The 54,370-nt window shown below is 69.9% G+C and carries 55 protein-coding genes, 2 tRNA genes and 1 pseudogene (1 of these 58 cut by a window edge); 29 read left to right on the top strand and 29 right to left on the bottom strand.

Features of this window, described 5'->3' with window-relative positions:
* Nucleotides 1–408 precede the first annotated feature (408 nt).
* The 3 genes from otsB to ABD374_RS24835 all read right to left on the bottom strand — a co-directional run bounded on the left by otsB (nucleotide 409) and on the right by ABD374_RS24835 (nucleotide 2,892).
* Nucleotides 409–1,278, bottom strand: coding sequence for a trehalose-phosphatase (otsB, locus tag ABD374_RS24825; RefSeq protein WP_344497828.1), 870 nt, complete (start codon nucleotides 1,276–1,278; stop codon nucleotides 409–411).
* Nucleotides 1,279–1,344: 66 nt separating this feature from the next.
* Nucleotides 1,345–1,614 carry a DUF3263 domain-containing protein gene (locus ABD374_RS24830; RefSeq protein WP_344497829.1) on the bottom strand — a complete coding sequence of 90 codons (270 nt, stop codon included), beginning with the start codon at nucleotides 1,612–1,614 and terminating at the stop codon, nucleotides 1,345–1,347.
* A gap of 60 nt (nucleotides 1,615–1,674) precedes the next feature.
* Nucleotides 1,675–2,892, bottom strand: a complete 1,218-nt coding sequence (locus ABD374_RS24835; RefSeq protein ID WP_344497830.1) for an ABC transporter substrate-binding protein — start codon at nucleotides 2,890–2,892, stop codon at nucleotides 1,675–1,677.
* Nucleotides 2,893–3,128: 236 nt separating this feature from the next.
* Here ABD374_RS24835 and ABD374_RS24840 point away from each other — a divergent pair, with 236 nt between their 5' ends.
* The 4 genes from ABD374_RS24840 to ABD374_RS24855 all read left to right on the top strand — a co-directional run bounded on the left by ABD374_RS24840 (nucleotide 3,129) and on the right by ABD374_RS24855 (nucleotide 7,219).
* Entirely contained in the window at nucleotides 3,129–4,088 is a 960-nt protein-coding gene (locus ABD374_RS24840; RefSeq protein WP_344497831.1) for an ROK family protein, read from the top strand.
* Nucleotides 4,088–5,233, top strand: coding sequence for an N-acetylglucosamine-6-phosphate deacetylase (gene nagA / locus ABD374_RS24845; RefSeq protein WP_344497832.1), 1,146 nt, complete (start codon nucleotides 4,088–4,090; stop codon nucleotides 5,231–5,233). The genes ABD374_RS24840 and nagA overlap by 1 nt, the downstream gene beginning before the upstream one ends.
* Before the next feature lie 163 nt (nucleotides 5,234–5,396).
* Complete coding sequence (locus ABD374_RS24850; protein ID WP_344497833.1) at nucleotides 5,397–6,323, top strand: 1-phosphofructokinase family hexose kinase; 927 nt, start codon at nucleotides 5,397–5,399, stop codon at nucleotides 6,321–6,323.
* 44 nt (nucleotides 6,324–6,367) lie between these two features.
* The gene (locus tag ABD374_RS24855; RefSeq protein WP_344497834.1) at nucleotides 6,368–7,219 is read left to right on the top strand and encodes a class II fructose-bisphosphate aldolase; all 852 of its coding nucleotides are present in this window, start codon (nucleotides 6,368–6,370) and stop codon (nucleotides 7,217–7,219) included.
* Nucleotides 7,220–7,237: 18 nt separating this feature from the next.
* On the opposite strand, the gene ABD374_RS24860 is transcribed toward ABD374_RS24855, so the two are convergent.
* Nucleotides 7,238–8,230: a carbohydrate-binding protein gene (locus ABD374_RS24860; protein WP_344497835.1), complete on the bottom strand. Its 993-nt coding sequence runs from the start codon at nucleotides 8,228–8,230 to the stop codon at nucleotides 7,238–7,240.
* Between the two features lie 110 nt (nucleotides 8,231–8,340).
* On the bottom strand, nucleotides 8,341–10,005 hold the full coding sequence (gene cdgB / locus ABD374_RS24865) for a diguanylate cyclase CdgB (protein WP_344497836.1): 1,665 nt from the start codon (nucleotides 10,003–10,005) through the stop codon (nucleotides 8,341–8,343).
* A gap of 318 nt (nucleotides 10,006–10,323) precedes the next feature.
* On the opposite strand from cdgB, the gene ABD374_RS24870 reads away from it, so the two are divergent.
* Entirely contained in the window at nucleotides 10,324–10,824 is a 501-nt protein-coding gene (locus ABD374_RS24870) for a flavin reductase family protein (protein WP_344497837.1), read from the top strand.
* A gap of 111 nt (nucleotides 10,825–10,935) precedes the next feature.
* Here the strand turns inward: ABD374_RS24870 and arfB are convergent, their stop codons facing one another.
* Nucleotides 10,936–11,361, bottom strand: coding sequence for an alternative ribosome rescue aminoacyl-tRNA hydrolase ArfB (gene arfB, locus ABD374_RS24875; RefSeq protein ID WP_093800286.1), 426 nt, complete (start codon nucleotides 11,359–11,361; stop codon nucleotides 10,936–10,938).
* Between the two features lie 193 nt (nucleotides 11,362–11,554).
* Between arfB and ABD374_RS24880 the strand changes: the two genes are divergently transcribed.
* A complete protein-coding gene (locus ABD374_RS24880) occupies nucleotides 11,555–12,130 on the top strand; it encodes a TerD family protein (RefSeq protein WP_344497838.1) in 576 nt (191 codons plus the stop codon).
* A gap of 163 nt (nucleotides 12,131–12,293) precedes the next feature.
* On the opposite strand, the gene ABD374_RS24885 is transcribed toward ABD374_RS24880, so the two are convergent.
* Entirely contained in the window at nucleotides 12,294–13,853 is a 1,560-nt protein-coding gene (locus ABD374_RS24885) for a M1 family metallopeptidase (protein ID WP_425577345.1), read from the bottom strand.
* An 85-nt stretch (nucleotides 13,854–13,938) separates the two neighbouring features.
* Nucleotides 13,939–14,496: a GlcG/HbpS family heme-binding protein gene (locus ABD374_RS24890; RefSeq protein ID WP_344497839.1), complete on the bottom strand. Its 558-nt coding sequence runs from the start codon at nucleotides 14,494–14,496 to the stop codon at nucleotides 13,939–13,941.
* Between the two features lie 312 nt (nucleotides 14,497–14,808).
* Between ABD374_RS24890 and ABD374_RS24895 the strand changes: the two genes are divergently transcribed.
* A complete protein-coding gene (locus ABD374_RS24895; protein WP_344497944.1) occupies nucleotides 14,809–15,948 on the top strand; it encodes a sensor histidine kinase in 1,140 nt (379 codons plus the stop codon).
* Nucleotides 15,945–16,613, top strand: a complete 669-nt coding sequence (locus tag ABD374_RS24900; protein ID WP_344497840.1) for a response regulator — start codon at nucleotides 15,945–15,947, stop codon at nucleotides 16,611–16,613. The genes ABD374_RS24895 and ABD374_RS24900 overlap by 4 nt, the downstream gene beginning before the upstream one ends.
* A 76-nt stretch (nucleotides 16,614–16,689) precedes the next feature.
* Here the strand turns inward: ABD374_RS24900 and ABD374_RS24905 are convergent, their stop codons facing one another.
* Nucleotides 16,690–16,839, bottom strand: a complete 150-nt coding sequence (locus ABD374_RS24905; RefSeq protein WP_344497841.1) for a hypothetical protein — start codon at nucleotides 16,837–16,839, stop codon at nucleotides 16,690–16,692.
* Here ABD374_RS24905 and ABD374_RS24910 point away from each other — a divergent pair.
* Nucleotides 16,829–17,332 carry a hypothetical protein gene (locus ABD374_RS24910; protein ID WP_344497842.1) on the top strand — a complete coding sequence of 168 codons (504 nt, stop codon included), beginning with the start codon at nucleotides 16,829–16,831 and terminating at the stop codon, nucleotides 17,330–17,332. The two genes, ABD374_RS24905 and ABD374_RS24910, sit on opposite strands and share 11 nt — an antisense overlap.
* Nucleotides 17,333–17,358: 26 nt before the next feature.
* On the opposite strand, the gene ABD374_RS24915 is transcribed toward ABD374_RS24910, so the two are convergent.
* A complete protein-coding gene (locus tag ABD374_RS24915; RefSeq protein WP_344497843.1) occupies nucleotides 17,359–18,048 on the bottom strand; it encodes a pentapeptide repeat-containing protein in 690 nt (229 codons plus the stop codon).
* A 70-nt stretch (nucleotides 18,049–18,118) separates the two neighbouring features.
* Nucleotides 18,119–18,988, bottom strand: coding sequence for an alpha/beta fold hydrolase (locus tag ABD374_RS24920; protein ID WP_344497844.1), 870 nt, complete (start codon nucleotides 18,986–18,988; stop codon nucleotides 18,119–18,121).
* Between the two features lie 109 nt (nucleotides 18,989–19,097).
* On the opposite strand from ABD374_RS24920, the gene ABD374_RS24925 reads away from it, so the two are divergent.
* Complete coding sequence (locus ABD374_RS24925; protein ID WP_344497845.1) at nucleotides 19,098–19,673, top strand: TetR/AcrR family transcriptional regulator; 576 nt, start codon at nucleotides 19,098–19,100, stop codon at nucleotides 19,671–19,673.
* Between the two features lie 571 nt (nucleotides 19,674–20,244).
* On the opposite strand, the gene ABD374_RS24930 is transcribed toward ABD374_RS24925, so the two are convergent.
* Together ABD374_RS24930 and ABD374_RS24935 are read right to left on the bottom strand one after the other, a co-directional pair.
* The gene (locus ABD374_RS24930; protein WP_344497846.1) at nucleotides 20,245–20,721 is read right to left on the bottom strand and encodes a GNAT family N-acetyltransferase; all 477 of its coding nucleotides are present in this window, start codon (nucleotides 20,719–20,721) and stop codon (nucleotides 20,245–20,247) included.
* The gene (locus tag ABD374_RS24935; protein WP_344497847.1) at nucleotides 20,718–21,632 is read right to left on the bottom strand and encodes an aminoglycoside phosphotransferase family protein; all 915 of its coding nucleotides are present in this window, start codon (nucleotides 21,630–21,632) and stop codon (nucleotides 20,718–20,720) included. The genes ABD374_RS24930 and ABD374_RS24935 overlap by 4 nt, the downstream gene beginning before the upstream one ends.
* Before the next feature lie 153 nt (nucleotides 21,633–21,785).
* On the opposite strand from ABD374_RS24935, the gene ABD374_RS24940 reads away from it, so the two are divergent.
* On the top strand, nucleotides 21,786–23,177 hold the full coding sequence (locus tag ABD374_RS24940; RefSeq protein WP_344497848.1) for an NAD(P)/FAD-dependent oxidoreductase: 1,392 nt from the start codon (nucleotides 21,786–21,788) through the stop codon (nucleotides 23,175–23,177).
* A 56-nt stretch (nucleotides 23,178–23,233) separates the two neighbouring features.
* Here the strand turns inward: ABD374_RS24940 and ABD374_RS24945 are convergent.
* Nucleotides 23,234–23,311: transfer RNA gene (locus tag ABD374_RS24945), tRNA-Thr, on the bottom strand.
* A 157-nt stretch (nucleotides 23,312–23,468) separates the two neighbouring features.
* On the opposite strand from ABD374_RS24945, the gene ABD374_RS24950 reads away from it, so the two are divergent.
* The 4 genes from ABD374_RS24950 to ABD374_RS24965 all read left to right on the top strand — a co-directional run bounded on the left by ABD374_RS24950 (nucleotide 23,469) and on the right by ABD374_RS24965 (nucleotide 27,799).
* Nucleotides 23,469–24,872, top strand: a complete 1,404-nt coding sequence (locus ABD374_RS24950) for an RNA-guided endonuclease InsQ/TnpB family protein (RefSeq protein ID WP_344497849.1) — start codon at nucleotides 23,469–23,471, stop codon at nucleotides 24,870–24,872.
* Between the two features lie 347 nt (nucleotides 24,873–25,219).
* Nucleotides 25,220–26,356, top strand: a complete 1,137-nt coding sequence (locus tag ABD374_RS24955; protein WP_344497850.1) for an ABC transporter ATP-binding protein — start codon at nucleotides 25,220–25,222, stop codon at nucleotides 26,354–26,356.
* Nucleotides 26,357–26,561: 205 nt separating this feature from the next.
* Nucleotides 26,562–26,978, top strand: a complete 417-nt coding sequence (locus tag ABD374_RS24960) for a hypothetical protein (protein WP_344497851.1) — start codon at nucleotides 26,562–26,564, stop codon at nucleotides 26,976–26,978.
* A gap of 98 nt (nucleotides 26,979–27,076) precedes the next feature.
* Complete coding sequence (locus tag ABD374_RS24965; RefSeq protein ID WP_344497852.1) at nucleotides 27,077–27,799, top strand: nucleotidyltransferase family protein; 723 nt, start codon at nucleotides 27,077–27,079, stop codon at nucleotides 27,797–27,799.
* 128 nt (nucleotides 27,800–27,927) lie between these two features.
* Here the strand turns inward: ABD374_RS24965 and ABD374_RS24970 are convergent, their stop codons facing one another.
* The 6 genes from ABD374_RS24970 to ABD374_RS24995 all read right to left on the bottom strand — a co-directional run bounded on the left by ABD374_RS24970 (nucleotide 27,928) and on the right by ABD374_RS24995 (nucleotide 34,505).
* Complete coding sequence (locus ABD374_RS24970) at nucleotides 27,928–29,655, bottom strand: DoxX family membrane protein (protein WP_344497853.1); 1,728 nt, start codon at nucleotides 29,653–29,655, stop codon at nucleotides 27,928–27,930.
* A 149-nt stretch (nucleotides 29,656–29,804) separates the two neighbouring features.
* Entirely contained in the window at nucleotides 29,805–30,761 is a 957-nt protein-coding gene (gene rlmB / locus ABD374_RS24975; protein ID WP_344497854.1) for a 23S rRNA (guanosine(2251)-2'-O)-methyltransferase RlmB, read from the bottom strand.
* 91 nt (nucleotides 30,762–30,852) lie between these two features.
* Nucleotides 30,853–32,256, bottom strand: coding sequence for a cysteine--tRNA ligase (gene cysS, locus ABD374_RS24980; protein ID WP_344497855.1), 1,404 nt, complete (start codon nucleotides 32,254–32,256; stop codon nucleotides 30,853–30,855).
* Nucleotides 32,257–32,450: 194 nt separating this feature from the next.
* On the bottom strand, nucleotides 32,451–32,954 hold the full coding sequence (ispF, locus tag ABD374_RS24985) for a 2-C-methyl-D-erythritol 2,4-cyclodiphosphate synthase (RefSeq protein ID WP_344497856.1): 504 nt from the start codon (nucleotides 32,952–32,954) through the stop codon (nucleotides 32,451–32,453).
* Nucleotides 32,944–33,723 (bottom strand): 2-C-methyl-D-erythritol 4-phosphate cytidylyltransferase, encoded by a 780-nt coding sequence (gene ispD, locus ABD374_RS24990; RefSeq protein WP_344497857.1) that lies wholly within the window; start codon nucleotides 33,721–33,723, stop codon nucleotides 32,944–32,946. Before ispD ends, ispF begins: the two co-directional genes overlap by 11 nt.
* A 299-nt stretch (nucleotides 33,724–34,022) precedes the next feature.
* The gene (locus ABD374_RS24995) at nucleotides 34,023–34,505 is read right to left on the bottom strand and encodes a CarD family transcriptional regulator (RefSeq protein ID WP_006380568.1); all 483 of its coding nucleotides are present in this window, start codon (nucleotides 34,503–34,505) and stop codon (nucleotides 34,023–34,025) included.
* A gap of 591 nt (nucleotides 34,506–35,096) precedes the next feature.
* Between ABD374_RS24995 and ABD374_RS25000 the strand changes: the two genes are divergently transcribed.
* Complete coding sequence (locus ABD374_RS25000; protein ID WP_344497858.1) at nucleotides 35,097–35,792, top strand: copper chaperone PCu(A)C domain-containing protein; 696 nt, start codon at nucleotides 35,097–35,099, stop codon at nucleotides 35,790–35,792.
* 132 nt (nucleotides 35,793–35,924) lie between these two features.
* Here the strand turns inward: ABD374_RS25000 and phoP are convergent, their stop codons facing one another.
* Both phoP and phoR read right to left on the bottom strand, forming a co-directional pair.
* Nucleotides 35,925–36,605, bottom strand: coding sequence for a two-component system response regulator PhoP (phoP, locus tag ABD374_RS25005; protein WP_344497859.1), 681 nt, complete (start codon nucleotides 36,603–36,605; stop codon nucleotides 35,925–35,927).
* Nucleotides 36,602–37,918, bottom strand: a complete 1,317-nt coding sequence (gene phoR / locus ABD374_RS25010) for a two-component system sensor histidine kinase PhoR (RefSeq protein ID WP_344497860.1) — start codon at nucleotides 37,916–37,918, stop codon at nucleotides 36,602–36,604. The genes phoP and phoR overlap by 4 nt, the downstream gene beginning before the upstream one ends.
* A gap of 190 nt (nucleotides 37,919–38,108) precedes the next feature.
* Between phoR and phoU the strand changes: the two genes are divergently transcribed.
* Nucleotides 38,109–38,792 carry a phosphate signaling complex protein PhoU gene (phoU, locus tag ABD374_RS25015; RefSeq protein WP_344497861.1) on the top strand — a complete coding sequence of 228 codons (684 nt, stop codon included), beginning with the start codon at nucleotides 38,109–38,111 and terminating at the stop codon, nucleotides 38,790–38,792.
* Between the two features lie 101 nt (nucleotides 38,793–38,893).
* Nucleotides 38,894–39,052 (top strand): hypothetical protein, encoded by a 159-nt coding sequence (locus tag ABD374_RS25020; RefSeq protein ID WP_344497862.1) that lies wholly within the window; start codon nucleotides 38,894–38,896, stop codon nucleotides 39,050–39,052.
* 121 nt (nucleotides 39,053–39,173) lie between these two features.
* Here the strand turns inward: ABD374_RS25020 and ABD374_RS25025 are convergent, their stop codons facing one another.
* Both ABD374_RS25025 and ABD374_RS25030 read right to left on the bottom strand, forming a co-directional pair.
* Nucleotides 39,174–39,497 carry a hypothetical protein gene (locus ABD374_RS25025; protein ID WP_344497863.1) on the bottom strand — a complete coding sequence of 108 codons (324 nt, stop codon included), beginning with the start codon at nucleotides 39,495–39,497 and terminating at the stop codon, nucleotides 39,174–39,176.
* 282 nt (nucleotides 39,498–39,779) lie between these two features.
* Nucleotides 39,780–40,538: pseudogene (locus tag ABD374_RS25030) on the bottom strand (GntR family transcriptional regulator).
* A 79-nt stretch (nucleotides 40,539–40,617) separates the two neighbouring features.
* Here ABD374_RS25030 and ABD374_RS25035 point away from each other — a divergent pair.
* The 4 genes from ABD374_RS25035 (at nucleotide 40,618) to ABD374_RS25050 (ending at nucleotide 43,491) form a co-directional block, all read left to right on the top strand.
* On the top strand, nucleotides 40,618–40,896 hold the full coding sequence (locus tag ABD374_RS25035) for a hypothetical protein (RefSeq protein ID WP_344497864.1): 279 nt from the start codon (nucleotides 40,618–40,620) through the stop codon (nucleotides 40,894–40,896).
* Between the two features lie 591 nt (nucleotides 40,897–41,487).
* Nucleotides 41,488–42,240, top strand: a complete 753-nt coding sequence (locus ABD374_RS25040) for a GntR family transcriptional regulator (protein WP_344497865.1) — start codon at nucleotides 41,488–41,490, stop codon at nucleotides 42,238–42,240.
* Nucleotides 42,224–42,568 carry a hypothetical protein gene (locus tag ABD374_RS25045; RefSeq protein ID WP_344497866.1) on the top strand — a complete coding sequence of 115 codons (345 nt, stop codon included), beginning with the start codon at nucleotides 42,224–42,226 and terminating at the stop codon, nucleotides 42,566–42,568. Before ABD374_RS25040 ends, ABD374_RS25045 begins: the two co-directional genes overlap by 17 nt.
* Nucleotides 42,569–42,978: 410 nt before the next feature.
* Nucleotides 42,979–43,491 carry a hypothetical protein gene (locus tag ABD374_RS25050; protein ID WP_344497867.1) on the top strand — a complete coding sequence of 171 codons (513 nt, stop codon included), beginning with the start codon at nucleotides 42,979–42,981 and terminating at the stop codon, nucleotides 43,489–43,491.
* A 220-nt stretch (nucleotides 43,492–43,711) separates the two neighbouring features.
* Here ABD374_RS25050 and ABD374_RS25055 read toward each other — a convergent pair whose 3' ends face one another.
* Together ABD374_RS25055 and ABD374_RS25060 are read right to left on the bottom strand one after the other, a co-directional pair.
* Nucleotides 43,712–44,287, bottom strand: a complete 576-nt coding sequence (locus ABD374_RS25055) for a hypothetical protein (RefSeq protein ID WP_344497868.1) — start codon at nucleotides 44,285–44,287, stop codon at nucleotides 43,712–43,714.
* A gap of 371 nt (nucleotides 44,288–44,658) precedes the next feature.
* The gene (locus ABD374_RS25060; RefSeq protein WP_344497869.1) at nucleotides 44,659–44,898 is read right to left on the bottom strand and encodes a hypothetical protein; all 240 of its coding nucleotides are present in this window, start codon (nucleotides 44,896–44,898) and stop codon (nucleotides 44,659–44,661) included.
* Nucleotides 44,899–45,673: 775 nt separating this feature from the next.
* Here ABD374_RS25060 and ABD374_RS25065 point away from each other — a divergent pair.
* Both ABD374_RS25065 and ABD374_RS25070 read left to right on the top strand, forming a co-directional pair.
* Entirely contained in the window at nucleotides 45,674–47,404 is a 1,731-nt protein-coding gene (locus ABD374_RS25065) for an AIPR family protein (RefSeq protein ID WP_344497870.1), read from the top strand.
* A gap of 98 nt (nucleotides 47,405–47,502) precedes the next feature.
* A tRNA-Ser gene (locus ABD374_RS25070) sits at nucleotides 47,503–47,590 on the top strand.
* Nucleotides 47,591–47,717: 127 nt separating this feature from the next.
* Here the strand turns inward: ABD374_RS25070 and ABD374_RS25075 are convergent.
* A complete protein-coding gene (locus ABD374_RS25075; RefSeq protein WP_344497871.1) occupies nucleotides 47,718–48,656 on the bottom strand; it encodes an SRA domain-containing endonuclease in 939 nt (312 codons plus the stop codon).
* 235 nt (nucleotides 48,657–48,891) lie between these two features.
* Here ABD374_RS25075 and ABD374_RS25080 point away from each other — a divergent pair, with 235 nt between their 5' ends.
* A complete protein-coding gene (locus ABD374_RS25080) occupies nucleotides 48,892–49,494 on the top strand; it encodes a hypothetical protein (protein ID WP_344497872.1) in 603 nt (200 codons plus the stop codon).
* A 183-nt stretch (nucleotides 49,495–49,677) separates the two neighbouring features.
* Here the strand turns inward: ABD374_RS25080 and ABD374_RS25085 are convergent, their stop codons facing one another.
* Together ABD374_RS25085 and ABD374_RS25090 are read right to left on the bottom strand one after the other, a co-directional pair.
* Nucleotides 49,678–49,980: a hypothetical protein gene (locus ABD374_RS25085; RefSeq protein ID WP_344497873.1), complete on the bottom strand. Its 303-nt coding sequence runs from the start codon at nucleotides 49,978–49,980 to the stop codon at nucleotides 49,678–49,680.
* A 646-nt stretch (nucleotides 49,981–50,626) separates the two neighbouring features.
* Nucleotides 50,627–51,094 (bottom strand): NUDIX hydrolase, encoded by a 468-nt coding sequence (locus ABD374_RS25090; RefSeq protein ID WP_344497874.1) that lies wholly within the window; start codon nucleotides 51,092–51,094, stop codon nucleotides 50,627–50,629.
* Nucleotides 51,095–51,112: 18 nt separating this feature from the next.
* Here ABD374_RS25090 and ABD374_RS25095 point away from each other — a divergent pair, with 18 nt between their 5' ends.
* The 4 genes from ABD374_RS25095 to ABD374_RS25110 all read left to right on the top strand — a co-directional run.
* Nucleotides 51,113–51,892, top strand: a complete 780-nt coding sequence (locus ABD374_RS25095) for a GntR family transcriptional regulator (protein WP_344497875.1) — start codon at nucleotides 51,113–51,115, stop codon at nucleotides 51,890–51,892.
* A 139-nt stretch (nucleotides 51,893–52,031) separates the two neighbouring features.
* Entirely contained in the window at nucleotides 52,032–52,388 is a 357-nt protein-coding gene (locus ABD374_RS25100; protein ID WP_344497876.1) for an SCO3933 family regulatory protein, read from the top strand.
* Between the two features lie 2 nt (nucleotides 52,389–52,390).
* Nucleotides 52,391–53,743 carry an FtsK/SpoIIIE domain-containing protein gene (locus ABD374_RS25105; RefSeq protein ID WP_344497877.1) on the top strand — a complete coding sequence of 451 codons (1,353 nt, stop codon included), beginning with the start codon at nucleotides 52,391–52,393 and terminating at the stop codon, nucleotides 53,741–53,743.
* A gap of 79 nt (nucleotides 53,744–53,822) precedes the next feature.
* A protein-coding gene (locus ABD374_RS25110) for a DUF2637 domain-containing protein (RefSeq protein WP_344497878.1) crosses the window boundary here: on the top strand, nucleotides 53,823–54,370 show its 5' portion. The gene runs 118 nt beyond the window's last position; the window shows 548 of its 666 coding nt (coding positions 1–548); it begins with the start codon at nucleotides 53,823–53,825; the stop codon falls past the right edge of the window.

Here is a 54,370-nt window from a genome sequence, read left to right on the forward strand (position 1 = left end):
GATGGAACCGCAGGAGCGGACGAAGCGGCTGGCCGCGGCGGCGACGGCGCTGCCACCGGCGGCCTGGTTCCCGGACCAGCTCGCGGCACCGGCCTCGGAACAGGCGGAGCCCCGGCCTCGGACCAGGACCCGCCCCGGCCTCGGAGTAGGCGGGGCATCGGCGGTCTCGGACTAGGCGGGGCGCCGGCCTGGGATCAGGCGGACAGGCGTCCCGGCCGGGCCGGGGGCGGGTCCGGGGCGGGCCGGGTCCTGCGGAGCTTTCCCCTACCCGCCCCTTCCCGAACCGGGGCTCCGCCCCAGACCCCGCTCCTCAAACGCCGGAGAGGCTGACGGTTGCCGCAGCGCGGAAAGTGCAGCCGCGTGCGACAGCCGAGCCTTCGCCGGAGAACAGGCCCGGCCGGAATCGGATCAGGCCCGTCCGGCGATCGAGGACAGGGCGGTGAGCAGCCGGACCACTCCCGACGGGCCCTCGACCACCAGGTCCGCCCGGTCCGCGAGGGCGGGGACCTCGTTTCCGCTGCACACCAGCAGGCCCGGGACGCCCTCCGTGCGCAGCTTCTCCACGGCCGCGTACGCGGCCACATCGCCCAGGTCGTCCCCGGCGTACAGGACACAGCTCGCGCCGGTCTCGCGCACGTGCTCGGTCAGGGCCACGCCCTTGTCGATGCCGGGCGGGCGCAGCTCCAGCACCAGCCGGCCGGGTTCGACGATCAGGCCGTGGCGGGCCGCAAGCTCGGCCAGGGGGACGCGCAGGGACTCGAACGCCGTCACCGGGTCGGCGGCGCGGCGCGTGTGTACGGCGACGGCCCGGCCCTTCTCCTCGACCCACGCGCCGCGCCAGGTTTCGACGCCGTCGAGGAAGCCGGGGAGTTCGGCGCGGGCGGCCTCCACGCCGGGGTGGGCGTCGGGGGCGCTGACGGTTCCGGTGCCGGCGTCCCAGCGTTCGGCGCCGTAGTGGCCGAGTACGACGAGGTGTCCGAGGCCGGGGACCCCCGCGAAGCCGCCGTTGCGGACCGCGACGGCGGCCGGGCGGCCGGTGATCACGGCGAGGGCGCCGACGTGGGACGCGAGGGCGGCGAGCGCCTCCACCGCGCCGGGGTGGGCGCGGGCCTGCTCGGGATCGGGGACGATGTCGGCGAGCGTGCCGTCGAAGTCGACGGCGATCAGCGCCCGGTCCGGCGCGTCCAGCAGCGCGGCGAGGCCGTCGCGGCCGGCGGGGGTCGCCGGCGTGAGGTCGACCGGCAGGGGATGCGGTTGCGATTGCGGTTGGCTGCCCATGCCCCCCGACCCTACCGGCGCGCGCCGGGCCGGGCACCGGCCCGCTGCCCGGCCCCCGGTGCCGGGTCAGCGGCGTTCGCGGCGGGCGTCCCGCACCCGGCGGAGGCGGTTGACGGTGACGGGGTCGTGAGCGAGCGCGCGCGGGTCGTCGAGGAGGGCGTTGAGGAGCTGGTAGTAGCGGGTCGGCGAGATGCCGAGCTGCTCGCGCATCGCCCGCTCCTTGGCTCCGGGCCCGGCCCAGGAGCGCCGCTCCACGGCGAGGAGGGCGCGGTCCCGCTCGGAGAGCTCGGGACCGTGCGCGTCCTCTTCGTCCTCTTCGTCGGAGTCGTAAGGCATATGAGCAGTCTAGAACGGCTCGAAAACGCCCTACTCGGTCCTACTCGGCGCCACTCGGTGCTACTCGGCGTTCTCCGTCGCCATCGCCTCACGGCCGATGGAGCCTAGGGTCCCGGCCGGATCGCCGTCGGGGCCGACCACGGACCCGATCTGCTTCTTGATGCTCTCGCTGACCTTCGCCCACGACGTCTTGTCCACCGGGTAGAGCGTCGATTCCGGCAGCGCTTCGAGGAACGGCCACAGCTTCTTGTGCTCGGCGTCCTCGCTCATCGCCTCGGAGGCGGAGACGGTGACCGGCAGCAGGTCGTACTGGTCGGCGAATTCCAGGACGTTGTCGTCGCTGTACGCGAAGTCGAGGAAGGCACCGATCTGCTCGCGGTGGCCGTTCTGCTTGAAGCCCATCATCCAGTCGGCGACGCCCATGCTGGACTCCGGCTTGCCGTTCGGTCCGGGCAGCGGCACCATGCCGACCTCGACGCCCTTCTTCTCGGCCTGCTGGAGGAGGGAGGGGTGGCCGTTGAGCATGCCGACCTCACCGTCCGCGAACGCGGTGAAGGCGGTCTTCCTGTTGAGCTTGGCCGGGGCGACGGGCCCGGTCAGCCCCTTCCCGACGAGGTCGTCCTTCAGCCAGTCGAAGGCCCTGACATTCGGCTCGGAGTCGATCTGGTACGTCCCGACCGCGTCGGTGTAGCCGCCACCCGCGCTGAGCATCCACATCATGGTCTCGGCCTGGGCCTCCTCGGTGCCGAGCGGCAGCGCGAACGGGTACTTCACGCCGCGCCGCTCGAGCGCGGCGGCCGCGCTCCCGATCTCGTCCCACGTCGTGGGGGCCTTGAGGCCGGCCCGGGTGAAGAGCGTCTCGTTGTAGAAGAGCAGGCGGGTGCTGGCCACGAACGGCAGGCCGTACGGCACGCGGTTGACCTCGCCCGCGTCGGCGAGCGGGGCGAGGAAGTTGGCCTGCACGGGGATGGAGAGCAGGTCGTCGACGGAGTAGAGCTGGTCCTTGGCCGCGTAGTCGGCGTACGCGCCGATCTGGGCGATGTCGGGGGCCTTGCCGGCCGCGACCATTTCGGCGACCTCGCGGTCGACGTCCTTCCAGTCGTGGACCGTGACGTCGATCTTGACGCCCTGATTCTTGGCCTCGAAAGCGGTGGCGACGCCGTCCCAGTACCGCTTGGTGCTGTCGCCGCCTTCGGGGTCGTAGTCCGCCGCGACGAGCTTGAGGGTGACCTCACCCCCGGAGCCACTGCTTCCACACCCCGACAGAGCCACTGTCATGCCGAGTGCGGCGACTGTCGCGGTCAAACCCAAGAAGCGCCGGTGCACAGCCCTGTCCCACCCTGATTCATCAATTTGTTGTCCGACATGCGTGCGAGCTGCGATTTTCTCCTATTCCGCGCCAGGAGGTCTACACCACCCGGATATCGCTTCTGCAACGCCCGCGTGAAGGACGGACGGCAGAACAGACGCAAGTGGACTAGACCTTTCCACGGTTGACGCGCGAGACTGTGTCCGTGAAACACGTCATCGCCCTCGATGTGGGCGGCACCGGGATGAAGGCCGCACTGGTCGGCGCGGACGGCACGCTGCTGCACGAGGCCCGCCGGGCCACCGGCAGGGAGCGGGGGCCCGAGGCCGTCGTCGAGGCGATCACCGGCTTCGCCGCCGAGCTGCGCGCGTACGGCGAGGAGCGGTACGCCGAGAGGGCCTCGGCCGCCGGTGTGGCCGTGCCCGGCATCGTCGACGCCGAGAACGGGATCGCGGTGTACGCCGCCAACCTGGGCTGGCGCGACGTGCCCCTGCGCGCACTCCTCGGCGAGAAGCTGCGCGGGGTGCCGGTCGCCCTCGGCCACGACGTACGCACCGGCGGCCTCGCCGAAGGGCGCATCGGGGCGGGCCGGGACGCGGACCGCTTCCTCTTCGTACCGCTCGGCACCGGGATCGCCGGCGCCATCGGCATCAACGGCGTCATCGAGGCCGGAGCCCACGGCTGCGCCGGCGAGATCGGCCACATCGTCGTACGTCCCGGCGGCATCCTGTGCGGCTGCGGCCGGCGCGGCTGCCTGGAGCGCTTCGCCTCCGCCTCCGCCGTGTCCGCCGCCTGGGCCGCCGCCTCCGGCGACCCGGACGCCGACGCCGCGGACTGCGCGAAGGCCGTCGAGTCGGGCGATCCGCGGGCCCGGGAGGTGTGGCGCGAAGCCGTCGACGCGCTCGCCGACGGGCTGGTCACCGCGCTCACCCTCCTGGACCCCCGCACGCTGATCATCGGTGGCGGACTGGCCGAGGCCGGGGAAACCTTGTTCACACCACTGCGGGCGGCCGTCGCGGAACGCGTCACGTTCCAGAAGCTGCCCACGATCGTTCCGGCGGCCCTCGGGGACACCGCCGGATGCCTGGGCGCGGGGCTCCTCGCCTGGGACCTTCTCGCCACGGAAGCCCCAGCAATCACAGAAGCCACGGAGGTATCCGCCTGATGGCCGGACGCGCTGCAACCAAGGTTCTCTCCGGCGCCCGGGTGGTGCTGCCGACCGGGACCGTCGAGAACGGCCGGGTCATCGTCGAGGGCGGCCGCATCGCCGGCTCCGCACCGGCGGACACCCCCTCCCTGGACCTCTCCGGCCACTGGATCGTGCCCGGCTTCGTCGACATGCACGTGCACGGCGGCGGCGGCGCGTCCTTCACCTCCGGCACCGCCGAGGAGGTGCTCAAGGGCGTACGGACGCACCGCGAGCACGGCACGACGACCATCGCCGCCTCGCTGGTGACCGGCGAGACGGACGCACTCGCCCGGCAGGCCGCGCTGCTCTCCGAGCTGGTCGAGCAGGGCGACCTGGCCGGCCTCCACTTCGAGGGCCCGTTCATCTCGCCGTGCCGCAAGGGCGCGCACAGCGAGGACCTGCTGCGCGACCCCGACCCGGCGGAGGTCCGCAAGCTGATCGACGCCGCGCACGGCACGGCGAAGATGGTCACGCTGGCGACCGAGCTGCCCGGCGGCATCGACTCGGTGCGGCTGCTCGCCGAGCACGGCGTGATCGCCGCGATCGGCCACACGGACGCGACGTACGAGCAGACCGCCGAGGCCATCGACGCGGGCGCCACCGTCGCCACGCACCTCTACAACGCGATGCCCGCCCTCGGCCACCGCACGCCCGGCCCGATCGCCGCGCTCCTGGAGGACGAGCGGGTCACGGTCGAGCTGATCAACGACGGCACCCACCTGCACCCGGCCGCGCTGGAGCTGGCGTACCACCGGGCGGGCGCCGGCCGGGTCGCGTTCATCACCGACGCGATGGACGCGGCGGGCTTCGGCGACGGCACGTACCTGCTCGGCCCGCTGGAGGTCGAGGTCAGGAACGGCGTCGCGCGCCTCGCCGAAGGCGGCTCGATCGCCGGCTCCACGCTCACCCTCGACACCGCCTTCAAGCGCGCGGTGACCGTCGACCGGCTGCCGGTCGAGGACGTCGTACGGTCGATCTCCGCCAACCCCGCCCGCCTGCTCGGCGTCGACGACAGGGTCGGCTCGCTGGAGCCGGGCAAGGACGCGGACCTGGTGGTGCTGGACGCGGACTTCACGCTCAAGGGCGTGATGCGCAAGGGCGCCTGGCTGAGGGAGCCGTAAGTCCCGAGGCGTCCCAACTGGGGTGATTTCTGCACCAGTTCATATCAAAACGACACGCAGCGGTTGGCCCCGGACCCTGGGCCAACCGCTTTCTTTTTGGCATGATCGCCCCGACACCACGCACACGGTAAGCGTTTTCCACGGGGCACGGGGGGTGACGCGGGTGATCCTGACGGTCACGCTGAACACCGCGCTCGACCTCACCTACCGCGTCCCGGCCCTCACCCCGCACGCCTCCCACCGCGTGAGCGACGTCGCCGAACGCCCCGGCGGCAAGGGCATCAACGTGGCGCGCGTACTGGCGGCCCTCGGCCACGACACCGTCGTGACGGGCTTCGCCGGCGGCCCTTCCGGCGCCGTGCTGCGCGACCTGCTCGCGCCCCTCGGCCCCGTCGACGCGCTCGTCCCCGTCACCGGCGCCACCCGCCGCACCGTCGCCGTCGTCGACACCGCCACCGGCGACACGACCCAGCTCAACGAGCCGGGCCCGGTGATCACCCCCGGGGAGTGGGCCGCCTTCCTCTCCTCGTACGGCCGGCTCCTGCGCGGCGCACGGGCGGTGGCCCTCTGCGGCAGCCTGCCCCCCGGCGTCCACGCCGGCGCGTACGCCGAGCTGATCCGGCGCGCCCGCGCCGCCGGCGTCCCCGTGCTCCTGGACACCAGCGGTGAACCGCTGCGCCGGGGCGTCGCCGCCCGCCCCGACCTCGCCAAGCCCAACGCCGACGAACTCACCCAGCTCACCGGCTCCCGCGACCCCCTGCGCGCCGTCCACGACGCCCGCCGCCGCGGCGCCCGCGCCGTGGTCGCCTCGCTCGGCCCGGACGGCCTGCTGGCCGCCGCCCCCGAGGGCCTGTGGCAGGCGGCCCCGCCCGCCCGCGCGCAGGGCAACCCGACGGGCGCGGGCGATTCGGCGGTGGCCGGGCTGCTCTCGGGCCTGGTCGAGCAACTCCCCTGGCCGCAGCGGCTGGCACGGGCGGTGGCGCTGTCGGCGGCGACCGTACTGGCCCCGGCGGCGGGCGAGTTCGACGCGGCGGCGTACGAAGAGCTGCTGCCGGGGATCGACGTCACGACACGCGCCACGGCGGCGTAACCGCGCCCGCACACGACGCCCGCACACGAGCAACAGGGGACCGCATGCCACTCGTCAGCACCGGTGAACTCGTCACCGCCGCCCGGGAGTCCGGCCACGGCGTCGCCGCCTTCAACGTCATCACGCTGGAGCACGCGGAGGCGATCGCGGCGGGCGCGGAGCGGGCGGGCGCACCGGCCGTCCTCCAGATCTCCGAGAACGCGGTGAAGTTCCACGGCGGCGACCTCACCGCCGTCGCGGCGGCGGCGACGGCCGTGGCCCGCGCGTCCTCGGCCTCTCTCTCCCTCCACCTCGACCACGTCGAGTCCGTCGAGCTGCTGCGGGCCGCGCACCCGGCGGGCTTCAGCTCGGTGATGTTCGACGCCTCGAAGCTGACGTACGGCGACAACGTGAAGGCCACCGCCGAGGCGGTCCGCTGGGGCCACGCGCGCGGCATCTGGATCGAGGCGGAGCTGGGCAGGGTCGGCGGCAAGGGGGGCGAGGCGCCGCTCGACGCCCACGCTCCCGGCGTCCGCACGGACCCGGCCGAGGCGCAGAGCTACGTGGCCGGCACGGGCGTCGACGCCCTGGCCGTCGCCGTCGGCTCCTCCCACGCGATGACGGACCGCACCGCGGCCCTGGACCACGCACTGATCACCGCCCTGCGCGACGCCGTACCGGTGCCGCTGGTCCTGCACGGCTCGTCGGGCGTACCGGACGGGGAGATCCGCCGGGCGGTGGCGGCCGGCATGGTCAAGATCAATGTGGGCACGGCCCTGAACACGGCCTTCACGGGCGCGGTACGCACCTACCTGGACGCGCACCGGACGACGGTCGACCCCAGGAAGTACCTCGTCCCGGCTCGCGAGGCGATGACCGGGACGGTGGCGCACTTCCTGAGGCTGATGCGCCCGTAGCGCGCTAGAGCACGGAGGTCACTTGATGTGGCCGGCCTTGAGCTCCAGCCGGTCGAGGTTGGCCTCGCACTGGTCGCCGTCGCCGCAGGAGATCACGAAGGTGTTCTCGCCCTCGGTGAGATTGACCCAGGCGTAGGTGTTGGTCCAGCCCTTGTCCCAGGCGCCTTCCTCGGCGTGCGCGAAGTTCTCCATGTTGAGGCCGCCGCCGTGCGGCTTGCCGTTGACGGTCAGCGACGTCTTGGCGTCCTTGCCGGGCACGCCGTAGTCGATCGACAGCGTGTACGCCCCGGCCTTCGGCACCTTGACCTTCCAGGTCGCCGAGGCACCGGGGGCGTTCAGCGGGACGTACGCGCCGCTCGCCGACCTGGCGCCGGGGATCGCCTTGTCCGTGGAGATCCCAGGGGAGAGCTTGAGGAGCGCCGCGTCCTGCTTCGGCAACTGGACCGCCGGCTTCTCGTCCTTCCTGGCCGGTTCCTTGCTCGGCTCGGTCGTCGCGCCGGCCGTCGAGCCACCGCCGCCCACCCCGCCGGCCTGCGGCTTCTTGTCTTCCTTGCCGCCGCTGGTCATCAGGGCGATACCGATGCCGAGGACGACGACCGCGACCACCGCCACCGCGCCGATCAGCAGGCCCTTGGTGTTGGGTCCACCGCCGCGGCCGCCGCGGCCGCCGCCACCGCCGCCCACCGGCGGCGCCGGGCGGGTGGGGGCACCGCCGGGCTGCGTCTCGGGGGCCGCGTAGTGCGCGTTGGGCCGGGTGTGGTTCTGCTGCTGGCCGTACGTCTGCTGCGGAGGCACCTGGTGGCCGTACTGCTGCTGCCCGTACTGCCGTCGGCCGACCGTTCCCACCTGGTGGTACGAGGTCCTGGGCACCCCGGGCTGCGCGGCCGGACCCGGGTAGCCGTAGCCGCCCGAGCCGGGCGGGACAGCGCCCGCCGCCTGTCCGTCCTCGTAGAGGTAGCCGAACGGATCGTCGTCCTCAGGCGTGCTCGTGCCGTTGTTCGCGGCCGTCATCCCTGGTCACTCCTCACCATGTTCGCCAGCCGTCGCCGACCCGGCGAGCCTACCTTGAACCGGCAAGCCGAAGGTTTGGCGTGGGTCACAGTGCGGTAGTAGGGCGTGCTTCAGCCCGCTCGCCTGTGAACCTTGGCGCGAGAGCGTTTCTCCACGTACATCCGCTGGTCAGCCGACTGCAACACTTCCTCGGCCGTCATCCCGCAGCTCGCCCAGCCGATGCCGAAACTGGCTCCGACGCGGACCGCCCTGCCGTCGACGCGGATGGGCGGAATGATGGCGTTTCGCAGGCGTACGGCGAGGTCGGCGGCGTCCGCGCTGCCGAGACCGTCGGCGAGGACGACGAATTCGTCACCTCCGAGGCGGGCGACCGTATCGCCGTCGCGCACGCACGTCGTCAGGCGGCGGGCGACCTCGATCAGGACGGCGTCACCGGTGTGGTGCCCGAACCGGTCGTTGATCGACTTGAAGCCGTCGAGGTCGCAGAAGAGGACGGCGAGGCCCTTCGTGCCGTCGTCGGGGCCGCCGGCGGCCGAGGTGGGCGCGACCATGTGGACGTGGTGGTCGTAGGAGCCCGCGTCCGTGTGCGGGTTGTAGTCGAAGTCGTGCTCGGGCACCGTCCCCCGGGCGGCCGGTTCGCCGTACGCCGCGTCCAGGGCCTCCACGGCCGTGGCGCGCGCGGAGTGCGCGTGCGGGCGGCGGCACAGCCGGGAGGCGAGGCGGGTGCGCAGCTCGGCGCTGTTGGGCAGGCCGGTGAGCTGGTCGTGCGAGGCACGGTGGGCGAGGTGCAGCTCGTGGCGCTTGCGCTCCTCGATGTCCTCGACGTGGGTGAGGAGGAAGCGCGGGCCGTCGGTGGTGTCGGCGACGACGGAGTTGCGCAGGGACACCCAGACGTACGTGCCGTCGCGCCGGGCCAGCCGCAGCTCGGCCCGGCCGCCCTCGGCGGAGGTGCGCAGCAGGGTGCCGATGTCCTCGGGGTGGACGAGGTCGGCGAAGGAGTAGCGGCGCATCGCGGAGGCGGGGCGGCCGAGGAGACGGCACAGGGCGTCGTTGGTGCGCAGCAGGCGGCCGTGCTGGTCGCCGCCCATCTCCGCGATGGCCATGCCGCTCGGGGCGTACTCGAAGGCCTGGCGGAAGGATTCCTCGCTGGCGCGCAGGGCCTGCTGCTCGCGCTCCAGGCGGACGAGGGCGCGCTGCATGTTGGCGCGCAGCCGGGCGTTGCTGATCGCGATGGCCGCCTGGGACGCGTACATCTGGAGCGCCTCCTGGCCCCACGCGCCGGGGTGCCTGCCGTTGCGCGGGCGGTCGACGGAGATGACGCCCAGGAGCTCCTGGCCGCCGCCCGAGGCGTACATGGGGGCGTACAGGCGGTCCTGCGGGTGCCACTCGCCGGCGAAGCGGGGCTCGGGGCCGTCGGTGTGCCACTGGGGGACGTCGTCCTCCATCAGGACCCAGCCCTCGGTGTGCGGAATGAAGTGCAGGTCGCCCCATGCCTCGCCCATGGAGAGGCGGCGCTCCCAGGAGGCGCGCGAGCCGACGCGGCCGGTGATCAGGGCCTCGGCCGCCGCGTTGCCGGCGAAGGCGGCGATGACCAGGTCGCCGTCGGGCTGGACGAGATTGACGCAGGCCAGCTCGTACCCGAGGCCCGTGACGACTCCGTTGGCGACGGCCTGCAAGGTGTCAGCCAGGCTGGTGGCCCGGTTGAGATCGGCGACCACTTGGTGCAGCTGCCGCATCGTCGCCAGGCGGACGTACGGCTCGGACTCGGCCTCCATTGTTCGCACTCCCCGAGACCTCGACAGCAACTCCAGGATTCCCATAGCCGCACGTGTTGCACTATCACGGCCACTGAATCACAGCGAGCTGCCCACCCGGTACACAGGGTCAGCAAATTGTGGCCTCTGTGACTCAAGTCACGTCAGATGATGAGCGGCACAGGAGATGCGCGGGCCGTGCGGCGGTCCTAGGACCTCGCACGGTCCCCTCCTGGTCCCTATGCCCGATGGTGTGGGCACGGGCCCGGGCATAGCGTTCCCTCTGTGTTCCAGACGACCTCCCCCCAGTCCCCCGCCCCGGTCCCCCATCCTGAGGGGGTGAGCAACGACGAGTTCCGCGCCGCGATGTCCCGGTTCACCGCGGGCGTCACCCTGGTGACCGCGCACGATCCGGACAGCGGTGCGCGCGGTGAGGACGCCGGCATGACCGCGACCGCCTTCATGTCGGTGTCGCTGGAACCGCCGCTGGTGCTGGTGAGCGTACGGAACGGCTCCCGGATGGACGACCTGCTGGCCGAGCAGCCGCTGTGGGCGGTCTCCCTGCTCTCGGAGAGCCAGCGGCACATCGCGGGACGGTTCGCGATGAAGGGCCGTCTCAGCGACCGCCTGCTGTTCGAGGACGTCGCCCATACGCGCGGCGCGGTGTCCGGGGCCCCGCTGATCGACGGCGCGCTGGCGGTGGTGGAGTGCGGGACCGAGCAACGGGTGGAGGCGGGGGACCACACCCTGGTGATCGGCCGGGTGCTCGCGGTGGGCCTGCCGAACGCGGAGGGCCCCCCGCTCACGTACTTCAGAGGCCGCTACCGGCACCTGGCCTGACGGGCCGGTCCCAGCTTCGGGTCCGGGCTTGGGCTTGGGTCCGGGCTTGGGCCCAGGTCCAGCTCGGGACCTGGATCCAGTTCGGGGCCCGGCTCCGGCTCCGGGGCGGGCCTAGTCCCAGCCGCCGGCGCGGCCGCGCTTCGTCTCGCCGCGCGCCTTCTTGTTGCGCAGCCTGCGCTCGTTGATGCCCCGGGGGATCTTCTTCGCCCTGCGCGGCTTGGGCGGCGGGGCCGTCGCCTCGGCGAGCAGGGCGGCCATGCGGACCAGCGCGGTCTCGCGGTTGCGCCACTGGGAACGGTGCTCGGACGAACGTACGGAGACGACGCCGCCCACCAGCCGGGGAGCGAGCCGCTCCAGCGCGCGCTCCTTCCAGACCGGGGGCAGCGCTTCGGTCTTCGCCAGGTCGAAGCGGAGTTCCACCTGGGAGTCGGTGGTGTTGACGTGCTGTCCGCCGGGCCCGGAGGACCTGGAGAAACGCCACATGAGCTCCGCCTCCGGCAGGGAGACAGCACCGCGAATGACATGAGGCCCGGACATGCGTCCAATGATCCCGTGTCCACGGGCATGGCGTCACCCGCTTTTCCCCTTCCCCTCTCCCCCTTCCTCCTTCCCCTCTCCCTCCGCGGACGTGGAACCTTGCGGCCACCTGCCCGCGTTAGGACGGGTGACGGTAGCTTCGGACCCCACGGGTCCGACCGGCCCGCACGACTTCAAGGAAGAGGACATCCCGATGGCTGTAAGTCTGTCCAAGGGCGGCAACGTCTCGCTCACCAAGGAGGCCCCCGGTCTGACCGCCGTCACGGTCGGCCTCGGCTGGGACGTCCGTACGACCACCGGTACCGACTTCGACCTCGACGCGTCCGCGATCGCGGTCAACCCGACCGGCAAGGTCTACTCCGACGGCCACTTCGTCTTCTTCAACAACAAGTCGACGCCGGACCAGACCATCGTCCACACCGGCGACAACCGCAGTGGTGAGGGTGCGGGCGACGACGAGGCGATCAACGTCAACCTGGCGGGCCTGCCCGCCGACGTCGACAAGATCGTCTTCCCGGTCTCGATCTACGACGCCGTGACCCGCAGCCAGAACTTCGGCCAGGTGCGCAACGCGTACATCCGCATCATCAACCAGGCCGGCGGCGCCGAGATCGCCCGCTACGACCTGAGCGAGGACGCCGCCACCGAGACCGCGATGGTCTTCGGCGAGCTCTACCGCAACGGCGCGGAGTGGAAGTTCCGCGCGGTCGGCCAGGGCTACGCGTCCGGCCTCACGGGCATCGCCTCGGACTTCGGCGTCAACGTCTGACACCGGGCGCGCGCACGCCTGTCGAGCAGGGCCCCGGCCACTGGAACTCGAGCGACGGCCGGGGCCCTGCCGCGTTGTCGCGCAGCAACGCGGTCGCGCGGTCACACGGCCGAGAGGCGGGTTCGGTTCGTGTCCCGCCCCCCGGGGGCGGGACACCCTCCGGTCACCGGGCGGGCCGGGGAGGACCCGGAGCGGTGGGGGCGGCGGGCTTCTCCCGGCCGTGGAGCCAGGTGTCCCAGAGGTCCTTCAGGTCCTTGCCGGACTTCTTCTCGACGTACGCCGTGAAGTCGTCCGTGGACGCGTTGCCGTGGCGGTGGGCGGCGGTCCAGCCCCGCACGATGTCGAAGAAGGCGTCGTCGCCCACCGCCTCACGGACCTTGTGGATCACCATCGCGCCACGCCCGTAGACGGGCGCCCGCGAGATCTCGGCCGCGGTGGGCGGATCGGCGGGCGGGAAGGCCCAGTTGACCGGGTCGGCGAAGGCGACGGCGAAGCTGTCGTCCGCGGGGACGTCCTCGAAGTCCTCGTCCCACAGCCACTCCGCGTACGTCGCGAAGCCCTCGTTGAGCCACATGTCCTGCCAGGTCCTGGGCGTCACGGAGTTGCCGAACCACTGGTGGGCCAGCTCGTGGACGAGCAGCCCCTGGTCGGGCGCACCGGGGAAGACCGGCTTGGTCTGGGTCTCCAGGGCGTATCCCGCGTCGTTGCCTCGCTCGACGATCGCGCCCGTGGAGGAGAAGGGGTACGGGCCGAAACGCTCGGCGGCCCACTCCATGACGTCGGGGATCGTGGCCAGGACCTCGGTGCTGCCCTCGGCGACGGCCGGGTCGACTGCGGTGTGGACGGGCAGGCCGGAGGGGGTGCGCGAAGTCCTCGTCTCGTACGCGCCGATGGCGACGGTGGCGAGGTAACTGGCCATCGGCTCGCCGGTGTGCCAGGCGAAGGTGGTGCGGCCGCCCCGGGTGCGCTCGCTCTTCAACTCGCCGTTCGACATGGCCTTCAGACCCTCGGGGACGGTGACGGTGATGTCGTACGACGCCTTGTCGCTGGGGTGGTTGTTCCCGGGGAACCACGCCATCGACCCGGACGGCTGGCCGAGCGCGAGCGCGCCGTCCACGGTCGTCAGCCAGCCCTCCCGCGAGCTGTCGGCGTCGGTGATCGTGGCGGGGGTGCCGGAGTAGCGGACGACCGTGGTGAAGGTCCGGCCCTTCGCGAGCCCGGCGGCGGGGCGCAGCGTCAGCTCGTCGCCCGCACGGCTGACGGCGGCCTCGGCCCCTCCGACGGTGGCGGAGCGGACCTCCAGGCCGTGGAGGTCGAGGCTGAAGGCGCTGAGGTCCTGGGTGGCGCGGGCGGTGATCTCGGCGGTGCCCGTGAGACGGCCCGCGGGCCCCCCGTGGTCCGCGCGGCCGGCACGGCGTGCGCTGCCCGTGCTTTCCGTGCCGCCCGTGCTTTCGGTGCCGCCCGTGCGGTCGCCGCCACCGGGCTCGGGGTCGTAGTCGAGGGTCAGGGTGTAGTGCTCGACGTCGTAGCCGCCGTTGCCGAGCCCGGGGAAGTACGGGTCGCGTACGCCCGACGCGCCCGGTTCGCCGCGGACGCCGTCGCCGAGCCCGCCGAGCCCGCCGGCTCCGGCGCCGGTGCACGAGGTGAGCGCGAGCAGGGTGGCGGCGGCGACGGCGGGGGCTGCGCGTCGTACACGAGACCATTGATCCACAGAGAGGATCATATGCGCGGAATGCACCGCTCACCCGGCCGGACGGGCGTCACCCGCACAGCCGAACGCGGCACGGGCACGGCACGGTGTCGGGGCGTTACTTGCCCAGCGCCGCGACGCCCGCCCGCGCGAACTTCTCGTCCAGGTCGCCGCTCGGCGCGCCGGCCACCCCGATGCCCGCGATCGGGGCGCCCTTGACCTGGACCGGGGCGCCGCCCGCGAGGAAGAGGGTGCCGGGGATGTCCTTCAGGTTGGGGGCCTGGGCGAGGCGCTTGGCCAGCTCGGAGGTGGGCGCGTTCCAGGAGACGGCGGTGTACGCCTTGCGCTCGGCGGACTCGTACGACTGCGGGCCGGCGCCGTCGCCGCGCAGCGTCACGACGGTGTTGCCGTTGCGGTCGACGACGGCGACGGTGACGCGCTGGTTCTCCTCCTCGGCGGCGTCCAGGGTGGCCTGCGCGGCCCTGGTGGCGGCGGCGACGGTCAGGTGGGTGGACTGCTGGAGGTTCTTGTTCGCGGCGTCGGCCGCGACCGCGACGGCCGGCGCGGCGGCGGGCTCGGTGGCGTTGGCGGACATCGCGCCGAAGGTGCCGGCGCTGAGGGCGGCGGCGGCGACGGCACCGGTCAGGACACGGGTGCGCAGCGAAAGCTTCTTCATGGTGTGGCTCCTGGGGCTGGGAAGGTTCCGAGTGGGGTCCGGTGGCGCCCCGCTTCGGCTCTGTTGTCGATCCTCCGGCCGCTTCCGGGCCCCTGCCGTCGGCGTACCGGCTGCATACGGCGTGCGGGACGGCCGACCCGTCCGTCAGCCGATCGGTTGATGCGGGTCTGGTCCCACCGGGTCACCATGGGGACGTACGCGCAGGTCAGCGAGGAGTGAGCGGTGCACCAGGACCAGGAGCGGAAGACCGATCCACCGGAGCGGGAGCGGCCCGAGCAGCCGGACCCCGACGCCCGCTGGCTCGCCCCCGTGATGCACACCGCGTTCTTCCTGCTGCTGGGCGCCTCGCTCACCCGCTTCCTCCTGCGGCACCCCGGTGAGGCCCGCACCCCGTGGATCATCGCGCTGAGCATCACGCTGGCGCTGCTGTACGTCCTGGGCCCGGTCCTGGGCCCCGCCGCCCCCGGCTCGGCCCGCCCCACGCCCCGCCCGCTGGTCTGGCTGGGCGGGGTCGTCACCGTCTGGATGGTGCTGGTGGTGCTGGCCCCGAGCTTCGCGTGGTGCGCGGTGCCGCTCTTCTACACCGGGCTGCGTACGCTCCCGTCCCGCGCCGCACTCCTCCTGGTCGGCCTGCTCACCGCCTTCGTGGTCGCCGCGCAGCTCCAGCTGGCGCACGGCGGCTTCGACCCCAACCTGGTGCTGGCGCCGCCCGCGGTGGCGGCGGTCGCGACCGCCGTCTTCCTCTGCATGCAGCGGCAGGCGGCCCGGCAGCGGGCGCTGATCGACGACCTGATCCGCACCCGCCGCGAACTGGCCGCGACCGAACGGCGCGAGGGCACGCTCGCCGAGCGCCAGCGCCTCTCCATGGAGATCCACGACACGCTCGCGCAGGGCCTGTCCAGCCAGCAGATGCTGCTCCAGGCGGCGGACCGGCAGTGGGACGCCGACCCGGCGACGGCCCGCCGTCACGTCCGTACGGCCGAGTCCATCGCGGAACGCAACCTGGCCGAGGCCCGCCGCTTCGTCCACGACCTGGCCCCGGCCGACCTGGCGGAGGGCGGCAGCCTGGAGGAGGCACTGCGCATGCTCGCCGCGCGGGAGTCGGCGGCGTTCCGGGTGGACGGGGCGCCGAACGGCGGCCTGCCGGACCGGGTGCAGTCGGCGCTGCTGCGGATCGCGCAGGGCGCGCTGGCGAACGTACGCGAACACGCGAACGCGCGGGCGGCCGCGGTGACCCTGACCTACCTGGGCGACCAGGTGGTGCTGGACGTCGCCGACGACGGCACGGGCTTCGCACAGACCCCGTCCCCCTCCCCCGCCGGTGTGCGCGGCCACGGTCTGCCCGCGATGCGTGCCCGTGTCCGCCAGCTCGGCGGCACCCTGGCGATCGAGTCCGTCCCCGGCGAGGGCACCGTGCTCTCCGCCGCGATCCCCCTGGAGCCCCAGTCATGAACCCGGCGCATCCGATGAGTCCCGCACGTTCCGTAAGCCCCGCACGTCCCGTACGCATCCTGCTCTGCGACGACCACCTGGTCGTACGCGCCGGACTGCTCGCCCTGCTGGGCAGCGAACCCGACATCGAGGTCGTCGGGGAGGCGGGCAGCGGTGAGGAAGCGGTGGCGATGGCCGCCAAGCTGACCCCGGACGTGGTCCTGATGGATCTCCAGCTGGGCACGGGCATCGACGGCGTGGAGGCCACCCGGCGTATCGCTCCGACCGGGGTCCACGTCCTGGTCCTCACGACGTACGACACGGACGCGGACATCACGCGGGCGATCGAGGCGGGCGCGACGGGCTACCTGCTCAAGGCCGAGCGCCCGGAGGAGCTCTTCACCGCGATCCGCTCGGCCGCCCAGGGCCGCACGACGCTCTCCCCGCCGGTCGCCAGCCGCGTCATGGACCGCATGCGCGGCGCGGCCCGCCCGGCCCTGACGGAACGGGAAACGGACATCCTCGGCCAGCTGGCACACGGCCTGGGCAACCGGGAGATCGCCCGCGCGCTGTTCATCAGCGAGGCGACGGTGAAGACCCACCTGGGCCGCATCTACGCGAAACTCGGCGTGGACACGAGGTCGGGCGCGGTGGCGGTGGCGAAGGAACAGCGCCTGCTGCCGTAGCGCAGCAGGCAGGCAGGCAGACGGCCAGCAGGCGGGCGGGCGGGCGGGTGTCAGTCCGCAGGCAGGTCTTGCGGGGTCAGACCTCGGTGGTGTCGAGGCCGGAACCGAGAGACTCGAACCTGGAACCGTTCACCCGGGCGCTCGAGCGGTGCCGTTTCCGCAGGCCGGAACCGGCCGGGGCGAACCCGTCCGGCAGACGTGACACCATCGACCACGTGCTCGACATCGGCTACTCCCTCTCCCGCCGCTTTCCGGACCCCCCGCAGACCGACTACCGGCGCGCCGGCGTCCACGACCTGCGGCACGACCTCTTCTGCGGGGACGTCTATCTCGCCGACACCACGTCGGACCGGGAAGTGTCCACAGCCTGGGGATGGGTTCCCGTGCTCGACTTCGCGTGGGCCCTGTGCGACATCGTCGAGCAGCTCGACCAGGACCCGCGCGGCAGCCGCTCCTCCCAGCCGCAGTTCGCCGAGCTGGACTTCACCGAGTCGACGGACCGGATGCTCTTCGAGCGCCGCTTCGGCTGGGTCGACATCGCCGCCGACTGGATGCCGGTCGAGGAGCCCCCGATCACCTTCAGCCACCGGCTGCTGCGCCGCGAGGCCCGCGACTTCCTGCACGACCTGATCGCGGACCTCACCGACCTGCACGACGGCCTCGCCGACAACCCGGTGATGTGGGACCTCCAGGCCCGCTTCCCCCGCGTCGCCCCCTAGCGCCCGCCGCCTCGCTCCCTCGCTCCCTACCCCCCGGTGTTCTCCACCCGCACCCCGATCTGCGCCGCGAACGCCGGTGCCAGTTCGAGCAGTTGCGACGGACTGATCACCGACCCCGCCAGCCGGTCCACGCCCCGCGCGATGTCCAGCTCCGCGACCGTACGCAGATCCACACCGACCATCGTGGCCGAGCTGAAGTCCGCCCGCCGCAGCACACAGTCGCGGAACTCCACCCGCTCCAGGCGGGCCCCGCCGAAGTCCGGCTCGACCAGCACACAGCCCTCGAACACGACGTCCTTCAGGCGCGCCCTGCGCAGATTCAGATAGTCGATCTTCCCGCCCCGCACCAGCACCCGTTCCAGGGACGCCGCGTGCAGCTGGACCCCGCCGAGCCGGGCGTCGGTCACCTCCACGTCGCGCAGTGACGCCTCCGCCAGGTCGGTGCCCACCCCCCGCACCCCGTCCAGCACCGAGTCGATGACGCGCGCCCGGCTCAGCCCCGTCCCGTCGAGCGCGACACCGTACAGACCGCAGTCCATGAAGCGGGCCCCGCGCCCGTCCTGGCCGCCCAGGTCGCGGTCCCGGAACTCGAACCCGTCGTAGTCCCCCTCGGGCTCCAGCCCACCGGGCCCGAACGGCGCGAGCGGCGGCAGCCGCACCTCGGGGCGCCGTACGGGACGTACCACTGCCTGCGTCTGCTTCGCGTTCCGTGCCATCCGCCCATGCTGTACCACCCCACTGACAACTCCCCCGGGCGATCCCCCACGGCGGGCACGTGCGTCCTCTTCATCGCACTTCCCGCAGGAAGTCCCGCACCAGAGCCGCGATTTCCCCGCCGTGCGTCTCCAGCGCGAAGTGCCCGGCGTCGAGCAGACGGATCCGCGCGTCGGGCAGGTCCCGGGCGAACGCCTCCGCGCCCGCCGCTCCGAAGATCTCGTCACCCCGCCCCCACACGACGAGCGCCGGCGGCCGGTGGGTGCGGAAGTACTCCTGGAAGGCCGGGTAACCGTCGAGGTTGAACTGGTAGTCCCAGAAGAGCTGGAGCTGGATCTCCTTGTTCCCCGGCCGGTCGAGTCCGGCCTGGTCCAGCGTCCAGGTCTCGGGGCCGATCCGGTCGAGCCGGTCCGCCGGCACCCCGTGCTCGTACTGCCACCTGGTCGCCCCGGCGGTCAGCAGCTCGCGCACGGCGGGCTCGTGCGCCGCGCGGTCCCGGGCGTGCGCGAACAGCACGTCCCAGAAGGGCGTGAAGCCCTCCACGTAGGCGTTGCCGCTCTGACTGATCAGCGCGGTCACGCGCCCCGGATCGCGGCTGGCGATGCGCAGTCCGATCGGGGCGCCGTAGTCATGGAGGTACAGCGCGCACCTCTCCACCCCCAGCCTGTCGAGCAGCGCCAGCGTGACCTCGGTCAACTTCTCGAAGCTGTACGTGAATTCACCGGCGTCCGGGGCGGCGGAGCGCCCGAAGCCGATGTGGTCGGGGGCGATCAGGTGGAACTCGTCGGCGAGTTCGGCGATCAGCCCCCGGTACATGTGCGAGCTGGACGGAAAGCCGTGCAGCAGGACGAGCGTGGGGCGGGACGGGTCGCCCGCCTCGCGGTAGAAGACGTCCAGCCCGTCGATGTCGACGGTGTGGTGGCGCGTACCGAACACGGACACAGCTGCTCCCGGGCGGCGTGAGACGGACGGATCGACGGAGAACGATCGTTCTCTGCATGCCGTGTAGAGTAAGAGAACGATGGTTCTCCACGCAAGGGGTGATCGCCGAATGGACGCCGCAACCGCCGAGGCCCGCCTGCTGGACGCGGCCGAGACCCTCTTCGACGAACGCGGCGTACAGGCCGTCGGCATGGACGCCATCCGCTCCGCGTCCGGCGTGTCGCTCAAGCGCCTCTACCAGCTCTTCCCCTCCAAGGACGACCTCCTCGAAGCGGTACTGCGCCGCCGCGACGAAACCGTCCGCAGCGGAATCGAGCGGGCCACCGCCGCGCACGAGAGCCCGCGCGAGCGCGTCCTCGCCGTCTTCGACCACCTGGAGGAGTGGTTCGGCCGGGACACGTTCCGCGGCTGCTCCTTCATCAACGCCTTCGGCGAGCTGGGCGGCGTGTCCCAGGGCGTCGCCGACATCGCCCGCGCCAACAAGCGCTCGCTCCAGGACCACTTCGCCGAACTCGTCGCAGCCGCCGGCACGCCTCCCGGGCCCGCGGACCGGCTCGCCGCCCAGCTCGCCGTCCTGGCCAACGGCGCGATGGCCACGGCAGGCATCACCGGCTCCCAGGACCCGGCCCGCCACGCCCGCGACGCGGCGAAGACCCTCCTCGACGCGGCGGACGTACGCTCCTGAAGGGCGTTCAGCCACATGCGTGACCACTCCGCGTGGCCGGTGTCGGTGGAGGGTGGACGGTGGCCGGTGTCGGTGGCCGGTGGACGGTGACCTGGTGGAACGCCCCGCCGCGCCGCCTGGCGGAGAGCCACCCGGCGCCACTTCGATCCCTCCGCCCATCGCCCCGCCCAGGAAGGTGGCCAGCCACGCCCGGACCTGCGCCCGAACGGTCCGGCCGGCGCCGGAGGCGCAACACCGGCGGCCCCGCGGCCGCGAAGACCGGCGACGCGGTCTCCCGGACGGCGCCGCAGCACACCGCGTACATGCGGTCGGACACGCCACCCGGGACATGCCACCCGAGTCGCTGCGGCGCAGGTGCCGCACGGGCGCCCCGTACGCGCCCACACCCCCGTCGTCCGCGCTGACCAGCACCCGGCCAGCCGCCCGATGGACGCGGTCGCGGAGCGCCGCCCGCTCCCCCCGCACCGGATGGCCGGGGCCCCCACGGGTCGCCGCACACGCCGGCGCCCGCCCCGGGCCCGGGATTCCCCGGGCGGGCGTCCGCGGTCGGCGGGCTCACCCCCGGTGACGCCTACGCCCCCGCCCCCAGCCTGTGGAGAGCGTCGTCCGTCAGACGGTTCACGGTCCACTCGTCCATGGACACCGCTCCGAGCGACTTGTAGAACTCACGGGCCGGCGAATTCCAGTCCAGGACCGACCACTCCAGCCGCTCGTACCCCCGCTCGACGCAGATCCGCGCCAACGACGCCAGCAGCGCCTTGCCGTACCCGCCGCCGCGCTGCGCGGGCCGCACGTACAGGTCCTCCAGGTAGATCCCGTGCACCCCGCGCCAGGTGGAGAAATTCAGGAACCACAGCGCGAAGCCGACGACCTCCCCCTCCGCCGTCTCCGCGATGTGCGCGTACGCGGCGGGCCGCTCCCCGAAAAGGGCCTCGCGCAACTGCTCCTCGCTCGCACGCACCTCGTGCAGCGCCTTCTCGTACTCCGCGAGCTCGCGGACCATCTCGTGAACCACCGGAACATCAGCAGGCGTCGCATCTCGAATCATGCCCGCAGCGTAAGCAGTGCCCGCGCGACGGCCACCAGCTCCCCCGGCAACCCGCCCGCCCCCTCCTCCTCGTCCTCCAGCTCCCAGAGACCGTTCTGCAGGACGCGCCCGAGCGTCCACGCCCGCGCCCGCCCCCGGTCCAGCCCCAGCACCTCCGTCATCAGATCGAAGCGCGACAGCACCTGCCCCGCCTCGAAACGGTTCACCAGCGCGGGCAGCAGCTCGAACCCCGGATCACCGGCCAGCGGCTTCGGATCGATCACCACCCACGGCTCACCGCGCCCGGAACCCGCCAGCGGCGCCAGCACGTTGTCGTAGTGCAGATCCCAGTGCAGCAACTGCCCGCCCGGCTCCCCCGCGACCTCCCGCACCGCCCCCGCACACCGTTCGAGAAGCCGCCGCTCCGCCGGATCGGCCGCCCCCCGCACCCGTCGCGGTACGTCGTCGAGCATCGCCTCCGCGATGTCCCCGAGGCGGCGTACGCCCCCGGGCGCCACCACCGCGTTCAGCCGCGCCAGCAGCTCCCCGACCACCCGCACCGCCGCCATGGTGTCCGCCACCCCCGACAGAGGCCGCCTCTCGTCCAGCCGCTCCAGCAGCATCGCGCCGCTCCGCGCGTCGTGCTCCAGCAGCCGTACGACACCGTTCCCGTCCCACGCCCGCAGCGCGGCGGCCTCGCCCGCGCTCTCCTCGTCCAGCAGCTGGAGCTTGAGGGCGGCCGGCGTCCCGTCGGCCCGCTCCACCGGCAGTACGAGCGAGACCGCACCGTGCATCGACGGCCCGGTGAGCCGGAGCCGCCAGCGCTCCAAATACGCCGCGGCCTGCCCGGGCAGCGCGGCGATCCACCTCCGCCCCGCCTCGCCGTTGAACTCCACCTGAGTCCCGACCAGAGCTTCCGGAATCCCGATCACGCCCGGATCCTACGACCACGCACTCCACCCCACACCAGACCACGCACCCCACCGCCCACCCCGCCATTGCCGCACCCCGCCCCCGCCCGCTAGCGTCCGCGCCATCACCACCACTGAGCAGCAGCGAGAAACGAACGCAGGGGCAACAGGATCATGAGCACCGTCAACGGCGGCATCTCCTACTGGTACGCGAACGAGGGCATACCCGCCCCCCGTGAGCCCCTGCCCGGCGACGCGACGGCCGACGTCTGCATCGTCGGCGGCGGCTACACCGGCCTCTGGACGGCGTACTACCTCAAAAAAGCCGTCCCCTTCCTCACCATCACCGTCCTGGAAGGCAGGTTCTGCGGCTACGGCGCCTCCGGCCGCAACGGCGGCTGGCTCTACAACGGCATCGCCGGCCGCGACCGCTACGCCAAACTCCACGGCCACGACGCGGCCGTCCGCCTCCAGCAGGCCATGAACGACACCGTCACCGAGGTCATCAGCACCGCCGCCGCCGAGAACATCGACGCCGACATCCACCACGGCGGCGTACTCGAAGTCGCCCGCACACCCGCCCAACTGGCCCGTCTCAGGCGCTTCCACGCCACCGAGACCGCCTTCGGCGAGAAAGAACGCACCCTCCACGGAGCCCGCGGGACCGCCGACCGCATCCGGGTGACCGGAGCCGTCGGCTCCACCTGGACCCCGCACGGCGCCCGCCTGCACCCGGTCAAACTCCTCAAGGGCCTGGCCGCCGCCGTCGAATCCCTCGGCGTCACCATCCACGAGTCCACACCGGTCACGGAGATCAAGCCGAAGCACGCCGTCACCCCCTACGGCACGGTCCGCGCCCCGTACATCCTGCGCTGCACCGAGGGCTTCACGGCCGGCCTCAAGGGCCAGCGCCGCACCTGGCTCCCCATGAACTCCTCGATGATCGTCACCGACCCCCTCCCCGCCTCCACCTGGGAGACGATCGGCTGGGACGGCCGCGAAACCCTCGGCGACATGGCCCACGCCTACATGTACGCCCAGCGCACCGCCGACGACCGCATCGCACTCGGCGGCCGGGGCGTCCCCTACCGCTACGGCTCCCGCACCGACAACGACGGCCGGACCCAGCCCGCCACCATCGAGGCGCTGCGCGAGCTCCTGACCCGCTTCTTCCCCACCACCGCGGGCATCCCCATCGCCCACGCCTGGTCGGGCGTACTCGCCGTGCCCCGCGACTGGTGCGCGACCGTCACCCTGGACCGCTCCACCGGCATCGGCTGGGCCGGCGGCTACGTGGGCAGCGGCGTAGCGACCACGAACCTCGCCGCCCGCACCCTGCGCGACCTGATCCAGCAGGACTCGGGCCAGGGCGGCCCCACCGACCTCACCACGCTCCCCTGGGTCGACCACAAGGTCCGCAAGTGGGAGCCCGAACCCTTCCGCTGGCTCGGAGTCCAGGGCATGTACGCCGCCTACCGCACCGCGGACCGCCGCGAGGCATCCGGCCGTACGACGGAAACGGACCCCCTCGCGAGAGCGGCCGACCGCATCGCGGGCCGCCACTGAAGATTTTCGCAAAAGGAAACGCCCCGAATTTTCGAAATTCGGGGCGTTTTCCCTGCTGGAGCCCCCTGTCGGATTCGAACCGACGACCTACGCATTACAAGTGCGTTGCTCTGGCCGGACTGAGCTAAGGAGGCATCGCGCACGTCAGAACCGCGCGCGAAGGCTGCTCCACTGTACACAGGCCCCGAATCCTCAAGCCATCGAGTTGCGCGCGCCCGTGACCTCCCGGTCATCAGTTCGTCGAACGGACTGATGCGCCGTTCCGAAGATCGGACCGCAGGGGGAGGGACAGTGACGGACTCGACCGACGAGAAGCCGGCAAGCATCACCGGCCCGGATGCCCAGCGCATCAAACGCGAGGCGCTGGGCATCGCCGACCGGCGGAAGCATCACGGCCGTCCGGCGGCCCCCATGAAGCGCCGCGCCAAGGAGCCGGGCACCCGGCAACGGGTCTACCGTTTCCGCTTCTACCCGACTCCGATCCAGGCCGAGCAGCTGGAGCAGACCTTCGGCGCCTGCCGCTGGGTCTACAACGAAGGCTTGGCCCTCCGGTCGAGCGCCTGGGAGCAGCACCACGTATCGGTGGGCTTCGCAGAGGCGTGCCGGGCCTTGACCGGCTGGCGGCAGGCGCCGGAGACGTCATGGCTGCGGGATGTGTCGTCGACGGTGCTGCAACAGGCTCTCCGGCATCTGGACGAGGCGTACAGCCGCTTCTTCAAGGGAACGGCGAAGCATCCGAAGCGGAAGAAGAAGCGCCGCTCACGGGATGCGGCGACGTACGTCCGGACCGGTTTCCGGTGGGTCGAAGATCCCGAGCGGCCCGGCACCGGACGAGTGACGCTGGCGAAGCAGACCACCCCGCTGGATGTGCGGTGGTCGCGCTCACTGCCGGGCGGCCGGGTGCCGGTGAAGCTGACGGTGACGCGGGACCGTGCGGGCCGGTACTTCCTGTCCGTCCTGGTCGAGGAGCGGATCGAGCCGCTTCCCGCCGCGTTTCTGCCCGGTGGGCGTGAGCCGAAAGCGGTCGGACTCGACCTCGGCCTGGCAACGCTCGTGACACTCGACGACGGCGAAAAGCTGGAGCACCCCCGGCTGCTGAAGAAGTACGCGGAAGAACTCGCCCGGTGGCAGCGGGAGTTGCACCGCAAGCAGAAGGGGTCGAAGAACCGGGAGAAGGCAAGGAAGAAGATCGTCCGGCTGTACGCGCTCATCGGCGATGTCCGCGGGGACATGCTGGATCAGTTCACCACCCGCCTCGTGCGCGAGAACCAAGTGCTCGTGGTGGAAGACCTGTCCATCGCCAACCTGATGCGGCCGGCGGTCGGGAAGGGGCGGAGGCGGAAGGCCGGGCTGACCCGGTCGATCGTCGATGCCGCATGGGGTGAGCTGCTGCGGCAGTTGCGCTACAAGTGCGAGTGGTACGGACGGACGCTGGTGATCGTGGACCGCTTCTTCCCGTCCACGCGCCGCTGCTCCGCCTGCCACACGAAGGGGCCTCGGCTCGATCTGTCCGTGCGGGAGTGGACGTGCGCCGAGTGCGGTGTGGTGCACGACCGGGACGAGAACGCGGCCGTGAATCTCCGGGACGAGGGGATGCGGCTGTACTGGCTGGTGGCTGCGGCCCTGCCTCCGGGCAAGGTACCGCCACCGGTGATCAAGGCATCGGAGCTGCCGGAGGTCCTGCTGGCCGCGTAACGAAAACGGACCGACGGGCCGTCGGCCGCAATGCCTGTGGAGCCCACGTAAGACCGTCCGGATATGACCCATGAGGGCCATGTTGGGGCGGCGATGGGTGTCGAAGCAGGAAGGTGTCGTACACAGAGCATCGGGTCAAAAGACAGCTGCTCTGGATCCTATGTGCACACAGGTCAAAAAGCCGGTGCTCTGCCCCTATGAGCCCCGCTCGAAAATTTCATCGTCTTCCAGCTACTGACACAACTGACATCGCCAGGTAGCGTCACGGCAGGTTCACGCATGTGGACCAGACCACTCCCTTACACGGATCGTCCGGCACGTTCCTGCCGGTGAAGGAGCACATCACCATGGCAACCGTCTCGTTCGACAAGGCGACCCGGCTCTACCCGGGATCCACCAAGCCCGCCGTCGACCAGCTCGAGATCGAGATCGAGGACGGCGAGTTCCTCGTCCTCGTCGGTCCCTCCGGCTGCGGCAAGTCGACCTCCCTGCGCATGCTCGCGGGTCTCGAGGACGTCAACGGCGGCGCCATCCGCATCGGTGACCGCGACGTCACGCACCTGCCGCCGAAGGACCGGGACATCGCCATGGTGTTCCAGAACTACGCGCTGTACCCGCACATGTCCGTCGCCGACAACATGGGCTTCGCGCTCAAGATCGCCGGCGTGAACAAGGCGGAGATCCGCAAGAAGGTCGAAGAGGCCGCGAAGATCCTGGACCTCACCGAGTACCTGGACCGCAAGCCGAAGGCCCTCTCCGGCGGTCAGCGCCAGCGTGTCGCGATGGGCCGCGCCATCGTGCGTGAGCCGCAGGTCTTCCTCATGGACGAGCCGCTGTCGAACCTCGACGCCAAGCTCCGCGTCTCGACCCGTACGCAGATCGCCTCGCTCCAGCGCCGCCTCGGCATCACCACGGTGTACGTCACGCACGACCAGGTCGAGGCCATGACCATGGGCGACCGGGTGGCCGTGCTGAAGGACGGTCTGCTCCAGCAGGTCGACTCGCCGCGCAACATGTACGACCGTCCCGCGAACCTCTTCGTCGCCGGCTTCATCGGCTCCCCCGCCATGAACCTGGTCGAGGTCCCGATCGCCGACGGCGGCGTGAAGTTCGGCAACAGCGTCGTCCCGGTCTCCCGCGAGGCGCTCTCCGCCGCGGCCGACAGGGGCGACACCACCGTCACGGTGGGCGTTCGCCCCGAGCACTTCGACATCGTCGAGCAGGGCGGTGCCGCCGCCGCGTCGCTCACCAAGGCCGCCGCCGACGCCCCGGCCGGGCTGGCCGTCACCGTCAACGTCGTCGAGGAGCTCGGCGCCGACGGTTACGTGTACGGCAGCGCGCAGGTCGGCGGCAAGCACCAGGACCTGGTGGTCCGCGTCAACGGCCGCGCCGTGCCGGACAAGGGCGTCGAGCTGCATGTCGTGCCGCGCGCGGGCGAGATGCACGTCTTCTCCTCGTCGACCGGCGAGCGCCTCAGCGACTGACGGACGACTGAGATCAGCTCGTGCGAAGGGCCCCGCACTCCGGTGCGGGGCCCTTCGTATGCACCTGGGGTGTCGACAAATACCCCGGCATAACCGCCATTTCGAACCCCGTACGTCAACACGCATTCGAAAAGTTCCCTCGAACCATCCCCCGCAAGGGTGACTAAATGTCGCCAAATCATTACCGGCCGCTACGCTCGCTCGCGTGACCCACACAGCCCGCCGAATCGGCCGAAGTCTCGCTCTCGTCCTGCCCGTCGTCCTGGTGCTCTCCGGGACCCTCGCGGTCACCCGCGTCCCGTGGTCCACGAGCGGACCCGAGTCACAGGTCCTGACCGCGTCCTCCGAGAAGGTGAACGTACGCGCCAAGTCCCGCGCCCCGCAGGACATCCTGCGCGACAAGCTCCTGCTCGAACTCCAGGAGAAGGACCCCGGTGTCGCGCTCACCCACCTCCAGCGCGAGGTGGAGCGGCGTCCTTCGCTCGCCCAGCACTGCATGTCGATCGCCCGCTCGCTCGGCCGTGCCGCGGTGAACCAGTACGGTCCGACGCGCGCACAGTCGTTCTCGCGCCCCGTCTGCGACACCTCCTTCGCCTCCGGCGTGGCCCAGCAGACCGGCTGAGCGGCGGCCGGGCCGACCCAGCAGACCGAGCAGCTGAGAGGCTGACCAGAGCCGGGCACCGGCGGGCCGTCGACGTTCCGCCGCATATCGTGCCCCGTATGACTACGTCTCCGTCTCCGACGCAGGCCGTGATCCTGGCAGGCGGCCAGGGTTCGCGACTGCGCCCCTACACCGACGACCGCCCCAAGCCGATGATCGAGATCCCGGGCACCGGGACCCCGATCATCGGCCATCAGCTTTCCTGGCTGGCCGCCGAGGGCGTGAGCGACGTGGTCGTCTCCTGCGGCCATCTCGCCGGCGTCCTCCAGGAGTGGCTGGGCTCGGCCGAACTCCCGCTGCGCGTCACCACCGTGGTGGAGACGGAGCCGCTGGGCCGCGGCGGCGGTCTCAAGTACGCCGCCGCGCATCTTCCGCACCCCGATCGCCCCTGGTACGCGACCAACGGCGACATCTGGACGCGCTTCTCACTGCGCGACATGGCGGCCTTCCACACCGAGCGCGACGCCACCGCCACCCTCGCCCTCGCCCGTCCCCGGATCCCCTGGGGAGCCGTCGAGACGGACGCCTTCGGGCACATCACCGACTTCATCGAGTCGCCGCCCTCGCCGTATCTCATCAACGCGGGTGTGTACGTCTTCTCCGCGGCCTTCACAGGGCTTCTCCCGGACCGGGGCGACCACGAGCGCACCACGTTCCCCCGGCTGGCCCGAGAGCGCCGTCTGGCGGGCTTCCCGCTGCCGCAGGGGGCGTACTGGCGGGCCATCGACACCGCCAAGGACCTCACCGAGGCCGCCAAGGAGCTCTCGGCCGGGCGCGGTTGAGCCCTTCCCGCACCCGCACCCGTGTCCGCACGCGTACGCACGACGAAGGCGAAGGGCCCGGCGCACATCCGTCCGTCCCGTGCGCCGGGCCCTTCGCCTTACCTGCCGTAGCTGCCGTACGTGGCGGCCTAGCCGAGCAGGCCGCCGATCACCCTGCCGTCGTTGCCGCCGCTTCCGCCACTGCCGCTGCTCCCGCTGCCGCCCGTGGTGGAGCCGCCCGTGGTGGAGCCTCCGGTGGTGCTCCCGCCCGTGGTGGAGCCTCCGGTGGCGGAGCCGCTGGTGGTCCCGCCGCTGCCCACGCCGCTGGACGTCGGCCCGGCGCTGGTGGCGGGCGCCTGCGGCGGTGCGGGCTGCTGCTGGGGCGGGGCCTGGCCCGCCGTGCTGCCCTGCGTCCGGCTCGGCTGCTGGGCGCCCGCGCCGGTCGTACCGGCCGTGACGGTCTCGCGGACCGCGCCCGGGGTCGTGGCCCCGGCCGAAGGGGCGGCGGAGCTGCTGGCGGAGGGGGTGGGCCTGCGGCTCTCCGGCGGCTGCGAGGAACGGGCCTTGCCGCTGCCGGTCTCCCGGGGGAGCGGGGCTCCCGGCAGGTAGTTGGTCGGGTCGTCGTTCGGGCCGGGCACGGTCACCATGTCCGAGGAACGCACGGCCCCGCCCAGCATCGAGCCGATGAGCAGCGTCAGTCCGACCACCAGGGAGGCGACGAGGGCGCCGCGCCGCAGTACGCGCCGCCGCAGCTCCCACAGTTCGGAGCGGGGCCCGAGCTTGCGCCAGGCTTCGCCGGCGAGGCGGCCGTCGATGGAGTAGACGGGCGCGCCCGCGATGATCAGCGGGGACCAGGCGGCGAGATAGATGATGTCGGGCGCGTCGTACGCCGGTACCGTCTTCCAGCTCACCGTCACGAGCAGTGCGACGGAGAGCAGCGTCCCGAAGCAGGCGGCGACCCGCTGCCACAGCCCCAGCACCGTCAGCACGCCGACGACGACCTGGAGGAACGCGACGGTCAGGCCCGCGCCCACGGGGTGGGTGAGCGCGAAGTCGCGCAGCGGTTCGGCGAGGGTCCAGGGGTGCAGCGAGTTGAGCCACTTGACCATCGAGCCGCGCTCGCCGCCGTCGAAGTAGACGGGGTCGCAGAGCTTGCCCATGCCGGCGTAGATGGAGATGAGGCCGAGGAACACCCTCAGCGGCAGCAGCACCACACCGAGGTTCATCCGCCGGCCGGGGTAGTAGCCGTGCCGGACGGCGGCCGCCTCGGTGGCCCGGCCGCGCGCGCTGTCCTCGCCGTACGCCCCGTCCTCACCGGATTCGCCGTACTCGTCGAACCGGTCGTCCGGGCAGGTGCCCCCGGTGTCCGGGCCGGGGTCGTCGTAGGCGCCGACGGCCGGCCTCGCCCGGGGCAGCAGCTGCGTCCTGGGCGGCTCGGGGCTGCGCGGCCCGATGACGGTGGGGAGCGCCGCCGTGTCCTCTGCGCTCTCGCCCGCGTCGCCGACGGAGATCCGGGGGATGACCTGCGTGGCGCCGCTGTCGAGGCGTTCGCCGCCGACCGAGGAGTTGCGTACGGCCTGGAGCAGTCCGGTGGCGCCGGGGTCCCCCGGCTCGGACTTGCCGCTCCAGACGACGGGCGCCCGGCGCCGCACCACGGCCTTGACGTTCCCGGCCGGGAACCGTCCCGTGTCCCCCAGGCCGGAGCCCACACCGCCCGCTCCCGCGTACGGCGGGACGGGCCGCCTGCTCTGGGCCGGGGCGAACTGCACGCGGAAAACGGCGTGGTTGGCGGTGACCTGCGCTGGGTCGCAGGGCACCTTGACCATGCTCAGGACGGGCTGATCGTCGGTCCCGGGTGTTCTGGTGTCCACACTCATCTAACCGAGTGATGGGCGTTTAGGACACTGCCTTGACGCTCTCGATCTGTCCGAGACCCGTCAAGCCACCCTTACCGGGCAAAACACCCGTTCTCGCTCCAGCGGTTCCAGCTGGTCCGGCGCCGGACCAGCGTCGGACCGGCGCCGGATCAGCGCCTGCGCTGCGCCGCCTCCCAGAGCACGATGCCCGCCGCGACGCCCGCGTTCAGCGACTCCGCGCCGCCCGGCATCGGGATGCGCACGAGGTAGTCGCACGTCTCGCCGACGAGGCGGCCCAGGCCCTTGCCCTCGCTGCCGATGACGATGACGACCGGGCCGCCGAGCTGCTCCAGGTCCTGGACCGTGTGCTCGCCGTCGGCCGCCAGGCCCACGACCGTGAGGCCGGCCTTCTGGTAGCCCTCCAGGGCACGCGTCAGGTTGGTGACGCGGGAGACCGGCGTGCGGGCCGCCGTGCCGGCGGAGGACTTCCACGCACCGGCCGTCATGCCCGCCGCGCGGCGCTCCGGCACGACCACGCCGTGGCCGCCGAACGCGGAGACGGAGCGGACGATCGCGCCGAGGTTGCGCGGGTCGGTCACGCCGTCGAGCGCGACGATCAGCGGGTCCTCGTGCTTGTCGTACGCCGCCGAGGTGAGGTCGTCCGGGTGCGCGTACTCGTACGGCGGGACCTGGAGGACGAGGCCCTGGTGGTTCAGGCCGTTCGTCATCCGGTCGAGCTCCGGGCGCGGGGCCTCCATCAGGTTGATGTTGCCGCGCTCGCCCGCGAGCTGGAGCGCCTCGCGCACCCGCTCGTCGTTGTCGATGTACTGCTGGACGTAGAGCGTGGTCGCCGGGACGCCGTCGCGCAGCGCCTCGAAGACCGGGTTGCGGCCGACGACCATCTCGGACGTGCCCTTGACGCCGCCGCGGCGCGGAGCCGGGCGGCGGACCGCGGCCTGCTTGGCCTTGGCGGTGGCGATGCGGTTCTTCTTGTGCTTCTTGCGTGCCTCGGCGGGCGGCGTCGGGCCCCTGCCCTCGAGGCCCTTGCGCCGCTGGCCACCGCTGCCGACCGTAGCGCCCTTCTTGTTGGACGTGCGGCGGTTCCTGCGCTGGCTGTTCCCGGCCATGACCTGTTACCTGTTCCGTTGCTTCAGACGTGCGTACGTATAAGGGAAAGTGTGCCGCCCGGGGGGCCGGGCGGCACATCGCGCGTGCCGGTCAGCGCGGACCGAGGGTCCACCGCGGGCCCGACGGGCTGTCCTCGATGACGAGGCCGGTCTGCTGGAGCTGGTCGCGGATCGCGTCGGCCGCGGCCCAGTCCTTGCGGTCGCGGGCCGACTGGCGCTGGTCCAGTACGAGGCGTACGAGCGTGTCGACGACCCCGTGCAGGTCCTCGCCGCGCTCCGTGCCGCCGCCCGACCACTGTTCGGCGAGCGGGTCGAGGCCGAGGACGCCGAGCATCGCCCGTACCTCCGCCAGCCGGGCGACGGCCTCGTCCTTGTCGTCGGCGGCCAGCGCCGAGTTGCCCTGGCGCACGGTGGTGTGGATGATCGCGAGCGCCTGCGGGACGCCCAGGTCGTCGTCCATCGCCTCGGCGAAGGCGGGCGGGACCTCGGCCGCGGGCTCGACGTCGCCGCCGGCCTTCTCGACGACGCGCTGGACGAAGCCCTCGATGCGCGAGAAGGCGGACTCCGCCTCGCGCAGGGCCTCCTCGCTGTACTCGATGGTGGAGCGGTAGTGGGGCGTACCGAGGTAGTAGCGCAGGACGATGGGCCGCCACTGCTTGACCATCTCGGAGACGAGGACCGAGTTGCCCAGCGACTTCGACATCTTCTCGCCGGCCATGGTGACCCAGTGGTTGTGCACCCAGTACGTCGCGAAGTCGTCACCGAAGGCCTTGGCCTGGGCGATCTCGTTCTCGTGGTGCGGGAAGATCAGGTCGATCCCGCCGCCGTGGATGTCGAAGGCGGAGCCCAGGTACTTGTGGGCCATCGCGGAGCACTCCAGGTGCCAGCCGGGGCGCCCGCGTCCCCACGGGGTCTCCCAGCTCGGCTCGCCGGGCTTCGCGGCCTTCCACATGGCGAAGTCGCGCGGGTCGCGCTTGCCGGTCTCGCCCTCGCCGGAGGGCTGGAGGAGGTTGTCCAGCTCCTGGTTGGAGAGCTCCAGGTAGCCGGGGTACGAGCGGACGTCGAAGTAGACGTTCCCGTCGGCCTCGTACGCGTGCCCGCGCTCGATGAGGCCGCGCATCATCTCGACCATCTCGGGGACGTGGCCGGTGGCGCGGGGCTCGTAGGTGGGCGGGAGGCAGCCGAGGGCGGCGTAGCCGTCGTTGAAGGCGCGCTCGTTCTCGTACCCGATGGACCACCAGGGGCGGCCCTGGTCGGCCGACTTCCTGATGATCTTGTCGTCGATGTCCGTGACGTTGCGGACGAAGGTCACGTCGTAGCCCCGGTAGGCGAACCAGCGGCGCATGATGTCGAAGTTGAGCCCCGACCTGATGTGCCCGATGTGCGGGGCGGCCTGCACGGTAGCGCCACACAGGTAGATCGAGACGCAGCCCGGAGTGAGCGGGGAGAAGTCGCGAGTCTGCCGGGCGCTGGTGTCGTACAGCCGAATAGTCACCACACCAGGGTAGTGGGCGGACGGCAGTGCCCAGCGACCCTTTCCGGTACTGGACGGTCGCGGCGCGGCGGCGCCCTCCGTGCCGTTTCGCCCGTACGGGCCGAACGGCTCCCGCGGAGCCTTCCCCGCCCCGCTCCTCCCCGCTGTGCCGGGGTGCGGCTCGGGCGCGTGGAGGGCTCCGCCCCGGACCCCGCTCAGGCCGTGCGGACGACCAGTGCCGTGGCGATCGCGGCGAGGCCCTCGCCGCGGCCGGTGAAGCCGAGTCCGTCGGACGTCGCGGCCGACAGCGAGACCGGTGCGCCGGCCGCGGCCGAGAGCACCTTCTGCGCCTCGTCGCGCCGCTTGCCGATCTTCGGGCGTACGCCGACGACCTGGACGGCGACGTTGCCGATCTCGAAGCCCTCGGACCGTACGATCCGGGCGGCCTCGGTGAGCAGCGTGATGCCCGACGCGCCGGACCACTCGGGGCGGCCGGTGCCGAAGTGCGCGCCGAGGTCGCCGAGGCCGGCGGCGGAGAAGAGGGCGTTGCAGGCGGCGTGCGCGACGACGTCGGCGTCCGAGTGGCCGGCCAGGCCGGGGCCCTCGCCCTCCCAGAGCAGGCCGCCGCACCACAGCTCGCGGCCCTCCTCGAAGGCGTGGATGTCGGTTCCGATGCCGACCAGCGGCAGCGCGGGGAGCGCGGGGGTCTCAGAAGCCATCGTTTGCCCTCCTGCGGGCGAGTACCGCCTCGGCCAGGACGAGGTCCAGCGGCCGGGTCACCTTGAACGCCTCTTCGTGGCCGGGTACGACCACGACCTGCACGCCGAGCCGCTCGACCATCCCTGCGCAGTCCGTCGCGCCTTCGCCCTTCGCCGTGATCGTCTCGTGGGCGCGGACGAGGGTGGCGCGGTCGAAGCCCTGCGGGGTCTGCACGGCGCGCAGCCGTGCCCGCTCGGGTGTGGCGACGACCGGTTCGGGCTCGTCCTTCTCCCGGGGCTCGACCTCCTTGACGGTGTCGGTGAGCGGCATCGCGGGCACCACGGCGGGCGCTCCGTCCCGTACGGCCTCGACGACGGCGTCGACGGTGTCGACGGGCACGAGGGGGCGGGCCGCGTCGTGCACGAGGACGGCGGTGATGTCGTCGGGCAGGGCGTCGAGTCCGAGCCGTACCGATTCCTGGCGCGTCTCACCGCCCGGTACGACGAGGAAGTCCGTCCGCTCGGGCAGCGCGTGCTCGGCGAGGAGGTTCTTGACCTCGGCGGCGCCGTCCGGCGGGGCCACCACGACGACGAGCGAGACGGCTCTGGAGTTGGCCATGGCCCGTACCGCGTGGATCAGCATGGGGGTGCCGCTCAGCGCGCGGAGCGCCTTGGGCGCGCCGGGGCCGAGCCGCACGCCGCGGCCGGCCGCGGGGATCACGGCGGCGGTGCGCGGGGTGGACCTCGGGGTGGACTGCGGAGTGGTCGTGTGGCGCGGTTCGTCTGTCATCGGTAGCTCCGGGGCCGACAGCTTCGGGAACGGGTTCGGGTCCGCCAGGTTTGTGTCCGCGGCCTACGTGGGTATGGCCACAGCGTGCCGGGCACGACGCCTCGACCGGCCCCTTCCGTGACGACTGGTCGAGCCGGCTGCCCGGGACCGGCAGGCCGGAGCACCGGGGACGGTTCGATTCAGGGGCGCACGGGAACGAGACATGCCGCAGCGCCCGGCGACAAGGGCTGGACGGCCTTGTCAGCGGGCACCACGGCATCGTTGCTGGGTATCAGGGAAGGAGCCCCTGCGACCCGGAGTCAGGACGCGAGGACCTCGTCGAGCAGAGCCTCGGCCTTGTCTTCATTCGTGTTCTCCGCGAGCGCGAGCTCGCTCACCAGAATCTGGCGCGCCTTGGCGAGCATGCGCTTCTCACCTGCGGAGAGACCGCGCTCACGCTCACGGCGCCACAGGTCGCGGACTACCTCGGCGACCTTGATGACATCACCGGAGGCGAGCTTCTCGAGATTTGCCTTGTAGCGTCGGGACCAGTTCGTCGGCTCTTCTGCATACGGTGCGCGGAGCACCTCGAAGACCCGGTCGAGACCTTCCTGACCGACTACGTCGCGTACACCGACGAACTCCGCATTGTCCGCAGGCACACGAACAGTCAAGTCACCCTGGGCGACCTTGAGCACCAAGTAGGTCTTGTCCACGCCTTTGATCTGGCGAGTTTCGATAGCCTCGATCAGCGCGGCCCCGTGATGGGGATAGACCACGGTGTCGCCAACCTTGAACGTCATGTGACAGGTACCCCTTCCGTGGCTATCCAGAGTAACACGGAAACCGCTTCTTCTGAATGGCGTTTCCGCAGGTCAGGGCATATCTCGGGGCTTGACAACAGCGACAGGAACGTGCTGCGCGGGCCTTCCGGAAGCGGGTATTCGCAGGTCGGAGCGGCTGTGCGGGCGGAGAGAAACGCGTACGTTACACACATCACGGGACCCGCCGAAGAGGCCGAACGTCCCGTTTTGCCGGATTCCAAGCGGTGAACTTGGTGTACTCCGTTCGGCGCCCGGTCACCCGTTCGGCCCGAATCCGGAATTGATCACGTGCGGCTGTGATCAATTCCGGGGCCTCCCCGCATTCCTTACGGATAATCCGCACCCGGGGCGCGCTCCCGCCGCTCCCCCGGATATGTGAACGGCGTACGGAACAGGCCGCCGGTCCGGTACGGGCCGGTACGGGCGGGCGGGGTGGGGCGGGTCGGGTGCGAGGGCCGGTCGACGGCTCGGTAACCTAAGCGCGCCGACACACCCTTGGGGCGGCTTCACGTCGCTCGCACCTGATGGGTCCGCCCGTACGTCCGTCCTCTGACAGGAGATGCCGCCGCCGTGAGCCGCAGCCTTCGACGCGGTGCCCTCGCCGCCACCGCCATCGTGTTCTCGATCGCTTCGCTCGCCGCCTGCGGAGCGGGCAACGACGCACAGTCGCTGCAGATCAGGCCGGACAACGCCTCGACCGCCGTCGACGACATCAAGATCCAGAACGCGGCGATCGTCACCCAGCCGAAGCCCGACGCCGAGGGACCCGCTGTCGTCACCGCGACGCTGTTCAACAACGGCACCAAGGCCGAGACGCTCGAATCGGTCAAGCTGCCCGGCGCGAGCGGCGAGGTGAAGCTCAAGCCGGCCAAGGGCGCGGGCCCGGTGTCCGTTCCCGCCGGCGGGTCGCTCGTCCTGGGCGGCGAGGGCAACGCCTCCGCCGTGATCGAGAACGGCCGCGAGGCCGTGGAGAACGGCGGCGCGCAGCCGGTGGTCTTCGAGTTCAGCGAGACCGGTGCGGTGGAACTGCGGGCGCTGGTGTTCCCGGCGACGCACTACTTCAAGGACTTCGGCCCGAGCGAGCTCCCGAAGCCGCCGGTCACCACCGCGACCGCGAGCCCCTCGGGCACGCCGACCGGCACCCCGGAGACGGCCGGCGGCGCCGCCGGCGCCACGGCGTCGTCGACGCCGCAGAACGGTGCCTCCGGGGAAGCCGCGGACGACGACGCGGACGACGACGCCGAGGGGCACGGCGCGGAGCACTGAGGCCCGTACGGCCACAGCGGACAGCACGCACAGGGGCGCCCCGCCGGTATGAGCCGGCGGGGCGCCCCTGTGCGTGACGGTCCCGGTCTGCCGCGTCCCGGTCTGCCGTGTCGCGGTCTGCGGCGTCTTGGTCTACGGCTCGAACTTGTACCCCAGGCCGCGCACCGTCACCAGGTAGCGCGGCGCTCCCGGGTCGGGCTCGATCTTGGCCCGCAGCCGCTTCACGTGGACGTCGAGGGTCTTGGTGTCGCCCACGTAGTCGGCGCCCCACACGCGGTCGATCAGCTGCATGCGGGTGAGGACCCGGCCCGCGTTGCGGAGCAGCATCTCCAGGAGGTCGAACTCCTTCAGCGGGAGGTCGACCTTGCCGCCGCCGACCGTGACGACGTGACGGTCGACGTCCATGCGGACCGGACCGGCCTCCAGGGCCGCCGGGGTGACCTCCTCCGGCTCTCCCCTGCGGCGCAGGACCGCGCGGATGCGGGCGACCAGCTCGCGCGAGGAGAAGGGTTTCGTGACGTAGTCGTCGGCTCCTATCTCCAGGCCCACGACCTTGTCGATCTCGCTGTCCTTGGCGGTCACCATGATGACCGGGACGTTGGAACGGCTGCGCAGCTGGCGGCAGACCTCGGTACCGGGCAGGCCGGGGAGCATCAGGTCCAGCAGGACGAGGTCGGCGCCGTTGCGCTCGAACTCGTCGAGCCCGTCGGGGCCGGTGGTCGCGATGGCGACCTCGAAGCCCTCCTTGCGGAGCATGTAGGACAGGACGTCGCTGAAGGATTCCTCATCCTCGACGACGAGCACTCGGGTCACGGAAGGACCTCCGGGGCAGGAATGGGTTCGCGATCAGTGGTCTTGTGCGGGCCGCCGTCGTCCTCGTCGACGTCGTCGTCCGGGGTGTCCGGGGCGTCCGGGGCGGCGACCGGTGACCGGTCGCGCGGCGCGGCTGCTTCGGGCAGCCGCAGGGTGAAGGTGGAGCCCTGTCCCTCGGAGCTCCACACCGTGACCTCCCCGCCGTGCGAGGCGGCCACGTGCTTGACGATGGCGAGACCCAGGCCGGTGCCGCCGGTGGCCCTGGAGCGGGCCGGGTCCACGCGGTAGAAGCGCTCGAAGACCCGCTCGCGGTCCTTCTCGGAGATGCCGATGCCCTGGTCGGTGACGGCTATCTCGATCAGCCCCCCGGAGCCGAAGGTCTGGGAGGCGCCCCCACCGCCGGGCGTGGGGATCCGGCGGCCGGCGATGCCGACGCGGGTGCGGGGCGGGCTGTAGTTGACGGCGTTCTCGACGAGGTTGCCGAGTGCGGCGGCGAGCTGGCCGCGGTTGCCCCAGACGTACAGGCCCGCGGTGCCGCCGGCGGCCATCGTGATGTTCTTGGTGGACGCGGCGTGGCGGCTGCGGTCCATGGCCTCGGCGACCAGTTCGTCCACGCGGACCGGCTCGGCGTCCTCCAGCGGGTCGTCGTTCTGGACGCGGGAGAGGTCGATGAGCTCCTGGACCAGGTTGGTGAGGCGGGTCGCCTCGATCTGCATGCGGCCCGCGAAGCGGGTGACCGCCTCGGGGTCGTCCGACGCGTCCATGACGGCTTCGGAGAGCAGCGAGAGCGCGCCGGTAGGAGTCTTGAGCTCATGGCTGACGTTCGCGACGAAGTCGCGCCGTACCGCTTCGATGCGGCGGGCCTCGGTGAGGTCCTCCACCAGGAGCAGGACGAGGCGCGAGCCCAGCGGGGCGACGCGGGCGGACACGGCGAGGGCCTCGCCGCGGCCCGTGCCGCGACGGGGGAGGTCCAGCTCGACCTGGCGTATCTCGCCGTCCCTGCGGGTGTCGCGGGCCATGTGGAGCATGGGGTCCACGGCGAGCTTTCCGCCCCGGACGAGCCCGAGGGCGTACGCCGCCGAGCTGGCCTTGACGACGCTGTCGCTCTCGTCCAGTACGACGGCGGAGGAGCGGAGCACGGACAGCACGGTGTCGACGCCCGGCGGCAGCACCGCGTTGATGTCGGGGCGCAGCGAGGACCGGGTGGGCCTCGACTGCTCGCGCTCGCTCCAGCGGAACGTCAGCACGGCGACCACGCCGGTGCACAGACCGGCTATCGCTGCTGCTGCGGCGACTGCCGCGTTCACGTCCATGCACCCAGGTTATGCCGGGGCGATGACATCGCCCCAGCCAAAAGGGTGGCCACTCGAACACTCGTCGCTCAGAGTTCACCGAGGTGACGGAGTTGGTTCACTTGGGGGGCCGGAAGCGGACGCGTAACGGACAGAACGTGGGAGCGTGGGGTTCAGAGACTGACCTCAGAAGGACAAGAGAGGGACTTTCATGCGCGACGCGTACCACGAGGAACTTGACTCGATCGGCGAAGCCCTGGTCGAGATGGCCCGGCTCGTCGGGTCGGCGATCGGGCGGGCCACCACGGCCATGCTCGACGCGGACCTGAAGCTCGCCGAGAGCGTGATCGCCGCCGACCAGAAGGTCGACGACCTCCAGCACGACCTGGAGGCGCGCGCGATAGCCCTGCTGGCCCGACAGCAGCCCGTCGCGACGGACCTGCGGATCGTCGTCACCTCGCTGCGGATGAGCGCCGACCTGGAGCGTTCGGGCGACCTGGCCCAGCACGTGGCGAAGCTCGCCCGGCTGCGCTTCCCGGCCTCGGCCGTACCGCACGACCTGCACGCGACCATCCTGGAGATGGGCCAGCTCGCGCAGCGCCTGATGGCGAAGGCGGCGGAGGTCATCACCACGAAGGACGTCGACCTCGCGCTCCAGCTGGAGCACGACGACGACGAGATGGACCTGCTGCACCGCACGCTGTTCCAGCACCTGATGGACGACCGCTGGAAGCACGGCATCGAGACGGCGGTCGACGTCACGCTGCTGGGCCGTTACTACGAGCGTTTCGCCGACCACGCGGTCTCGGTGGCGAAGCGCGTGGTGTACCTGGTGACGGGTGAGCACGCGGACGAGATCCAGGCGGCGGCCGCCACACCCCCGCAGGGCGAGTAAGCCCGGGAATTGCGCGTGTGCGCCGTTGATGCGCCCGCCCCCGTGGGCATCCAATGGGCAGCAGCAGGAGTATGCCGCGTGCCTCTTCGAGGAGGATCCCCATGGCCGATTCCCCCATGTCCCGTTCCCCGCAGGACCCGCCGGCCGAGGCGGTCCGCCTGCCCGCGCTGCCCGTCCTCGGCGCCTGCGGCTGCGGCTCCGGTTGCGGCTGCGGCTGCCAGTCGGGCGCGCCGTGCCAGTGCGGCGGCTGCAGCGGTTAGCGCGGCCGGTACTGCCGGTGTTGCCCGTGCTCGCGGAAAGGGCCCCGTCCGGTGCGGACGGGGCCCTTTCTGTTCTTCTCCGTACGGGTCTGTGCAGGTCTGTACGGGCCCGTGACCGGACCTACACCGGGTCGCCTTCGTCGTACCGGCCGTACGGGCCGTCCTCGTCGCGCTCGTCGTCCTCGTCGTCCTCGAGGCCGAAGTTCTCCGGCACCTCCAGCATCGCCTCCCGGAACTCGGGCCGCGTCTCCTCCATGGCCGCTTCCCTGAAGAGCGCCGCGAGTTGGCGGCGGTCCTCGGTGGAGAGCCTGCCGAGGTTGTAGGCGACGTCTTCGAACCAGGTCGTGGCCAGGTCCGGATCGACCTCGTCCTCGTCCGTCATGTCGATGGCCGTGACCAGCTGCGCCATGGCAGTGGCCAGTGTGGTCAGCAGGGTGTCGCTCATACTGTGCTCTCGCCTCTTCGCGTACTTCTCGGACCGCAGGAAACCTTCACGCCGCGTCACGCAGCACCGAGCCCCCCGCCACGGGGCATCCGCGGCAGGGGGCTCGATCCGTAGGTGTTACTTCTTCTTGCCCTGGTTCTTGCTGCGGATCTTGGTGATCAGGGTTTTCCCAGCTGAGAACCCTGATCGGCTACAGGTAAGTGGGTGTCATTGGTCGTCATCGGGTGCCGCTGAGCAACCTCGGACGGCCCAGGGACGGCCCGGCCGTCACCACCGCCCCGGTCACTGCCGGCCAATGGGAACCTCGTAAACGATCTCACACAGCGCTGCGGGAAGAACGATGTCCGCCGTCTCCACCGGCTACCCCTGGTCGCTGTAGTAGGTCCGCCTGATGTGGGTGACGAGGGCGGCCTTCTGGATGCCCAGGAGTGACGCCTCCTCGGCAGTAGCCAGCCGCGGTTCCGGCTGCTCCACGGCGTGGCTGACCGTGATGCCGATCTCGGCCATGCGGTTGACCACGCCCGCCCCGGCGTGCGGCCCGCCCTCCGGCAGGACGACGAGGGTGCCGGCGGTGAGTTCGTACGGCTCCCAGCTCGTCGACAGCTGCACCGGCCTGCCGTCGGCGAGGAACTCGTACACGGTGCGGACGCACAGGTCGCCCTCGGCGATGCCGAGACGCGACGCGATCTCGGCCGGTGCCGGCACCTTCGCTTCCGTTCGGCTCTCCCAATCCCCCTGCTTGCCCACGGCCTTCATGTCCGCGCGGAACGGGGAGCCGCCGGGCTGCTCGCGGGCCGAGGAGCGGACCACGCGCACCCGCCGACGAGGAGCCGCGACGTACGTACCGGATCCGGCGCGACCCTCCAAGGCTCCCTGGGAGATCAGTAGTTCCTGAGCCCGGCGCACCACGTTCTCGCCGACGCCGCACTCCTGGGCGATCTGGGCACGTGAGGGGAGCCGGTCTCCCGGCGCCCACTCATGCTCCGCGATGCGCCGCCGGAGCTCGTCGGCGATGCGGAGATAGGGCGGTTGCTCAGACATATGGAAAATCTAGTCCACTAGCTCTAATCTAGTTAACTAGCTTTACGTAAAGTGATCGCCTGACACCGGAGGCTGCCCTGTGACCGCTTCGGAAGCAAGGGCCGAAGACATCGCAGCGCGGCTGTCCGCCGTTGGGCTCGCCCCTCGCGTGGAACGGCACGCCGATTTCACGTCGGTCGAAGCGGAAGTACCGGAATCACTCCCTGCCGAGTCATGGCGGGAGGCCTTGGAAGTGGTGGCGGAGGCCGATCGGTTCGGGCTCCTCGCCAACAGCTTGAACGGCCGCACGTTATGGGCCGCCGTACGAACAGCGGCCCCCGCGACGGGTGATGTCCGGGGACCTGGCCATCAGCGATAGGAGCTGATCAACGTGTTCAACCGCATCCGTCACCCCGTCTCGCGCACCGACGAGCCGTGCGCCCCGACGAGCCGAAGTCTTCGTCCTCCGGCGCCCGTTCCGCCGACGACAGCGCCTCACCATCACTTCGGGCGCGAGCGGCTCGCAACGGCGGAGGACGCCTGATGCCTCCTCATCAGTACCCTCGCGTTCCGCACACGCAGGCCGTTCGCTACCGGTCGATCTCATGCCTGATCGGTACGCACCATGAGTGCACGCAGTCGGCCCAGGCTGCGGCACCGGTCGAGATCCCTGTGGTCTACGAGGCTTGCAGTTGCTCCTGCCACCCCATGGCCGCCGCCATCGTCAACCGGACGGACGTGCCGCGGTGAAGGGCTGGGCACCAGGCAGCGCAGTGGCCGGCCCTGTCGAGATCACCTCTGCGAGCGTGCGGTGCGGTGACGTCATCCAGATCGGTGGCCAACCGTGCCGCGTGGTCGACCTCTTCCAACTCCCGGGCGGAGCAAAGCGCCTGCGCTTCGAGTCGGGCGAGCTGTTCACCATGCACTCCCGGTCTCGGTTCGTAGCCCTACGGGTGATGAGGAGGTGGTGATGAAATCTGTGCCTTCTCGCCGTCACGTCATTGCCGATGACATTCGGACCCAGATCTTGACCGGCCGGATCAAGGCTGACGAACGTCTTCCGTCCGAGGCGCGGCTCGCGTCCCACTACGCAGTCAGCACGCCGACGCTGCGGAACGCCCTTGCCATCCTCCAGAGTGAAGGGCTCGTCGAGAAGATCCACGGCAAGGGCAACTTCGTCCGCTATCCGCGACGAAGGATCACGTACGTCGGCGGTGACCGATCACTCCAGACGAGGTTCTCGGACGAGTCGGCGTTGCGCGTCAGCGTCCGCACCACCAACCTCCCGGCGCACGGACAACTCGCCGGCCTGCTGGAGGTGCCGGCAAGCAGCCCGCTGACCGAATTCCTCTGCCTCAGTCACGAGGGGGAATCACCGCACAGCCTGGCTCGTATCTACGTCCCCGGCGACCTCGCTCCGACCGACCTGCCCGACGACCCGCCCTGCTGCACGAACGTCGAGGCGAAGTTGGCAGCACTCCGCCCACCACTGGCTGAGATCCGGGAAAGGGTCAGCGCCCGTCCTCCCACCCCCGAAGAGGCGACGACCCTCCGGATCAGCCCTGCTCTGGCAGTGCTCGCGATCACCCGCGTGGGGGCTGACCACAAGGGTCGCGTTGTCGAGGCAGCGCTCCTGGTGCTACCCGGCGACCGCGCCGACGCCTTCTTCACCAGCTACCCCATGACCGAAGAGAAAGAGGAGGGCGATGACGACCCAAGATGAGCTGAGGCTCCTCCCATGGACGGGACCTGAGGGGAAACCCTGCTACCTGAGCACTGACGACAGCCACGGCCACCTGTCACGCCTGGCCGACACCACCGAAGCGGTACAGCTGGGCATGGCGGCCGAGCTCCTGGAGCACGCGGCCGAAGTGCTCGCCGGCGGAGAGACGGAGCCGAACGAGCTGCATCAACTGGTGGCGACCATGAGCGGAGCTCTTCGGGACGCGCTTCGGGTAGCGATCAGCCGCGGCCATCGCCTGCCGCCTACGGGCACGTCGGATCGCGAGAAAAGCGACGAGCCCTCACAGCGGCCAGCGACCTTCAAGTAGCGGTCAAACAACGATCGGCAGTGGAGCCCCAACCTCAGGGTTGGGGCTCCACTGCCGTCGCGCCAGGCCGGTCAAACGCGCCAACACCAGCTGCATCGAGCACCTGGGAGGGGGCACAGCTCCGGAGGCTCCTTGACGTGGATAACACAGCAGGTTAGAGCCCTGCATGCGGCAGATCAGACGAGACGTGGCCACGGATAATCCACGGTCGGCTGAGCACCACTTTAGGAATTCGATCAGCGGGGCTGGGCGATACATGGGTGTACACGAGAGTGGAGTGTTGCTGATCGCTCGTAGCCGCTGCTGTCTGCCGTCGTTGATGTCAGGGATGGACGTCAGGCAGGACGTTGAGTAGGGCTGTCGAAGGGTTTCGGGGTCAGTGACGGTAGCCAGCCGCTAGGGTCGCGTGCATGGGTGCCGCCACAGCTGCCATGGTCACTGCCATCGTCGGAGTGCTTGGCACGCTCTTAGCGCCGTTGGTTACCACGTGGGTGGCGAAACGCCAGCGGGCAGAGGAGAGCCAAGCCGAGGAGGCGAGACGACTCTTCGAGGAGCGGCGTGCCGCGTACACCGGGATGAATCGAGCCTCTCGTCACTTCCACACCATGCTGAAGGACGCCCTTCATCGCCTGCGAGATGGGGTCTATACCGACGACGCCCGTGCCCAGGTCGAGGAGGCGCGGCGGGACTACAGGGATCGCTACGCCGAGGCTCAGATGGTCGTTCCCGAAGTGGTACTCACGGCATCTCGCGAGTTGAACGTCATCCTGGCCGCGGTTGACGCTACTGCCAAGCGCGTTGATCGTGGCCTATCGAGAGAGGGGGAAAGTGCGGATCAGGCGCTCCTCGACCTGAAGGCCGCAGAACCCGCGCTCACCGCCATGCGCCGGATTATGCGCGAAGACCTGGGCGTGGCTGACTAACCCCGTGTTCGCTTCGGGGGCCGTGTACGCCGGAGTGCTGATCTTCTCCTTCGCGCCTTGCCGACGGGACTTCTTCATCCCGAAGCAACTCGAGGGCGAGCTCCGTCCCGGCCTGGTGTGCCTCCCACCTAGGGTGATGGTCCGCAGGCGTTCGTGCTCATCCGCCGCTGTCCGTGGGCGTTGTCACTCAGTTAGACACGCAGGAGAGCCTCGCCTGGGGCTACGACTCCGCTTTGTACCAAACCTTCGTGCAGGTGGGGGCACCTGAGATCTCGCCCGCGGTTCCGCCGTACTCGCGACCAGACGGGCTCTTGAAGGTGAACTCGTGGATGCCCGTGTCCAAGGCCAAGGACGACGCGATCTCGGTGAGGTCCTCACCCACTTCCGTGTAGTGCAGTGCGATGTGCGTCCGGACGAGTTCCGCTGCCTGCGCACGATCAATCGGCTGACTGGGGAATGCGCTCTGCGTGCGCCCCTTCACCTTGGAGATGAGGTAGCCGATGCCGGCTCCGATGCCCACACCGCCTGCGCCGCCTAGGGCATCGCTCGATAGGTCCAGGATGAACTCTCCAAACGAGCCAGACGCTCCCCAGTTCGTCTCACGGGTCTGCACCGATAGTGAGTTGGACACAGGGAAGTCGAGCTTGCCGTCGAGAGTGGTGAGGGTGGCCAAGTCCTCCTTGATCCCTTCGACCGGTACCTCGATCTCTATCAGGGATAGAGTCCAAGCTTCGCGGGGTGGCTTGTGTAGACCGGATGTGAACCTGATCGCGATGCGAGCACTGAGAACTTCCACTCGGACTCCTTGCCTATGCACTACGTGGTGTCCGCAGGCTACTGCTGCCGTCACTGTGGGCTTGCCGACTTTTCGTGGCCGATGCATGGCCGCCCGAGCCGCAACGTGGCTCTACTCCCATTCCGTCTGCCGTCGACCCCCTCACCGTGGAGCAGGTGTGGCGCCGGGAGTCCGGGGTGGAGAGCGCACGAGCGACCTTGAAAACCGTCGTGGCAGCGATGTCACCGTGGGTTCAAATCCCACACCCACCGCAGGCGAAGGGCCCCTGATCAGGAACATCGGTCGGGGGCCTTCGCCATGCGCGGTACCTGCTGGTGACTATGGTTCCCCGTGAGTTCCCGGTCTATCGGGCACGGATGGGGCACGGGGCTTCAGTCGCCCTGGAACCACAGATAGCTGCATGGAGTGCCGGCGCACTGCTCCAGCAACCTTGCAAGATCGTCTAAGGCAGCTAGCTGACGCTCATCGGTGCACCGTTGCCGTAGATCGGGGATCTCGCCGAGAGCAAGGACAGCCTCCTGCTCGTTCATCAGAGCGTCCCCGTACGGATCCACGGCGGTCAGCCGCCCTGACACTCCGAGCAGCCGGAGCGAGCCGATCGCATCGGCCAACGCGTCACCGTGCCCGTACGAACTCTGCAGCAACGTCGCTCGAGACTTGCGCCAGTTACCCGTTGGCCGTGCTGAGTGCAGCTCCACGTCTATCCCCACGGGTTCATGATGCCTGCTACAGAGGCTCAGCATCTGATCCGTAGCTCTAGCCGGATCGGTCAGCTACGGCCATACCGGCCGTTACGAGGGTCCGGAGAGACAGTGGCGGGCTGGGGCGGTTGCTGTGGTTGCGGTACGCCGCTGCTGTACACCTGGCCCAGCCAAAGAGGGACCCCTCGGATCACGTCACCATCGTCAGCGCTCCGTGTTGGCCAACGGATGAGACGGCGACAGGATTTGTCCCCACCCTGTCAAGCACCAGGCTACGCCGCCGCCCGCCCACTGTGGATAGGCCCGGAGGTCATGAGTTGAGTACCCGGACGACGCGGCTGACTGCCACAGACGACTCCTCCGGCAGGGGATCGACCGCCACCGGGCGGGGGTGTGCGCCGTTCCCGACCGCGGGCGCTTGGTGGTGAGCGTTGGGGCCCCCATCCCGGGCTGGGGAGAGTGGCGGGCTAGGAGGAGAACAAGTCGTCTCTAGATGCATCAACCCTCAACCACTTTGGCCTCTACCCTGAGAACATGAAGCCAGGGAGGACTTTCCTCTTGCAGGCGCCGTGAGCTTCACATAGATACATGCTGGCGGCGGACAGCACGAGCGGCATCTTCGCAACGACCAGGTAAGTTCCGCACGAACCAAATATCGTCACTCAAAAGAGGTCGAAGGTCGGTTATGGATCGCATTACTGAAGGCCTTGTAAAGCAGTTTCAACAGGAGCGAGGGCTTAGGAAGCTCACAGAATCTGAGGCATTTGAAGACTTCGCCGGCTTTTGTGTTATCAGCAGCTACTTCGAAGATGAGTTTGACCCCGAAGAATTCCGCATGGGAGCTGGAGGAGACCTTGGCGTAGATGTTGCCGCGATCATCATTAACGGTGACCTCCTCTTGGATGCCGCTGACGTCAGGGCAGCCGTTGCCCAGGCCAGAACTCTGGACGTGCGGTTCATCATCACTCAGGCCAAAACAAGCCAAGGATTTGAGGCTAAGGTATTCACTGACCTAAGTGACAACCTAGTCGAGCTATTCACCGCAGATACTCTCGATTACCCAGCATCGCCAGAGATCGCGAACCTGAGAGAGTGCATCGACGCAATCTATGCTGACCTAGGGAAACTTTCCCGAGGCCTGCCTGCCATTTCAGTCCGATACGCGTCAACGGGCCAGGTCGGCGACAGCATGCTTGAGGCCAAGCGTAAGTCTGCGGTCAAACGACTAGACCAAACAAACTTCTTCAGCGAAGTCGATGCATCCCCCCTGGGCGCACGAGAGCTACGCGACCTTTATCAGCGAGCCACATCCGCGGTTTCTGCAGAATTTACAATGCCCAAGCGAATCACCCTTCCAAAGATGCCACTCGTAGAGCAAGCATTTCTCGGAATTCTACCCGCCACAGACTTGGTGAGGATTATCACCGACCCGGGCGGGGGGATCCGGAAGACTCTTTTCTTCGAGAACGTGCGAGATTTCCAGGACTATAACCCCGTAAATCTCGAAATTCAGCAGACCGTTAGGGACTCCGGGAATCGAGAACGTTTTGCGGTCCTAAATAATGGGATTACCATCGTCACTCGCGAGCTGACCTTGGCGGGCGACGATATCCATATCCGCGATTTCCAAATCGTGAACGGCTGCCAGACATGCCACGTTCTATTCGACGAAAAGGCCAACCTCACTGAAGGCGTCCACGTTAACGTGCGGCTAATTCAATCACGCGAGGAGAACGTAATCACAGGGATTACGACTGCCACCAACAGGCAGACAGCCGTTACCGACGAGGATCTCCAAGCGCGAGAGTCGTTCCATAAGGAACTTGAGGGCCTGTTTCAGTCATTCACCGAAGGTGAGCGCCTTTACTACGAGAGGCGCTCTCGCCAGTACAGTTCTCAGCAGTCCGTGGAGAAGACCAGGATTATTACGCGGTCTTCACTCACCAGAACCTATGCATCGATGTTCCTGAATGAGCCCTCACGCGCCGGACGCTACTACAAGGAGCTCAAAGAGACGCGCGAAAGCGATCTATTTCAACCGCACCAGAGCTCACTCGCATACTATACGAGCGCGGCCACGGCATGGCGAATCGAATGGCTCTTTCGAAACAAGAGAATTGACCGAAAATACACACCAGCCAAATATCAGCTACTGATGGCAGTAAAAACATATCTGCTAGGCACAGGGGACTTGCCGCAGGGAAATAGACTGGCCGATCGAGAATGTAAGAAGATTCTCGGTGTCATCTGGGACACAAGCGCGGCCGAGGAATTGATTCAGAAGCTTTTGCCTGCGGTTGACATCGCTGCCAAGGTTGAGGACCCCAGTGGAGTAATTACTCGCGACACGGTCCGGACTCAGAGGTTCGCCGAGAATCTACGCCGCGAGGTCCGGCGATTGGACGGCGCCAAGTAGAAGTAACTGGAGCCCCTGATCAGCACGCCCCAGAGGGGCGACTGTGGGCCGTGCACGGGCGGGCGACGCTCACAAGGGATTGCACAGGCTTTAAACGCAGGCCAGTCGGGCTCAAGCTAAGTAGGCTGCGCGGTCTTGAAAACATTGGTGGCAGCGATGTCACCGTGGGTTCAAATCCCACACCCACCGCAGATGAACGGCCCCTGACCAAGTAAATCGGTCGGGGGCCGTTCTCGTGCGTCATGTCCGTGGTTCCCCGCGGGTTCCCGGCCGATCGGGCACGGAGGGGGCACGGTCACCGTTCGATTCGCCGCTACGGGAGTGCGTCGGGGTTGGTGCTGATGAACCCCTTGCCTTCGGGCCAGATCACGGTGCAGTCCTGCGTCTTGGCAAGGGCCAGAAGGTCTTCCCGCGGCTCGGAGGGGAGCAGGATGGCGCGGACGGTGTGGTCGACGAACCTGCCGTAGTCCGCGAGCTGTCCGATGGCCATCCGGATGTTCTCCCGGGTGACGCTGCCCTTGGCCTCGATCAGGAGACCGAGTCCCTTGGCGTGGAGGTCGGTAAAGAGGGGGCGGCTTTCACCGGGGGGCAGGATGCGCTGCCGGCCGGACTGGTGACCGTTGCTGGTCAGGTAGTCGGCGAACGCCTTGACCAGGCGGGCTTCCTTGCGGTCGGCCTCGTAGGGCTCCTGGTTCGGGTTGACGAACGTGGTCTCGCTCTCGTTCCTCTCCAAGGGGAGGTCGTCCACCTGGTTGGGATGCGAGACGAGCAGCCGGCCGAGCTTGGTGGCGGGCTCCTGGGGTGCGGTGTCTACCGGGTTGAGCCGGAAGACGATGACCTTACGGAGAGGGCCGTCGTTGGTCTCGGGGGCGTCCGCGGAGTACCAGGGGTTCTCCTGGTCGACGGTGAACTCGCCGCGGTAGGTGACCGTTCCGCGGGCGCCCTGGAAGACGCGGAGCGCACGTCCTTCGGCCCGGTGGTTCAGGATGCTGGCGTTGCCGGAGATCATCCGCTGGTCGCCGTACTGGCCTTCTCCGCTGTAGTGGAAGCGGCCGTCCGGCATCCAGTCGTCGTAGTAGCCGTGCTTCTCGCCGGCGACGGGGTCCGTGAAGACGAAGACGTTGGGCGTCTTGGCTGACGGCCCGATGCCTCCCTGCGTCCGTCCCCCGAACGTGCTGTGCAGCGTCTTGCGTTCGATCTGATCGCCGGGCTTGAGCTGCCACTCCACGGTGTCCGATGCCGTCTCGCTCATGGGCCTCCTTCGAGAGCTGCCGCACCTCACAGCGAGATGCGATCGTAAGAATCATGCATGCATGCAAATCAGATGTAAAATTTCCACATCCGATTTGGACTTACGACTGATCTGTACGCCGGTTCTGTGCATAGATGCGCCCCTATGCGCACTACCGCGTCAAGGCCGGGGCCGGGACTGTGGGCGTGGTGCTGCTTTGGCGGGCGAGAGGCTCGGGGGGAAGGGCGGTAGGCCGATGAGCGTGGTTACTCCGTGGGCCAAGGAGACGTTCGGTGAGGTGGCGGAGGCGCTGGCTGACGCCATACCGGCGTGCCTGACGCGGGCCCACAAACGGGCTCGGAACGGTCACCAAGGCGTGCACACTCAAACGTTGGAGGCGTACGGACACGGTCTCCACGCCGTGCAGTACGAGGAACTCGCCGCCGGCCTCGAACATCTCCCCGGCGCGACCGCGGTCCGCCTCCAGGCTCGAACCGTCATGATCGTCGCAGACAACGTGATCTACCCGATCCGCTACGCCAAGACGGACGTACCCGTCACCGCGGCACGACTTCGACGAGCCACGGGCTTACGTGCTGACCTCATCCGACGCCACGGGCCAGAACCCATGCAGGGGGAGCTGGACCTAGGGCTCGAAGAACTCGAAGAGCACGAAGCCCACAAAGATCTCGGCCAACTCCCCCCAGAAGTCGGCTTGGTCCTCGTCGCCTACGCCTGCTCCATGAACGACGGCGTGATGCGACTGGAATGGGGCGCTGCGGAGCTACGCCAAGAAGATCGATACCTCATCTGGCACCATCACGAGCCCCTGACTAACGGTCTGAGAATGCCTCAATGACTGAGCCAGGCCGGATTGGGGCGCTACCCTCAACCTGGGCGGCGCCCCATCTGGGGCTAGCCAGAGCCTCATCCTTATCAGGTCGATCGTGGGAACTCTGGCACCACGCGCAACCCGCTTCGGGCCCGTGCTGGCCTGCCGCTGATGTTCAGCATCGATCGGCGAGATTCGCGCTCGTTGGTGTCAGCAGTTGATGTTATCGCCAGACGGCGGTCTTGACAGGCTCTGGTCTGCCTCTTCGTCGCAACCCATAGCATCGAGCAAACGTTGCCGAGCGCTGTCCAGCCGCCCGGCGTAGTCCGGCATGAAGACCTCGGGCAGTGTCGTTTCGAGGGTGCCCGAGATCGCATAGATGCTAGACCAGACCGCGCGGTCCGGCACGATGGCGCCCAGCTTGTCCGACCGCATCATGACCTCGTAGAGCCAGTCGGACAGGACGAATGCCTGGTCGCGCGTGAGCTTGATGAGCACCGTTTCTTCGTCCACGCGATCACGGTACGCGACCGGTCAGCGTGCCAGGATGCGGGGATGATGCAGTCATACGCAGCGTGGGAGAAGCGCGTACGGAGCCTGGCCGAAGCCCTCATGGGCCCCGATTCAGAGCCCACGCGCGGACACGTTCTCGACTTCCTCAGAGCTGGTGAGCATGGGCTCGCAATCGAGACACTCGCCGACTGGATCGGAGATCTGGAAGACCCCGCGCACGTTGCGCCTGCCGACCGCACCCGCGTGCTCGACCTGGCCTCGGACTTCCCTGAGGAGACACAGATCCGTGTGAGGCATGCTCTGGCTGACCCCGCCTGCGGATGACGCACAAGGTCGGTGGAGCGGCTTTGGGCTGGAGCTGCTTTGGGGCGAGTGATCATGGCCCCTTACGCTGGCCGCGATTCGGGCAGCACCTAGCCTGCCCGCAACAGCCCGAATCGGGGCCATGATCTTAGAGGCTCGCCCCAAAGTGGCTGCCTAAAGCCGTGGAGCCGACCGCCCCAGCCACAGCGGGTTTCCTCCCCATCCCCGAGCACGCAGCGCGCCGCCGGGCGCGGCCAGCCGGGGCGGAGACAGGAGGCAGGCCGCGCCGCAGAGGCGGCGCGCGCCCGCGCCGTGCGCGGGTCTTGATGAAGTAGGGAAAGTTCTATCGGATCGGTGTCAGGCGCTTGCCGTCATGGCTTCGCACGTGGGGCCCGTTCCCGTCGAGTGCGTCCAGCAGTCGGACCGCGTAGACCTCGGACATCCGCTCCGCGACCTCTTCGGGCGTGAGCCATCCGACCGCGGTCGATTCGCTGGACGTCCGCTCGCTCCCGCCGGCGGGCTTGCACCGGAAGACCAGGGCCACAATGCCCCGCGTGGTGTTCTTGTAGACCCCGGTGAGCTCGTCCACCTCGACGTGGATGCCCGTCTCCTCCAGGACCTCGCGCCGGACGCCCGCCTCCGGGGCTTCGTCGAGTTCGAGCACGCCGCCGGGGAGCTCCCAAGTGCCGTTGTCGGCACGGCGGATCGCCAGGAGCCGCCCGTCCTCGCGCACGACCACTCCGGCTACGGACACGGAGTGAAGCGGCGTTGACGTGCTCTCCTGCGCACTGTTACTCATGTACAGGAGCATAGGAGGAAGAGAAGGACTATGGAAACAGCAGTAGGAGGTGGGAAGTCCGTACCTCGGTACGTGCAGATCGCCGAGGAGATCGTTCAGCAGATCCGCGCCGGGATCTTGAAGCCCGGTGACATGGTGCCCAGCGAATCGGAGCTCGTGGAGCGCTACGGCGTCTCGGGCGGCACCATCCGGAAAGCCATGGTGGAGGTCCGGGCGAGTGACCTCGTGGAGACCCGCCAGGGCAAAGGGTCCATGGTGAAGGCCCGGCCGCCGATACGGCACCGGTCCTCGGACCGTTTCAAGCGCTCCCACCGGCGGGGCGGCAAAGCCGCATACCTCGCCGAGTCGGAACAGTCCGGTGCGAAGGCGCACGTCAGCGTTCTCTACATCGGTCCGGTGGACGCCCCGAAGGACATCGCGGAGCGGCTCGGCGTTCCGGCCGGCACTCAGGTGCTCGCTCGGCGACGGCTCTACTTCCGGAACGAGACTCCCGTGGAGACGGCCACGTCGTACCTCCCGTGGGACGTCGCGAAGGACATCCCCGAGCTGTTCGCGAAGAATCCTGGTGGTGGCGGCATCTACGCCCGCCTCGAAGACCATGGGCATGAGTTCGCGGAGTTCGTCGAGACGCTGCAAGCCCGGCTGGCGACCAAGGCGGAGGCATCCGAACTGGCTCTGAGCCCCGGCGCTTCGGTGGTTCATCTGATCCGCGAGGCGAGGACGACGGAGGACCGGGTCGTCGAGGTCTGCGACACCCTCATGGCCGCTGACCAGTTCGTTTTCAGCTACCGCATCCCTGCCACCGACTGACGCTCACTCAACTTCCCGCAGCCCGCCGCGACTTCTTCGTCTCGGCGGGTTGACTCATGTATAGGAGTGATGCACTCTTCTTCATGTCACTCATATACATGAGTGATGGAGTCCAGCATCTCTATAGGAGTGATCTTCTGTGCGTATGATCCCCGTAGATACCTCCACCGCTTCCGTGATGGTCGCCAAGCCCCCGCAGATCAAGGTCAAGGACCGCCGTACCGGCGAGATCGCCATGGACGCCGAGAGCGGCGCGAAGCTCATGACCGTGGACGTGATGTTCGCGGCGAACGACGAAGTGGAGATCCTGTCGGTCACCGTCCCCGAGTCGGGCATCTCCGGCGAGCTGATGATGGGCACGCCCGTCGCCGTCACCGGCCTGATCGCCCGCCCGTGGGAGAACGAGTTCAACGGCCAGAAGCGGCACGGCATCGCCTTCCGCGCGGTGGCGGTCACCTCGCTCGCCGCCAGTGCCGAGAAGCCCAAGGCGGCTTGATCATGACCGGTCTCCTGGTCTCACTGCTGCTGGTCGTCGTCGCAGTGATCCTGCGGTGGCGGCGTCCCGCCTGGTACTGGATGCCCTTCGGGGTCACCTTCGCCGCGCTGCGGGTCGCGATCCGGTACGCCTCGGTCATGGACGCCTGCGGGCTCACCGTTCCGCCCGCCCGCTGGCGTCTGTCCCTCGCCCGGATGGCGAACCGCCCCGTCCCCGAGTCGCAGGCGCCGCGCATCCTCCGGTTCCGGCCCACCCGCACCGGGTTGCTCCTGCGCCTCAAACTCCGCCCCGGTCAGGACGCCTTCGACGTCACTTCGGCCACCGACCGCCTTCGGCACTCCTTCGGGATGTACGGAGTCACCTCCCGTGAAGTCCGCTCCGGAGTCGTCGAGTTACGGATGACGGGATACGACGTTCTCCAGCGGGTGCAGATGCCCGCCGAGACCGACCGCGAGCCAATGCGTATCCCTGTCGCACTGCGCGAGGACGGGTCCGTCCACTACCGCGACTACCGGACCGTGCCCCACGGGCTGACGCTCGGCGCGACCGAGTCGGGAAAGTCCGTCTACCAGCGCAATCTGATCGCGGGGCTGGCGGCGCACGATGTCGCTCTCGTCGGGATCGACTGCAAACAGGGCGTCGAGCTCTTTCCCCTGGCCCGGCGCTTCTCCGCCCTTGCCGACAACCCGGACACGGCACTCGAACTCCTCGAAGCGCTCGTGCAGCACATGGAGGACGTCTATCAGCTCATCCGCTCCGCTCAGCGCATCACCGTCGACGTTCCGGACGCCGACATAGCCGCCGACATCTGGGACCTGCCGGCCGACCTGCGCCCGACTCCGGTCGTGGTCCTGGTCGACGAAGTCGCCGAGTTGGCGCTCTTCGCCACCAAGGACGAGGAGAAGCGCCGGGACCGGATCGTCACCGCTCTGGTCCGCCTCGCCCAGCTCGGCCGTGCCGCGGGGATCTATCTGGAGATCTGCGGCCAGCGCTTCGGCTCCGAGCTCGGCAAGGGCATCACGATGCTCCGCGCCCAGCTCACCGGCCGGACCGCCCATCGCGTCAACGACGAGTCCAGCGCCAACATGGCCTTCGGAGACATCGCCCCGGACGCCGTACTCGCCGCGATCCAGATTCCCACCGACGTCCCCGGCATCGCGGTCTCCGGTGACTCGACCGGTGGATGGACCCGCATCCGAGCGCCGCACACCTCCCTGCGCCAAGCCGTGAACATCTGCAACCGGCACGCCGACCGCACCCCGGACGTGCCCGCCCTCGCGGCCTTCCGGCCCGCCGTCGCGTCACTGGCCCCGGCCGCTGCGCCGCTCACCAAAGCCGCGCCCTCCACCGCCTGACCTCTCCGTACACCGGCCGGCGTGACCGCCCTCGCGCCAAGTCCCTACCCGCCCCATGCCGAAAAAGGAGAAGTCCGCGATGGCCCGTCCCACCGTCCGCGTGGACGCCGTACTCGTCCAAGCCGTGATCGCCGGCGCGCTGTCCTTCGCCCACCTTCACGACCTCGCCGCCGCTGCCGGCCAGGACGGCTGGAAGGCATGGGCCTACCCCATCAGCGTCGATCTGCTCCTGGTCGCCGCCTGGCGCCGACTGCGGAAGGACGGCCCGTCCCGGCTCGCCTGGTGCTGGTTCCTGATCGCGCTCGTCGCCTCGCTCGGCGCCAACGTCGCCACCGCCGGATTCCTCGATCTCCAGGACCCTCCGGCCTGGCTGCGCTTCGGCGTCGCCGGGTGGCCCGCGCTCGCCTTCCTCGGCGGGACGCTCCTCGCCCACACATCGCCCCCGCTTGAGGACCCGGTGCCCGTTCCGCCGGCACCCGCGGCTGCTCCCCCGGCGCCGGAGCTCGTCACCGACGAACAGGCCCCGGAGCTGGAACCCGTACCGGTTCCTGTGGCTGAGGAGTCTCCGGTCCTGCCTCCCGCCGACGCGTCTCCGCCCGTCCCGGCCGCGCTCGTCGACCACGCCCG

Origin of the sequence: Streptomyces enissocaesilis (assembly GCF_039533765.1) — a bacterium.
Lineage (GTDB): Bacteria > Actinomycetota > Actinomycetes > Streptomycetales > Streptomycetaceae > Streptomyces > Streptomyces enissocaesilis.

Excerpts from the sequence above, each read along its gene's own strand:
- otsB (WP_344497828.1), bottom strand. The coding sequence starts at position 1,278 with ATGGGCAGCCAACCGCAATCGCAACCGCATCCCCTGCCGGTCGACCTC.
- ABD374_RS24830 (WP_344497829.1), bottom strand. The coding sequence starts at position 1,614 with ATGCCTTACGACTCCGACGAAGAGGACGAAGAGGACGCGCACGGTCCC.
- ABD374_RS24835 (WP_344497830.1), bottom strand. The coding sequence starts at position 2,892 with ATGACAGTGGCTCTGTCGGGGTGTGGAAGCAGTGGCTCCGGGGGTGAG.
- nagA (WP_344497832.1), top strand. The coding sequence starts at position 4,088 with ATGGCCGGACGCGCTGCAACCAAGGTTCTCTCCGGCGCCCGGGTGGTG.
- ABD374_RS24855 (WP_344497834.1), top strand. The coding sequence starts at position 6,368 with ATGCCACTCGTCAGCACCGGTGAACTCGTCACCGCCGCCCGGGAGTCC.
- ABD374_RS24860 (WP_344497835.1), bottom strand. The coding sequence starts at position 8,230 with ATGACGGCCGCGAACAACGGCACGAGCACGCCTGAGGACGACGATCCG.
- cdgB (WP_344497836.1), bottom strand. The coding sequence starts at position 10,005 with ATGGAGGCCGAGTCCGAGCCGTACGTCCGCCTGGCGACGATGCGGCAG.
- arfB (WP_093800286.1), bottom strand. The coding sequence starts at position 11,361 with ATGTCCGGGCCTCATGTCATTCGCGGTGCTGTCTCCCTGCCGGAGGCG.
- ABD374_RS24880 (WP_344497838.1), top strand. The coding sequence starts at position 11,555 with ATGGCTGTAAGTCTGTCCAAGGGCGGCAACGTCTCGCTCACCAAGGAG.
- ABD374_RS24885 (WP_425577345.1), bottom strand. The coding sequence starts at position 13,853 with ATGATCCTCTCTGTGGATCAATGGTCTCGTGTACGACGCGCAGCCCCC.
- ABD374_RS24890 (WP_344497839.1), bottom strand. The coding sequence starts at position 14,496 with ATGAAGAAGCTTTCGCTGCGCACCCGTGTCCTGACCGGTGCCGTCGCC.
- ABD374_RS24895 (WP_344497944.1), top strand. The coding sequence starts at position 14,809 with ATGCACACCGCGTTCTTCCTGCTGCTGGGCGCCTCGCTCACCCGCTTC.
- ABD374_RS24900 (WP_344497840.1), top strand. The coding sequence starts at position 15,945 with ATGAACCCGGCGCATCCGATGAGTCCCGCACGTTCCGTAAGCCCCGCA.
- ABD374_RS24905 (WP_344497841.1), bottom strand. The coding sequence starts at position 16,839 with ATGTCGAGCACGTGGTCGATGGTGTCACGTCTGCCGGACGGGTTCGCC.
- ABD374_RS24915 (WP_344497843.1), bottom strand. The coding sequence starts at position 18,048 with ATGGCACGGAACGCGAAGCAGACGCAGGCAGTGGTACGTCCCGTACGG.
- ABD374_RS24925 (WP_344497845.1), top strand. The coding sequence starts at position 19,098 with ATGGACGCCGCAACCGCCGAGGCCCGCCTGCTGGACGCGGCCGAGACC.
- ABD374_RS24930 (WP_344497846.1), bottom strand. The coding sequence starts at position 20,721 with ATGATTCGAGATGCGACGCCTGCTGATGTTCCGGTGGTTCACGAGATG.
- ABD374_RS24940 (WP_344497848.1), top strand. The coding sequence starts at position 21,786 with ATGAGCACCGTCAACGGCGGCATCTCCTACTGGTACGCGAACGAGGGC.
- ABD374_RS24955 (WP_344497850.1), top strand. The coding sequence starts at position 25,220 with ATGGCAACCGTCTCGTTCGACAAGGCGACCCGGCTCTACCCGGGATCC.
- ABD374_RS24965 (WP_344497852.1), top strand. The coding sequence starts at position 27,077 with ATGACTACGTCTCCGTCTCCGACGCAGGCCGTGATCCTGGCAGGCGGC.
- ABD374_RS24970 (WP_344497853.1), bottom strand. The coding sequence starts at position 29,655 with ATGAGTGTGGACACCAGAACACCCGGGACCGACGATCAGCCCGTCCTG.
- rlmB (WP_344497854.1), bottom strand. The coding sequence starts at position 30,761 with ATGGCCGGGAACAGCCAGCGCAGGAACCGCCGCACGTCCAACAAGAAG.
- ispF (WP_344497856.1), bottom strand. The coding sequence starts at position 32,954 with ATGGCTTCTGAGACCCCCGCGCTCCCCGCGCTGCCGCTGGTCGGCATC.
- ispD (WP_344497857.1), bottom strand. The coding sequence starts at position 33,723 with ATGACAGACGAACCGCGCCACACGACCACTCCGCAGTCCACCCCGAGG.
- ABD374_RS24995 (WP_006380568.1), bottom strand. The coding sequence starts at position 34,505 with ATGACGTTCAAGGTTGGCGACACCGTGGTCTATCCCCATCACGGGGCC.
- phoR (WP_344497860.1), bottom strand. The coding sequence starts at position 37,918 with ATGGACGTGAACGCGGCAGTCGCCGCAGCAGCAGCGATAGCCGGTCTG.
- phoU (WP_344497861.1), top strand. The coding sequence starts at position 38,109 with ATGCGCGACGCGTACCACGAGGAACTTGACTCGATCGGCGAAGCCCTG.
- ABD374_RS25020 (WP_344497862.1), top strand. The coding sequence starts at position 38,894 with ATGGCCGATTCCCCCATGTCCCGTTCCCCGCAGGACCCGCCGGCCGAG.
- ABD374_RS25025 (WP_344497863.1), bottom strand. The coding sequence starts at position 39,497 with ATGAGCGACACCCTGCTGACCACACTGGCCACTGCCATGGCGCAGCTG.
- ABD374_RS25040 (WP_344497865.1), top strand. The coding sequence starts at position 41,488 with ATGAAATCTGTGCCTTCTCGCCGTCACGTCATTGCCGATGACATTCGG.
- ABD374_RS25045 (WP_344497866.1), top strand. The coding sequence starts at position 42,224 with ATGACGACCCAAGATGAGCTGAGGCTCCTCCCATGGACGGGACCTGAG.
- ABD374_RS25050 (WP_344497867.1), top strand. The coding sequence starts at position 42,979 with ATGGGTGCCGCCACAGCTGCCATGGTCACTGCCATCGTCGGAGTGCTT.
- ABD374_RS25065 (WP_344497870.1), top strand. The coding sequence starts at position 45,674 with ATGGATCGCATTACTGAAGGCCTTGTAAAGCAGTTTCAACAGGAGCGA.
- ABD374_RS25075 (WP_344497871.1), bottom strand. The coding sequence starts at position 48,656 with ATGAGCGAGACGGCATCGGACACCGTGGAGTGGCAGCTCAAGCCCGGC.
- ABD374_RS25080 (WP_344497872.1), top strand. The coding sequence starts at position 48,892 with ATGAGCGTGGTTACTCCGTGGGCCAAGGAGACGTTCGGTGAGGTGGCG.
- ABD374_RS25090 (WP_344497874.1), bottom strand. The coding sequence starts at position 51,094 with ATGCTCCTGTACATGAGTAACAGTGCGCAGGAGAGCACGTCAACGCCG.
- ABD374_RS25095 (WP_344497875.1), top strand. The coding sequence starts at position 51,113 with ATGGAAACAGCAGTAGGAGGTGGGAAGTCCGTACCTCGGTACGTGCAG.
- ABD374_RS25105 (WP_344497877.1), top strand. The coding sequence starts at position 52,391 with ATGACCGGTCTCCTGGTCTCACTGCTGCTGGTCGTCGTCGCAGTGATC.